Origin of the sequence: Marinoscillum pacificum (assembly GCF_024714495.1) — a bacterium.
Lineage (GTDB): Bacteria > Bacteroidota > Bacteroidia > Cytophagales > Cyclobacteriaceae > Marinoscillum > Marinoscillum pacificum.
The window spans coordinates 1441787-1499457 of the sequence record NZ_JAMZMJ010000001.1 but is presented as its reverse complement, the minus strand read 5'-3'; the positions used below and the strand labels follow the sequence as shown (position 1 = coordinate 1499457).

Here is a 57671-nt window from a genome sequence, read left to right as displayed (position 1 = left end):
CTGGTATAGACAAGTATATTATGGCCTGTATTTTGAGCTTAGTTCGGTGGTTTCTAAAAATGAGTCCATCACCTTCAGGTTTTATTGTGATTGGAAATAGTATTTCTTCCCATAGGATCAATATCATGATCAAAACGGCCAGGCTTACTAAAAAGTAAGCTACATACATACTAAGAAAGCCGCTTAGGTTGGGTTGGTGTTTCTCAAATAGTTGGCCGGCGAGAAAGAAAACACAAGTAAAGATGATGATTAAGACTCCAATGCTAAAGTCTTTAGGATAGGTCTTACGAATCGTTTTTGTCATGATGGATTGTTAAAATCAATCAATAACTAAACGGAAATAAATACTTTCAAAACGGAGCTTCAAAGCTAATCCTTTCAAGCATCTAGACAACAAGCTTGAACCATTATTTGATAATGATTTTTTGTTGCTCCATGCCATCACTCGTCTTCAGTTGATAAATGTATGTTCCTGATTTCTGCTTGCTAAGGTTGTAGTTAATTGCATGTGATCCCTTGGTGTATTCTCCAGTCGTGATGATGTCTACCTCTTTACCAGCCAAATCCAAAAGACTAAGAGTAACATAGGTCGGCTCTCTAAGAATGAAGTGGAATGTTGTGGATTCTTCTGCTGGATTAGGATACGTTGGTTTTAGAATTTGAGAAGCATCGAGATGTGTGCTTAGAGGTGTGCTTGCCGGGTCGAGTAACTCAAGCATTTTTTCTGCATACCGTTTACCCATTTCTCGGTAACCTTCTGCGTTGAAGTGGATGTTGTCTTCCTGGTCAGTGCATCCACTTGATGAAATAACATATGAATTGTCCAGCACTTGAGGTAACTGGTTGATGATGTCGTTCATTCCTGCGAGTTGCCCATTCTGATCTTCATGAACCAATTCTCCTGCCAGTAGTGGTGTTTGGTCAGGGTTGAGTTCAAGATCTGCCACCAGATCATTATAAATCTTTTTGACTTTGTTTGGCCATTGTGCATCGCCATTGTTTGATTCTCCCTGATGTAGCAATATTCCTTTGACCACACCGTCTTTCTGGGCTTCTTTGGTCAGATTAACAAGGTATTGATACGGGTTTCCTTCGTATTCAGCTATGGTGTTTTGAAACCAATCTTCCTGATAGGTGTTGGTATAGCTTTCATAGATGTCTTTGTCAAACAGTTCCAGTCTGCAGCCACCAACAGAAACGTTGATGATGCCTATTCTAATGTGATCGGGTAGATTGTTGACCAGTGTTCTACCAAAATAATCAGCAGGGGACAGTCTGGTCCAGCACCGAGTTAATGGCGGAACAGCTGGATACCATTTGCCTTTTTCTCTGCTTAAATTAGAACAGTCGAGGCTCTGGAATACCTGAAAACGATCGTCAACCGTTCTATCCTGGCTTTCAATGGTTCCTTGTCCTTCCATGTTGGACTGTCCGAAACAAAGAAAAATGTAGAAACTAGGGTCTTGAGCGTGGACTAAGTGTGAACTTATTAAAAGAATAAAGCAAACAATAGTTTTCATAATATCAGGTATAATGCTTTGCTAAACCTACTATTTAATAATGGAGGGGATGGTACTGTTTTGTCATGTTGAAGCTCAAATCAACATTTGATAACCTATGCAGAAACATTTGGTCTGAACTGGTTTTTAATAGGTTTCACACCTCAAGAAACAGGTTTGAATTCACTTTTGCTTGTCAGAGGCTTGGTCATTTTTCTTTTTTGCCTCAAAAAAACACATGAAACCACTTTTTGTTTTGCTCATCACTTTTGGTCTGGTAGCTATTATTATGAAAGTGAGAACTAGACAATTTAACCTTCCTGTTGCTGGTAGAGTAGCCATGATGAGCATGTTGTGTTTCACAGCTTTGGGGCACTTTATGTTTGCCGAGGGAATGGCTCAGATGCTTCCTGATTTCGTGCCGCAGCGAGAATTAATAGTCTGGATAACAGGATTTCTTGAAATCTTGCTTGGTATCGGGTTATTGATTCCTCAACTATCAAAGAAAGTAGGAGTGGGGTTGATTCTATTCTTAATAGCTGTACTTCCTGCTAATGTTTATGCAGCATTAAACGAGGTGAACTATCAGACGGGAGAGTTGGATGGGCCAGGATTAAACTACCTATGGTTTCGAGTGCCTTTGCAGTTGTTTTTTATTGGTTGGGTCTATTTTTCATCAGTGAAAGCATACCAAAAAAGATAGCCCCGAAGATTTTCATCTTATGGAGCTACTTGTTTAGACGGGTCGTCTAATCTTAACCCAAGACTGCAGACAGATTAGTCTTGTTTGAAGAAGCGCTTAGTGATCGTTCCGTCTTGACCTGATAACCGAATCATGTAGTGCCCTGATTTTAGGTTTGTTATATTCAGGTCTACCACGTTAGATTCAATGGCTTTATCGCTTATTTTTCTTCCAGTCATATCAATTACTTCCATTTTTTGGAAGCTTGACTCTTCAAGATTCAAATGGATATCGTGTTGTGCTGGATTTGGATAGAGGAGGATTGGTTCATTTTTGGCACCCATGGCTACAATGCTCAAATCTTCTCTTGATCCGGAAGAGTTAATCATTTCCCATTGGGCGTTGGGATGTGTAGTATTGCTCCATTGTCCACAATTAGATCCATTGGAGGTCCTTCCCATGCCATCCAGGTATAAACCAGTTGTTCTGTTTCTAAGGCGATAGTAATTGCCGCTGTACTGAAGCAGTTCCCAATGTGAATTGTAAAGAGTCGTGTTGCTCCATTGACCACAGTCCGATCCATTGGTTGTTCTTCCCATGCCATCGAGATAAAGACCAGTGCCTCTATTTCTCAATTGGTAGTAATTGCCTCCTTGAGAAACGAGTTCCCACTGTGAATTGACATGAGATGTATTGCCGTATTGACCAACTGCTGCTCCATTGGTTGTACGTCCCATTCCATCGAGGTATAAACCGGTATTTCTATTCCTAAACTGAACGTAAGATGAAGAACCACCTCCAGAACCCGTATTAACAGAGAAATCATTGATTTCAAATCGTTGTGTTCCTGAAGTATTCGTGATTTCAAACCCGAACTGAATACTGTGTAAGTTGGCATTACCGAACCAACCATTGTTTCTCAACCACTGGGAGATCGCTGTGATGTCAACAGTTCCAGAATTGGTGTTGCTGGTTCGGAGAAACGAAAAGACTTCATTGCCGCCATTGTTACCTCGATAGATATTCCAGGTATGCCCACCTACATTGACATTGGTCGCTTCAGGACAAGCCGTGCTCGGATACCCATTACATCCGTAATTGTAAGATATAGGGCCGACACTTCCTGTGTAATTCATCCAAAGCATGATTTCATAGGCATAGTTGTCATACCAGATATCATACGCTGAGCTATAGGAGCCTCCTGATGGTCTACTGACGTTAAATGAGGAGCTTATCTGTCCCATGTTGTCTACATTGACACTAAGCTGTTTCTCAGAATTTGGGTAGGACTTGATACCACCACCGGTGTGATTAGCGTCTACATACCAGTCATCTTCTGCATAAGCCGTCATGCATTGCGAGCCTCCGTTTGCTCCCCAGATATTGTTGTAGATGTTATATCCGTTAACGGAGGTGTTGGCCCATTGATCGCATGATTGCAGAATTTGAGCATTTGAATTGAATTGATGCAGGAATATTCCAAGCATCATGAAAAGTGTGAGTACTTTTTTCATAGGGTTTCATTTTTGGTTGAACAAAAAGTTATGAAACCATTATGAAGAATAATATTTGATAAGACATCCTTATACCTACATACTTACATTATTTACCATATTTACAATATTACACCTATGATAAAGCTAGTTATTGCTGAAATTTCAAATGAAGGCAGGAATGTTGAAAAAAAATATAGCCCCGAAGATTTTCATCTTACGGGGCTACTTGTTTAGACGGGTCGTCTAATCTTAACCCAAGACTGCAGACAGATTAGTCTTGTTTGAAGAAGCGCTTAGTGATCGTCCCGTCCTGACCTGATAATCGAATCATGTAGTGACCTGATTGTAGTTTTGTGATATTCAGGTCTACTACGTTCGATTCAATGACTTTATCGCTTATTTTTCTTCCAGTCATATCTATTACTTCCAGTTTTTGGAAGCTTGATTCTCCAAGATTCAAATAGATATCATTTTGTGCTGGATTCGGGTAAATCGTAACATCAATAGATGAAGAAGAAATTGTTTCGTTACTCATTCTTGCACCACTTCCGCAGTTACCTACTGTAAAGCTATGAGGACTTCCTGCTGAGTTGCGTTCACCACCTTCTGGTACACTGTAAGTGAAGTAGTAATTGACCGTTTGTCCATTAGAAGCATTCAGTTGGAATGGAGTATTTGGCGTTACTACATATCCAGGATATGGTCCAGTTGCACTCGTTCCGTAATACAGGATAACAATGTTATCACCAATTCCTGTATAGCCTGGTATGAAAGTGATTGTTGGATTGTTACTATCACTTGAAATGCTGGTAGAATAGTCTCCGTTAGGTCCTTCATCACCACACCCAGCAGATGCTACTTCAGAGAAATCCATGTAATTAAGGTTGATTCCTGCACTGATGAATACCACACGAAGTTCATGAGCGCCTTGAGGGATATTTACCGATTGAACAGTTACGTCCTGATAGCTTTGCCATCCGCCGGTATTTGGTACAGATACTGTTCCAGAAACATCAGACCCATCGATCTCGATTCTCAATGAACCACTTCCATTTGCAGAAGCTACTCTAAAGTTTACGTCGTAAGTTCCTGCTGTTGAGCTGATGTCATAAGCTAACCATTCACCAGCTTCAGTCCAGCCAACATTGTATAGACCTTCTGCATCACCTGCATTTTCAATATCTACATCATCGCTTCTGAAAGCACCACCAGTATTTCCTGCAGATGTGTCAAAATATCCTACGTTTTGACCACCGGCATTGTAGTTTTCTGCTTCAACACGTCCTGGTAAAGTCCAGCCTGCGGATACTGCATTAACGGTGATGGAGGCACTTCCTGAAATGCTGCCACTTGAAGCTGTAATAGTAAAGCTACCTGCAGAAGAGCTTGTAAATAAACCACTTCCGCTAATGGATCCACCATTGGTTGACCAGTTAATACTGGCTGTCATTGGTTGGCCATTTTGATCATAACTTTGAGCAGAGAATTGCTGAGTTTGTCCCTCATCGATAGTTGGGTTGTTCGGACTCACAACGATAGAAGTAAGCACAGGCTGCTGCACTTGAGATTCTATAGCTTCTACATAGTTGATATTGAAGCCTGCTGCATCAATAACAATTCTCATGGTGTGATTACCTGAAGCGATGGATACGTTTTCAGCAGTTATTGTAGCGTAAGACTGCCAGCTGCCTGTATTCTGAGCATTGATTGGGCCAGTAACGTCCACACCATCTATTTCAATATGAATTTGACCAGTTCCAGAAGGGGAAGCCATTCTTGCATTGATGTCGTAAACTCCTGAAGAAGCAGTAGCATTGATATCATATTCCAGCCATTCGCCTGCATCTGTCCATCCGATGTTATATCCTCCATTAGCATCTCCTGTTGCTTCAATATCTACATCGTCATTTCTGTATGCGCCACCACTGTTTCCAGCTGAAGTGTCAAAATAGTTGGTGTAATCTTCTACTTGAACAGTTCCAGGTAAAGTAATTCCTGAGGCAACCTGATTCACAGTAATATTCGCCGTTCCTTGAACTCCAGAACTGCTTGCTGTAACAGTAAAGTTTCCAGTTGAAGATCCAGAGAATAAACCATTGGAGTTAATAGATCCTCCAGTTGAAGACCAGGAGAAGGAAGTACTCATTGGATCACCATTTTGATCAAATGCCTGAGCGGTAAACTGCTGGTTAGAACCCTCTTCGATGGTTGCGTTGGACGGGGAAACATTGATAGTTGTCAATACAGGTTGGTTGGTGCCTGTATATTCGAAATATACATCTGCAATTGCCAGATTCGCGATGTTTCCTGTACCATTGATGCTGAAAAGTGTTTCTACACCTGATAAATTCAGGCCATTGAAATCCGCTAATGGAATGGTCAGCTCATGCCACTGTCCATCTCGAGCAAACCCATAAGGATCATTTCCAGATTCAAAGATGATTGTTCCCGCAGCTAATCCAAGATTAACACTCAGATTAAGCGTTTCTGTAGCAGATGACTTCATTGCTAAATGCAAATTACCTCCTTCAAACGCTGATAAGTCATGAATTTGATCAGCTGTAAATCCAAACCCAAACCAGCCTAAGTTATTCGTAGCGTAACTAAGTGCAGGTTGTCCATTATACGTTTCAGAAGGTCCGTCAATCAAAGTTTGTTCCCAAACATAGATATCGCCATCTGTTCCTAAAGTAAATTCATCAGCCACTTGCGAAGAAGTGAATAATCCATAGTTACCTTGAGCAGGAACGTATTTGTTGGACTCACTTGCTGGTTGGGATGAGATATAAATCTCATCGATCAACATCTGAGAGGTAGCAGCTGGATTATTGTTTTCTACATTGCTGATTACAAATGGAGAGAAGACCTGCTGGAAGTTAGTCACCAATAGCTCTATAGGTATCTCCACGTCATGCCATTGTCCATCTCTTACCAGCCCGTATTTTTCTTCGCCTGCAAGGAAGTTAACTCCGGCAGATCCTCCTGAGCTTTCCATAGCTATTCTGAAAGGTTCTTGTGAGGAAGTGTTGATTTTAAAACGAAGAGATCCGCCGGAATAATTTGCCAGATTCAATACATCTGAGCTGTTGAGTGTCATTCCTGCCCATTGGTTCGCAGGGAAGGTGATATCATATCCTTCGCTACCGTAAGGACTGGTTACTGTATTTAAAATGATTTCAGGTGCTGCTGCATCTTCCCAAAGGAATAGCTCAGCGTCTACTCCGAAATTCAACTCATTGTCTGTTGTAGTTCCGTCAGAGAAAATTCCAAAGCCATTAGCACTAAGCAATTCTTCTTCCACGTTACCAAGCGTTACTTCGCCATTACCATCAAGGTTGTAAACTCTTACATATTCAACCATCATTTCTGCCTCACTTCCTGCATTAGGAAGTGCAGTTACGTTGGCTGATGTGTTTTCAGCAGAAGAGAAAGGAAGCCATCCACCTACTGCCATATTCAATAAAATATAGAAGTTGTCATCAGAGAAAAATTCACTTTCGAAGGTTGGTGTATTCGGGATTGTAAATACTTCGTGTGCGGTCGATTCAATTGGATTGTTGTTGGCGTCTGTTTCTAAAACATAAGCTGTCATGCCAGTAGGTGTCCAATCTACGCGATAGACAAAATAGTCCTCATGAAGTCCTTTACCCGCTTCTACAAAAGCATCGTATTTAAATTCATCCTCATTGCCATACTGAAGGTTGCCAGTTACACCTGCGTCTTCCGCTCTCCAGAAGACGTTGGCTTTTGCCACTGCATTGACATCTGTAGACATGGCGTTGAAACCTGCTTCCATGATGTCTATTTCTCCAGTGTAAGGCCATCTGTTGCCATCACCAAGCATCCAGAACGCAGGCCAAAGACCATTGTTCATATTTGGAAGCTTAATACTCGCTTCTACACGGCCATATTTCACGCTGACTTTGTCTTTGGTAAGAAGTCTGGCAGATGTGAATTCCTTACCAGCAACATTTTCTCTACGAGCAGTGATAACTAGTTTTCCATTTACAATAGACGTATTGCTATTAGTATATGTCTGAAGCTCCTGGTTACCCCAGCCGCAGATACCTTCAGCACAGCCATCACCAATAGCATAAGTCCAAATGGATTCATCGAGTTGTGATCCATTGAATTCGTCTGACCATAATAAGGTTTGAGAGTAGGTTGTGTAAGTGAAAGTGAGCAGGCATAGTAACATAACTGTTCTGAGTTTTTCATTTAGTAGATGTTTCATCATTCTAGAGTTTTATAAGTGTTTACAATTGTTGGTTGCTTGTAATCACTAGGGCGGAGTGTAGATTATTTCAGTAATTGAGTTGATAATTGAAATAATCGTATTTAAAGCTCTCTAAAAGGATTGGTTATTGAAAATATATCAATACATCAATAATACATCAAGGGGTGAAAAATGCTCAATTTTAGATTAAAAATGAAAGGTGAAAAGTTTCATTAAGCGTTGTTTAAAAGGTTTTTTACCTCAACAATACTACATCAGAGAGTTTCATAACATTCAATGTTCATTGATTAGGGAATTAGTTTTAATTTGAAGGTTGATAATGAAAAACTAATGATATGAGATTGCCTTTTTTCTTCCTTTTTTGGATAGGTATTACTTCTGGATTTGCTCAAAAGTCCAAACTAATCGTTGAGTCAAATCAGATAAAGGATTTTTCGAAATATCCATTTTATAAATCCGTAAGCAGTATACCTGTCACAGATGATATTCCCGAGTGGTTCAGTTATATCGACAGTGTTGAGGTATTTGAGATTACCTACTTAAGTGATGGGCTTCAGGTTAAGGGGATTTTGGTTCAACCCAAAAAAGAGGGTAAATATCCTTGTGTTATTTACAATAGGGGTGGAAATAAAGAAGATGGGACGGTTTCCGTACCACGCGCATTGATACAGCTAGGAAAACTTGCGTCCTCTGGCTATGTGGTCATAGCTAGTCATTACAGAGGAAATCTGGGTGGTGAAGGTGTTGAGGAGTTCGGTGGGGCGGATGTTAACGATGTTACCATATTGCCTAAAATATTAGCTGAAATACCCAGAGCTGATACCTCGCGAATTGGAATGTATGGTTGGAGTAGAGGCGGAATGATGACGTATCTAGCCTTGAAAGAAATGACTTACCTTAAAGCGGTGGTAGTAGGGGGTGCTCTATCTGATGCTTTCCAGAATGTATCAGATCGACCTGAAATGGAAGCCTATGTTTTTTCAAAGCTTGTACCAGACTATTGGAATAATACAGAGGCAGAGTTAACGAAGCGATCGGCTATCAAATGGGCGGATCAGTTTCCAAAAGATGTCCCTATTTTAATGATGCATGGAACTTCTGATTGGCGTATAAAGCCTGAGCAGAGTTTACGAATGGCGCTGGAATTTGATAAATACCGAATACCATATCGATTAATCATGTTTGAAGGAGGAGATCATGGTATTTGGGAGCACAAGGAACGTGTAAACGAGGAAGTGTTGAGTTGGTTTGATCGCTTTTTGAAAAATGGGGAGGCGCTACCTGATATGGAGTTTCATGGGAGATAAACTAAAAACGGGACCTAAGTCCCGTCTTCAAAAATCACTGCTATTAAAATGAGCTACTGCTTATGCAGTAGCAGCTTCTTCTACTTGCTCTACTACTTGTACGTTAAGTAAAAGCTTCACGTCATCACCTACAACAACGCCACCAGCTTCAGTTACCATACTCCATGTAAGACCGAATTCTTTTCTGTTGATTTTACCTGTGATTTCGAATCCAGCTTTGTGCTGTCCGTAACCATCTACCATTTTACCACCGAACTCAACAGCTAATTCGACTGGTTTTGTAATGTCTTTGATAGTCAAGTCACCAACTAACTTATAGTCGTCACCTGCTTTTGCTACTTTGCCTTTAAATGTTAAAAGTGGGAAGTTCTCTGAATCGAAGAATTCAGGGCTTCTTAAGTGGCCGTCTCTATCTGCTACGTTGGTGTCAACGCTCGCTGTTTCTAAAGAGAATGTTGCCTTTGCACCGTCAAAATCGTCACCTTCAGATATTACTGATCCAGAAAATGATTTGAATGAACCTGTTACAGTTGAAATAACTAAGTGCTTTACTTTAAACTGTACTTCACTGTGAGTAGGGTCGATGTTCCAAGTTTTTGCCATGATACGTTATATTTTGTTTTTGTTAATTAAATGTACCTACATATAAATATGTGTAATTACAATAACTGTATATACATATAAAAGTTTCAAATTGGTTAAATTATTTTTGAGATTATTTGTAAGTAATTGAATGTCAGTGAAATGATGTAAATAAAAAAGGGTAGTTCTGAAAAGAGCTACCCTCATTATATGACGATAAAAATCCTCTATACCTCCTTGTCCAACAAATCCGTCACCACATGGTATCTAGGATCATCTATGCTTGTTTCAATAACCTTGCCAAAGTCAGGATCGAGTTTGGTTAATAACTCTTTGCACTCTGGGCTTAGGTGCGTCAGTTTAATGTTTTTGCCTAAATCAGTATACTTTTTAACGATACTACTGAGGGCTTCTACTCCGGAATGATCGCTTACTCTAGATTCAATAAAGTCGATTTCTACATTCTTTGGGTCTGTTTTTGGATCGAATTTAGTGCTAAACGCCTGGGTAGAACCAAAGAAGAGTGGCCCCCAGATTTCGTAAATTTTGGTTCCATCTTCTTTCAGGTGTTTTCTTGCTCTAATCATGGTAGCGTTTTTCCATGCGAATACCAAAGCGGAGATGATCACACCTGCGATTACCGCAATAGCTAGATCTTGCCATACAGTGATAGCAGATACAGCAATAAGCACGATGGCATCCGATTTGGGGATTTTATTGATCACTCTGAAGCTACTCCATGCAAATGTCCCGATTACAACCATGAACATTACCCCAACAAGTGCGGCAATTGGAATTTGCTCAATCAAAGGTGCCCCGAATAGGATAAAACACAATAAAGCTACAGCGGCAACGATTCCAGACAATCTTCCACGACCACCAGAGTTCACGTTAATGATAGACTGACCAATCATGGCACATCCACCCATACCACCAAATAAACCATTCAGGATATTGGCGCCACCTTGAGCTACACATTCTCTATTTCCACTTCCTCGGGTTTCTGTGATATCATCCACCAGGTTTAGCGTCATTAAGGATTCGATCAAGCCCACGGCTGCTAATAAGAATGCTGTAGAAATGATTAATCCCCAGTGCCCCTCTAGTGTATCCAGTAGAGTAAATATTTGAAATTGGAAAGATGGTAGTGAACCTTTCAAGCCAGAACCACCTCCATCGCGAATGAATGATCCAACAGTACTTACCTCTATTCCTCCAAAGATTGTCAAACAGGCTACCGCAATGATAGCCATCAAGGCTGCAGGAAGTTTTTTAGTAAATTTCGGAAGTAAGAACATGATGGCCATGGTAAGAGCCACCAATGCAATCATGATAAACAATTGGGACCCTTGAAGCCATTCTGTAACGCCATTATTAGTTCTCTTAAACATGCCCAGTTGAGCAAGAAAAATGACAATGGCTAGACCATTCACAAATCCCATCATTACCGGGTGTGGAATGAGTCTTACGAATTTTCCTAAGCGCAATACTCCAGCTAGAATTTGTATTGCTCCAACAAAAAGTAAGGTGATGAACAGCCATTGCAAGCCAAGGTTTTCAATAGGAGTATCAAGTCCTAACCCTACTTCGTTTCCTTGCTGAATCATGTGTACCATGACAACCGCCATCGCTCCTGTTGCTCCAGAGATCATACCCGGTCGACCACCAAACAAGGAGGTAATCAATCCCATCATGAATGCACCATACAATCCTACAAGAGGGTCTATACCTGCCACAAAGGCAAATGCTACCGCTTCTGGCACTAGGGCCAATGCTACGGTAAGTCCTGAGAGAATGTCGTTTTTAGGGTTGAAAGTGAAATTGTTAAATACCTTACTCATCTAGCCGTCTTTGCTTCAAAAAAGGCGCAAAGATAGTTGACCCACTGTTGAAAAGTAAGTTGATCAGTAAAACTATGCGTGAAAGGGAAAAAATAAACCCGATATGCGTCTCATATCGGGTTGAATTTGAATAGCCCTTAGAGGGCTTGGTGTTATTTAAACAAACAGGTGAATCGGATACGCTTATTTAACCCAAAGAAAGCATTGCCTTGTCAGGGTCAAAAGCATAAGTCAAAAGTATATATGGATTTTGGAGGAAATCTGGAGAAATGAAAAACCCAGCCGAAAGGAGCTGGGTTTTAAAATTATTTTTAATTCATTTTGACTAGAATCCTACCTCAATCATTGGTACTTCTATCAATAGCACTTGACTATCTTGATTGGCAGTAATTGATAATGATTCCACATTGGATATTCCTAAAGCATCTCGCTTTTTCAATGATTCAGTACCAATCGTAACTCCACCATCGATAATGAATGCGTAGACTCCATTTTCAGCATTGTGAAGTTTGTAGTCGATAGTTGCATCTTTATCCAAATCAGTTAAAGTGAACCAGGCATCCTGATTAATCCAAAGTGCCTTGTCATCATCTGGAGCAACAACTGTCTGAAGTTTGTTTTTACGATCTGCAGGATCAAATGTGATCTGCTGATACCTAGGCTCTATGTCTCGTTTTTTAGGAAGAACCCAGATCTGTAAGAAATTTACCAAATCAGATTTGCTATGGTTGTACTCCGAGTGAGTCAGGCCATAACCTGCGCTCATGATTTGTACATCACCAGACTTGATAACCTCGGTGTTTCCAGTGCTATCCTTATGTTCTAAATCACCTGTAAGTGGAATAGAAACAATCTCCATATTGTCATGAGGATGTGTTCCAAATCCCATTCCTCCCTGTACGATATCATCGTTGAGTACCCTTAGAGCTCCAAAATGAACTCTTTCAGGGTTGTAATATCGGCCGAAGCTAAAAGTATGTTTACTGAATAGCCAACCAAAATTTGCTACACCACGAGTATCTGCATCGTGACGTATGATATTTGCTTTATTTAAAGTTTCCATAATAAACAATCTCCTCTAATTGTTTTCGTGAACGTGGTGCTAGTTCCCTTGCTTTTAAATCTTCTGTTAATTGCTCCGGATCGCCATGGTATCCAATAGCAATTACCGTTACGGGTTCATAGTCTGATGGTATTTCAAACGAATCCATGATTTTGGATTTATGAAACCCTCCCATTTGGTGCATGGCAAGATCATCGTGAGTTGCTTGCGCACTCATGTTACCAATTGCCAAGCCAAGGTCATGATGTGCTGCGTGGTTTGGAGTACCGCTATTCGTATAGGTTTTCTTTACCAAACTAGCTACGAGTACTGGAGCATTCTTTGCCCAGGGTTGATTTCCTGGCATGAGACTGTCCAATAACTTCTGATGTGCTTCTTCTCCTTTCTTTGCTACTAGAAACCTCCATGGTTGCTCATTCATAGCAGAAGGAGCCCATCTTGAGGCTTCAAATAATTTATTCAATTGTTCTTGTGATACACTCTGATCTGAAAAGCTTCTTGGGCTCCAACGATCTTTGATCACATCTAATATATCGTGTTGTACTGGTGTTTCTTTCTTCGCTTGTAATAAAGTACTCATGTCGTATTAACTAATTGTGTCTTCACAAATATAATACGCAAGTACATTAAATGTAGTTACATATAAATTGAATATTATATTATTCCTGTTCTGATAGATCGAGCAACAAGCTGCGTTCCATTGGAGCAACCTGTTTTCTTTAACATGTTTCTTTGATGTGTTTTCACAGTATGAGGAGATATGCACAGGCTATCTCCAATCATTTCAGCTGTTAACCCTTCCGACATCAGGTTGAGAATGTCAATTTCTCGTTCTGTGAAATCAATCACAGGAATCGTTTTTATTGCAGAGATTACCTGGAGGTTATTGGTCTCTGGATTATCGGAGACCAACCTCAAGTGGTAGTTTGGTAAAGTGTTGCTTGCATTCATATGGTTGGGAGATTTAGTTTTTGAAAAACTTATGTTTAATCTGCTTGTCTTCTGTATCAATGAGTAATAAGAAAGTCCCTTTTTGAATTTTTAACTCTATTATTCCAGAATCTGGAATAGAACCAGATTGGGCTTCTTTACCTGACAAGTCTATTATCTGATATTTCAAAGATTGAAGTGACTTATCGGTTATTTGTAGGTAATCCTGTGCTGGATTAGGGTATAAATTGATAGAGCGTTTGCTTGAGAGTATCGTTGCATTAATTGTTACACACTCACTGACCGCAGTGCACTCATATGAAGAGATTTCAACGAAATAGTCACCTGAGTTGAACGGGCTAAATGATTGTGTGTTTGCGCCATCAATAGGTTCATTCGAATCGCAATCATACCATTGGTAAGATGCACCATCTTGATGGGATATTATCGTATTATTCTCAACAGAGACACCATTATCCAAATTATTTATAACTAAGTCTAAGGTAACCAGGCTATCACATCCACTAGTGCTTTGATAGGTAGCAATGTATGTTCCTTCTTCAGTCAAGTCACTACCGTCAAATGAAAAGAAGTCTCCACTACAGATTGTTTCTGAGATCTCTTCGTTGAAAGATGGATTTACAATGAGATTAAGATTGACGGTACTGTCGCAGCCTGTGGTAGAAGTAAATGTTTCAGAATATTGTCCAGCTAAGGATAGTTGTTGTGATCCGAAAGAGTAGGTTTCTCCTTCACAAATTGTAGTAGCTGTTGTCTCATTGTATACCTCGTTGATACTAAGTGTAAGTACTACTGTACTATCACATCCGGTAATGGATTCGAATACTTCCGTGTATTCACCAGCCTCTGATAGTGTTTGACCACCAAAAATGAAAGTGTCTCCTGCGCAAATACTTGTAGAAGTCGTTTCATTGTAAATTGGATCTACCTGTAAGCTGAGTACTACCGTACTGTCGCATCCTGTGGTTGAGGCAAACACCTCTGTGTATTCTCCTGCTGCTGTTAAAGTTTGGCTACCAAATAAATAGCTATCACCTGAGCAAATGTTTGCGGAAGCAGTTTCATTATATGTTGGGTTTACTTGTAGTGTAAGCACTACTGTGCTGTCACATCCTGTGCTAGCTGTAAGAACCTCCGTATACTGACCTGCACTTGTTAGTGATTGGTTGCCAAATATATAAGTATCTCCTTCGCAAATGCTGACCGTTGCAGTTTCATTGTACACTTCATTTACCGTCAAAGTAAGGACCACCGTGCTATCACATCCACTCACAGATTCAAAGAGCTCTGTGTACTCTCCTGAAGAGCTAAGGGATTGTGATCCGAATGTATAGGTGTCACCGTCGCATATGTCTGCTGCGGCAGTCTCGTTGTAAACAGGGTTAACCGTTAGCGTCAGCACAACAGTACTGTCACATCCGTTGCTGGCTGTGAATACCTCAGTGAACTCACCAGATGTGGTCAGTGATTGTGATCCAAGATCGTAAGTATCGCCCTCACAGATTTCTGCTGATGCCGTTTGATTATAAACTGGGTGAATGGTTAAATCAATAGTAATTACACTGTCACATCCGGCACTATTGGTAATGATGTCTTCATAAGTTCCAGAGGTGGTGAAGACAGCTCCACTAGGTGCGGTGTAGTCTCCACAAGAGCTTCTTGAAATAGAACTCGAAGTGGAAAAGCAAGTCTTAAACCAGACTAGAACATAACCGCCAGAGAAGCCTGAGAAACTGGAGACGATATCCAATTGTCCATCTTCATCTATATCTTCCACTAGAAGCGGCATATATCCGTGACCCGTGCCCTGAAAGTCAAGGTTGGTACCTAATTGAGTTTTAGTGAAAGTATTGCTGCCTTCATTGATGAAAACATCAATATAAGTTGGATCCTGACCGTCTTCGGTAATAGAAATCAGGTCATCTCTCGAGTCATTATTTAGATCTGCACTTGTTAGCTTGCCAGTGCTGCCAATTCCACCCTGGTAGGTAAGGTCTTCTGCGAATACTCCATTCCCGGTATTTTCCATCCATCGACCTCTGAAGATGACGTCCTTATCTCCATCCACATCAACATCTGCCATTGTGAAATAGATTGGTGATACGTTTTCGGTGTTTTCTTCAGATTGATAGTCCCATTGCTTGGTTGTTGAATTGAAGAAAGCAATTCTTACATATCGTTCAAAGGTGCCAACCGTTTTGGTATAAACTAGATCAGGATAATTGTCGCTATTTAAATCTATCAATTGATAAGAATCCAAATCAATGGTCGTAGAGTAAATGTTGTAACCTGTACCGGTATTTTCTAACCAGACGATTGTATTTTGATTAGATATGTTGTCAACAATGAATAGATCTAAATCATTGTCATTGTCTACGTCAATTAGCTCCAGAGCATTTGATGTATTGTTGTTTAGTCCTATTCCAGCATTGACTCCAGCTTCATCAGAGGTATAAATTAACGTGGTATCTCTGATTGATTCATTAAGGAAGTCGTTGACGAGATAAACATGTTTGGTATTTGCATAGAAGAGATCTAGATCTGAGTTGTTATTCCAATTTCCAATAAGTACGTCCATTGCTGTCCGAGAAACGTTATCAAAAACAACTGCTTCTTTTCCCTTAAAATTTTGATTGCCATCGTTGTAGTTGATAAGCACCTTTCCATTGGCGGTTTGATCGGTAGATATGAAATCTTTGAAACCATCACCATCCACATCTAGGTACTGAATTCGAGTCAGAGCCTCCATATGGTAGTTCAAGTAGTTTGCTTCGAAACTGCCATCAGCTTGCTGTGCATGCAGAATCATATCTTTATCTGCTCCAGATAGGATAAGAAGATCATCAAGGCCGTCATCATTGTAATCTCCACTTTCGACCTGAGTAGTGTATATGCCCGTTCCTGCTTGATTATATCTCATAAGATTACCTATCATTCTGTTCGGGTTTTCGGTGAAGGATCCTGCGCCATCATTGATGAATAGTCTTGTTATTCCTGCTGATTGATAACTAGTTTCACCAACAACGAGATCAAAGTCATTGTCTCCATCAAAGTCAACTGCTTCTAATGAATTACAATTGAGCGGAACCGTACCATCAACTAATGGATAGGACTTAATTATTGTACTAGAAAATGAATTGGTTTGATCATTGAGTTGTACATGGATTTCACCTCTGGGAGAACCACCTCCATATACTGTGGAAAATGCAATGTCAATGTGGTCATCAGCATTCAAATCACCGAAAAAATAGTCGCTCGAGAATGAGCTGGGAGAAATGGTTGTGGTGACTGTGTCAGTGGTGTTGTTGATGGTCATGTATAAAAGGTCCGTAGAACCAGTACCATCTGTGATTACAAAAGCATCCAGATCATTGTCATTATCAATGTCGAGAATTTCAAAATAGTTGATGCGCTTTGCATTGTACTCAGTTTGAGGAATCAATACTTCATTAGCAGCAAAGGAAAAATCACCCTCATTTCTTGCCCATACAATGTTACTAGGATTATAAACTGCTGTGACTATATCATTGAGTCCATCTCCATCCACATCCACAATATCTGCCAGTCTAAGAATACCTCCTGAAATTGTCGTCGTTACAGGATCTGTGAAGGATCCAGATTGGTTTTCAAAGATCTCATAGGCCATGTTATAGCTGTAAACAAGCATGTCTTCATCTCCATCATTGTCAAGGTCACCTGTTTCGATTTCAATACTCTGAGTGTATGTTTTGATGACCTGCGCTTCAAATGTTCCTGAACCATCATTGATGAGTACTTTTAGCTCAGTGCTATTGGTTCCTCCAGTTTGAAGAATGTCAAGATCACCGTCATTGTCATAATCAATTGATCTTATGTAATCTCCCTGATTAGTTGCAAAGTCGAGATTTGAAATTTCATTGATGGTAAAGTCCTGGGAATTTACAGTGTGAATAGAAAGAGTGAATAGAGTTAGTAATAAAATGGAATTGAATTTCATTTTTTGATTCAATGGGTTTTTGGTTGGTTTAAGATTTAGTTGAAAATAGGTACAGGACTTTCATCCAGTCGGCTTGATTTTTTATACCAAGTTTCATTCGAATGTTTTTGCGGTATCCATCATAGGTCAGCTTGCTGATCTGCAAATTGGTGGCTATTTCATCACGCTTGTAGCCTCTCGAAATCAGTCCCAGGACTTCTTTTTCTCGAGGAGATAGTACTTCATTCATGTGATTTATGGATTGGTCCATACCCCCTAATTAAGGGGCTTTAAATGAAGTGGAGCAACTTTTTGTCGTGAATGACAGGTTTGCTGTCACGAATGACAGTATTATAAAAGATGATAATACTTGAAATCCTGAATTGCTTCTGGTCTGGGTGATTACAAAGTGAAAGACAAATAGCCTTCTCGTTCCATCGGTTCATTAAATAAACCATATACCGTAGATCCAGAACCAGTCATAGACGCGTAGGTTGCGCCCAGGTCATACAACTCATTTTTCAAAGTCTCTAGTTCTGGATGGTTTGGAAAGACTGAAACTTCAAAATCGTTTTTGAGGTGCTCAACCCATTTAGATGGGCTGTCACTGAGAGTGTCTTCTATGGCCCTATCTACTTCCTTTGGAATTACATTGGCGTAGGCTTCTTTGGTGCCAATATGAATACCTGGATTTTTAATCAACAATACTTTTCCTGTCAGATCAATAGGACATGGTGAAAATATTTCACCAATACCTCTAACAATTTTCGGTTGATTCTCAATGAAAAACGGACAGTCTGCACCTAATTTGGAAGCATAAACTTCAAGCTGCTGGTTAGAGATTCCTAATTCAAATAGGTCATTTAAAAGCTTCAGTGTAAATGCTCCATCTGCTGAGCCGCCACCAAGACCAGCTCCCATTGGGATTACTTTGTGCAAATGAATATGAACAGCAGGGATATCAAAGTCATTTTTCAGTAGATGATATGCTTTGATGCATAGATTGGAATCTTCCGAACCGGGAATTGATAAACCAGAAGTGGTGAATTTTAGCTCACTCGCAGGTATTATTTCAAGTGCGTCTCTCCATGGGATAGGATAGAAGCAACTTTCAATATTGTGGTAGCCATCGGGTCTTTTGGAGGTAATATGAAGACCGATATTGATTTTGGCATTGGGGAAAGCGAGCATATTTAGTTAATAGTTAAACAGTCGATAGACCATAGCATTATTCTAAGCCACTATGGACTATCGACTATATACTATTTTTTATTTACCCATTTGTTCAATGATCTCTTCTGAGATACCAGTGTTAGAATATCCACCATCATGGAATAAATTCTGCATGGTGATCATTTTGCTCAAGTCAGAGAACAAGAATATACAGTAGTTCGCACAGTCACCTGCTAGGGCATTGCCAAGTGGAGACATTTTATCAGCAAAGTCAAAGAATGAATCAAATCCTCCGATACCAGCACCTGCAGTAGTTTTAGTAGGAGACTGACTGATGGTATTGACTCTGATTTTCTTAGCTTTTCCGAATCTATAACCGTAACCTCTTGCAATAGACTCTAATACTGCTTTAGCATCAGCCATGTCTGTGTAGAATGGATACGTTCTTTGTGCAGCGATGTAAGACAATCCCACAACTGAACCCCACTCATTCATAGCATCTTGCTTTTCAGCTACAGCCATCATTTTATGGAATGAAAGAGCAGAAACATCAATTGACTTTTGATACCAATCATAGTTTAGCTCTCCGTATGATTTTCCTTTACGGATGTTTGGTGACATACCGATAGAATGAAGAACGAAATCAATCTTTCCTCCTAATACTTCTTGTGACTTAGAAAAAAGATTTTCCAACTCTTCTACAGAAGTAGCATCTGCTGGTATGATCTCACTTCCGGTTTTTTCAGCAAGCTCATTGATTTTACCCATTCTCATAGCGATAGGGGCATTTGTCAATGTAAAAGTAGCTCCTTCTTCATGGGCTCTTTCAGCCACATGCCAGGCAATTGAATTCTCATCCAACGCACCAGAAATGATACCTCTTTTTCCTTTTAATAGATTATTAGCCATTTGTATCTAATTTTTTGTTCAAAAATAGAGATTCTCAATTGAATAGAAATCAGTTTTTGTGATTAGCTCACTTCATGTAGTAGGAAATCTCTACAAGAAATGGTTCTGATTTTACTAAAATGAAAATCTCCAATGTTTTCAGTTACAATAAAATCACAGCCTGTATTCTCTGCACTATAGTACTGCATCCCATCTTCAATGTCATTGATTTGGATATTCTGAATGCTTTTAAGTGTACACGACTCATCAATGGTCGTCAATCGAAGATGCTCTAGTAAGATGGTGATTTTCTTTTTTGATTGTGACTCGCCACACTTTTTGCTGGAAAAGTAAAAAGCGATTGCAATGCAAGTAGGGGAGGTATAAAGTTCAAAGCCAAATCGATCACTTAAACTCAATAACTTAGCTGCGTATGGAAATAAGGGATACTCTTTGTTAAGCACGGTCACCAATATATTGGCATCAAGAAATACCTTCATTTCTTACGTGACTCGTAATACTCGTTCTTTAATGAAGGCTTTTTAGGTTTATACTCAGCAGCTCCTTCTGCTACCATATTGACCCAATCAGCAACTGGAAGATCTTCAATGCTGGAGTATTGATTTTCGGCTATGCGTCGATATAAAATCTCGGTAAGTCTGGACAAACTGATCCCTTGAGAGCTGGCATAAGCCTTTGCTTTCTTGATAACCTCTTTGTCAAAGCTCAGTGTTACTTTCGCATCCATACTTCAAATATACGTATTCTTTATTTTTTTAATACGTATAAATGTAGCTTATTGTTTTAGAAGTTCTCTTGCGCTTTGCATAGCACTTTCTCCTGGTTTCTCGCCACCAATCATTTGGGCGATAGCTAATACGCGCTCATCTGCTTGTAATTTCTTGATCTTGCTCACAGATTTATCAGCAGAGTGGTCTTTATAAACGAAATAGTGTGAATCACCACCTGCAGCGAATTGAGGTAAATGACTGATTGAAATGACCTGGTGGTTTTTAGCCATGGTTTTCATCATGTTGACCATTTGCAATGCTACCTCACCCGAGACCCCAGTGTCAATCTCATCAAAGATGATAGTAGGCATGGCCTTCTTGTCTGCAAGAAGGTATTTGATGGCAAAGATGAGTCTGGAAAATTCTCCACCAGAAGCTACACTCTTCAATTCTCTTGGTTCCACACCTTTGTTGGCAGAAAATAACATTTCTACTAGGTCTAGACCGTTTTCTGAAGGTTCTTCAGGATTAACTTTTATTTCAATGTTGCCATTTTCGATACCTAGTTGCTTGATTAAGTCAACAATTGCTTTTGCTAAAGGAGTCGTGTGTTTGGTTCTGCTTTTTGTTAATGAAGCACCAGCTTTTAGCATTGACTGTTCACATTTATCAAGCCCCTTTTTTGCTTTAGCAATCTCTTCGTCAATATTTAAAACTGATTGCAGTTCAGATTCCAATGTTTCTTTAATCGCAATTAGTTCATCAGGATCACTGACATGATGTTTTTGCTGAAGCTTGATGATCTGATCAACTCGGTCTTTAACAATTTGAAGTCTTTCTGGGTCTAGCTCCACTCGGTCTTGTTCATTGGCAATGTCTCGAGAGATATCCTGAAGCTCAATACTTGCACTATTTACTCGTTCGTAAAGCTCTTCCAGTTTCTTTGAAAATCCTTTGATGGATGAAAGAAGAGGTAAGGACTCTTTCATTTGATTGATCAATGAAAACTCAGACTCATCCATTAGTTGAGTTAACTGGCCAAGATTGAGCTTGATCTCTTCTGCATTTTCTAGTACTTCCAACTCCTCTTCCAGTTCAGGAAGTTCACCTTTGGCTAGATTTAGTGCTTCTAGTTCATTGAATAGAAACTGTTTGTAGTCCAGGTCCTTGGTATTGTCTTGGGCTTGTTTGGACAGTTTGTTGTAATGTGATTGCGCCTTTAAAAAGTCCTGATATGTTTCTTGATAGGCTTTTACTAAGTCCAGGTGACCGCCATAATGATCCAGAATTTCTAGCTGGTACAGGTTGTCACCAAGGTTAAGTGTTTCATGCTGAGAATGGATATCCATTAAATGAACGCCCAATGCTTTCAGGATATCAAGCGTAACAGGAGTGTCATTAATGAACGCTCTTGATTTACCAGTAGGGCTGATTTCTCTTCGAATGATACATTCTTGCTCAAAATCCAGCTCAGCATTTTCAAATAAAGCTTTTAGTTGAAAGCTTTTGATGTCAAAAACACCTTCTACAACGCACTTTTCACTTTCAGAAAATAGCGATTTGGTATCAGCTCTATTGCCAAGAAGTAGTCCAACTGCTCCGAGCATAATTGACTTACCTGCTCCAGTTTCACCTGTGATAATATTCAGGTTGGGAGAGGGGGTCATCTCAAGACTTTGGATGAGTGCGTAGTTTTTGATCGAAAGCGATTTGATCATGAATTAGTTGCCTTTTCTTCTCCCCAGATCTCTTGAATCTGAGTTATCGGCAAATCTAATGTATGACCTTTAGTATTCTTAACTTTTACGATATCTGATTTGATCAACTTTGGAGTGGCGAGAAAAACCGCTTGATTGAGCATCACAAAATTAACTTGCTTTTCAAGTTTGATTAGTTGCTCCAGATCAGAAGATTTAAACAATATCTGTTTTTTAGCCATTACTCCATGATCTTTTTGAAGGTATCGGTTCGGCTCGGATCTACTTTAGATAATATCTCGAAAGACTGTTTTTTTTCGGTAGGTTCTCCTTGTTTAAATACTTGCGTGAGCTCTTCAGCTTTTGCATCTAGAAAGCTGATTGTTAAAATAGACCTTGGTCGAGATTGATTAGCTGTCTGAATACCTCTAAGTCCTGCTAAAATATTGGCACGTGCTTCTTCAGGTTTCTCTGTGAATATGTCCAACCCGTTCAAGTGATAGTTATACATCGCTTTTCTTAGCGGTTCAAAATTACTGCTCAACAGATTTTCACTTAACCAATAGCGATTTCTGACACTGTTAAATTGAGACCAGCCCTGATAGTTTGAATTCTGAGCATTTGCTACAATTTGATTGGCAATTTGAAAATACTTTGTTCCTCCCAACTCTGAGAAGGTGTCATAATCCATTCCGATTATGGTGTAGGCATAATAGGCAAGGAGTGAAGTAATATTGTTAGTATAAGTGTTTGAATTGAATAGGAGAGGCTGTGATTGTAGGTATTCAAATTGAAAATCTCTATCAGCAAAATTGAATATAACCGTCTCGTAATCAGTGTTGTATACAGGTCTTGAGGAGATGATTTGAACTGATGCACCCCATCTTCCTGAACTTGGGACTGATTCGTTTGGGTCTAGAGTGATAATGATGTTGCAGTTGATGCGCTCATCTCTGGTAAACTCATCTTCAGTCCATTTTCTGTTATTCATAAACTCAGAGAAAGTAGTTTCCATATCCTGGAAGACGTTTCTTTCTGTGGTTTGAATACGGTCTGCATTGACCACTACTCTACAGTTTAATTCCTGAGCCTGAGTGGCAGCAAACGTTAAAATGGATAATATGAAGAGTATGGTCTTATTCATTGAGAGCCCTTTCAAGCAAGTCTACTAAATCTTTAGCTACTTCAGCTTTACTCTTCAACTCAAAATGAGAAACATTATTATGTTTATCGTAGATAGAAACTTTATTGGTGTCATGAGCAAAACCTGCTCCTTCATTTCGAAGAGAGTTTAAAACGATCATGTCCAGGTTTTTCTTTTCAAGCTTTTTCAGTGCATTGTCCTCTTCCTGATCAGTTTCTAACGCAAAACCAATAGTGAATTGGTTCATTTTAACTGCACCAAGTTCTTTGGCGATATCGGGATTGGGAGCTAGTATAATGTCTAAATCGTTTTCTTGCTTCTTAATCTTAGAGTTGGCTACGGTCTTTGGCTTGTAGTCTGCTACTGCTGCTGTGAAGATGGCAATATCCATATCAGCGAAGTATGCTTTGGATGCTTCGAACATCTCGTCAGCAGAAGTGACTTTAGTGACTTGTACAGAAGGGTGTTTGGGATAATGACCTGTGGGGCCAGAGACAAACTGAATCTCAGCACCGCGAGACACTAGTTCCATAGCGATAGATGTTCCCATTTTACCAGTACTGTGATTTCCAATAAAACGCACAGGATCAATAGCCTCATGTGTCGGCCCAGAAGTCATCAAGACCTTTTTACCTTTCAGTGATTGACTTCTGCTAAAGAATTCTTCTACGAACTCAATAATATGTTCTGGCTCAGCCATTCGGCCTTCACCACTGAGTCCACTTGCTAGTTCTCCACTTTCAGCATCAATGATGATGTTTCCGTAATCTTTGAGTTTTTGAAGGTTAGTACGAGTCGCTGGATGTTGATACATGTCCAGGTCCATGGCTGGGCAAACCATAACAGGACATCTCGCTGATAGGTACACAGCAGTGACAAGGTTGTCGCAAGCGCCATGAGCCATTTTGGATAGGGTATTGGCACTTGCAGGTGCTACTATCATCAGGTCAGCCCATAGTCCAAGGTCTACGTGATTGTTCCACTCTCCTGAATCATCTTTCTCAAAAGTTGATAATACAGGATTCTTAGATAAAGTGGAAAGAGTGAGGGGAGTAATAAAGGATTTGGCACTGTGTGTCATGATGACTTTCACTTCCGCACCAGCCTTGTTTAGTAAACGCACAAAAAAAGCGGTTTTGTAGGCTGCTATCGAGCCACAAACCGCTACAAGTACTTTTTTTCCAGCCAACATGGCAGGTATATTAAGCTTCTTCGTCTGGAGTTCTGAATGATACTTTTCCATCCATAAACTCGTCAATAGCTACAGTGGATGGCTTAGGCATTCTTTCGTAGAACTTAGAAATTTCAATTTGCTCTCTGTTTTCGAAAATCTCCTCAAGATTATCAACAGAAGATGCAAATTCAGCCAATTTTGAATTCAATTCTTCTTTTTGCTGAGCAGCAATTTGTCTTGCTCTTTTTCCAATCACTACGATTGACTCGTAGATGTTGCCGCTTGGTTCAGCAATTTTTTCGTTATCTCTTGTAATAATAGACGCGTTTACTGCCATGTCCTTATTGATTCTTGTTATTTTGATCGGCAAAGATAGCTAATTGTTCCATGCTTTCCATATAAAATTTTTCAGCTTCTGAGATATATGGACTATTCGGAAATCTATCTACCATTTTTTCATATCGTTCTACAGTGTCTCTGTAGCGTTCCTCTTGCTTGTCTTTTACACTAACTTCCGCTAAATCAAATGCTGTTTCGACTGCCAGGTACGCCATTTCTGGATTGTACTTGGAGTCCGGGTAGTCATTCGAGAAGTTATCAAAAGCTATTAACGCAGCTTTATAACGACTCAGTTTGTGATAAAGTTTCGCATTATTGTAGGCTTTAGTTTCGAGTTTTACCTGTAATTCAGTGATCAATTTCTCAGCTTCATCTGAATATTGAGATGAAGGATACTTATTAAGAAATATTTGCAATGCCGTGATCGCCTCATAAGTACTTGTTTGATCAAGACTTGGTTGTGGAGATTGCTTATACGTGGAGTATGCATTCATGTATGATGCCTCTACTACGTACTCACTTCTACCATACACTTCTGTAAATGTCTTGAAGTAATGAGCGCTTAGAATGTACTGGTTTTGATAAAAGTAAGTGTAAGCGTAAATGAAGTTTGCTTTTTCAGCTTCTTCGGTTCCTCTGATTATCGGTAGGATTTCTTCTAATAGTACACTTGATCGGTAATAATCCTTGTTTTCATAATACTCCAAAGCAGCCGTGTATTTCACTTTCCAGTCACTGCTTTTTTGAAGCTTTTTAAATTTTGTACAAGACGTACCTAATATTATTAAAAGGAATAATCCTGTATATCTTACTAGTCTACTCATATCTCTCGTTCTCGTCACAAACTTAATGGAACATTCATATTCCATCATCTTTTTTTATTGATCTAGGTCGGTCTGCTTCAGACCTTTGCAAAGTCTGCCGTGCGTTATTATTGTTACCCTTAATACGGTCTTCAATAGATGGGGGTAAGTTTCTTGGTGCTGGCGCTTGCTTTTTCTCCTTTTTAGGTGCTGTGCCCTTAATCCTGATGCTGTCGGATTTGGCATCATAATTAGGGTCAAGGTAATAAGCTACATCAAAGAGTTCAGGTCGTTCTTCTTCACGCCAACTATAGCCGGCTAAATATTTTACATCATCGGTAAGTTCATGAGGCGGAATAAATTTGGCTTCTGGTTTTGTGTAGACCGAAAAGCTGGATAATTTTTGTTCTTTGAAACGAATTTGCATTCGAGCACAGAAGATCTTATTCATGCCCATCAATAGTGAATCACCTTCTTCTAAAGCATAATATAGAATTTCACCATTGCCATTGACATCTATGTGGTTGATCTCGCTATCTACAAAATAGGTGATCATTTCCCGCCCTTTTATCTGATTGCAATTCTTGATGGTATCCTCAGAGACTAAGAAAGCGTCATTCATGAGGTTCATTTTATCCAATACCTCATTTTTAATCTCCACACTTATGGTGTCAGCAGTGATCTGATTTTGCTCATTCCACATGATTGGATCTGTGTAGAAAAATAACAGCGAGTCACTGATGAAATAGGCCATGGAGTCTGCCTTACCCTGAAGGTTTTCTTTGAAAATCTTAATGTTAGGATAGGCTAAGATTCTCTTCGCTGAATCATATTCACTTTCAATAGCCACCAGCGTATCTGCGGTCAGGTAAAAAGTATCAGCTTCCATAATTCGCTTCATTACTGGGCGGCCAAATATTTTACTAATGCCATTTTTACGATCGTAGAAACCTTCATCACCGATGATAATGACATCATCGTTTTTGGCTGTCATTTTCACATTGCTAATGGCTTTGTAGTAGCGATCCTGATCGTCAAAATACAGCTCGTCGCCTTCCAGATAGTAGTCTTCTGTTTCGATATTACCCTCTATGAAGTCTGACTCGTCATACTCTGTTCTGAACTCTCCACCTTTTGCATGAAGCGTAGTTCCTTCGTTATCGATGATCTCAGTTGGTCCGTAGGTGTAGGCAACTTTAGTAGTGGTGTTGTATTTGAGTGTATCCGTTTTCAGAGTGAAATCTGGGGCAATCAATACCACATTGGTGTAAAACTGGGCGTAGTTGTCTTTCGAGAAGCTGTAGCCAATCTTACTAGTTAAGGTGTTGGTAGAGTCAATGAGTTTACCACCGTTGAAGTAATGTGCAATTTCTCCATCAAGATCATAATCTAAGAAGTCCGTATAAAGTCTTCGTTCTCCTTCTCGGTACACTACGTTTTTTCGTAAACGTGCCATACGAGCATCGCCTTCATAGAGCAATTCAACTGAGGTGATGACTGCAGGATCATCTACAATTTTTACATGCCCAAAGGCTTCCATGACATTTCTCTTGCTGAAGAACAAAGAGCTATCACAGTAGACTGTTGTATTTTCCTGTGTGAACACTACTTTGTCTACAAGTTTCCTGTAAGATTCTCCATCGCGACGACCAGACTCCAACGAGCCTTCAGCCTTGTATCTGATTTTCTTTCCTTTTTGGGCGTGAACCAAAGGAGAAGCCATCAGTAGGATGATCAGGAATGTATAATATTGTAGTGTTTTCGACATTGAGGCTGCAAAGCTAATATTTATCAACGATTGCAACTCCTATTAGTATATGTTCAATCAATTTTTAACATTTATTAAATCACATGAGATGCTGCAAGAAGGCGATAGAGTCCTACTTGCTGTGAGTGGAGGCGTGGATTCTATGGTGTTGGCTTCATTGTTTCTAGAGTCAAAAATTGATTTTGGAATAGCTCATGTAAATTATCACTTGAGAGATAAGGACTCTGATCAAGATCAATTGCTGGTTGAAAACTGGTGTAAGAAACATGACATTACCTTTCATTTAAGAGATGTTCGGCCAGAAGAGTATGAAATAGGTGAATCGATACAAATGGTAGCCCGAACGATCCGCTATGACTTTTTCGCAAGTTTGAAAACAGATCTTGGGTATTCGAAAATCGCTACTGCTCACAATGCAAATGATAATCTGGAGACCGTTTTACTTAATATGACAAAAGGAACTGGGATTTTTGGGTTAACAGGAATTGCTCCGATTTTAGATAGTCATATCATTCGACCAATGCTTTTTGCTTCAAAAGAAGATGTTTATGAGTATGCAAAAAGTAAAGAGATCTCATGGAGAGAGGATGTTAGCAATGCTAAGAATGACTACCAACGTAACAGGATTAGGAATATAGTGATTCCTGAGTTGAAGAAAATAAATCCAAATCTTGAAGATACTTTTCAGGATACTCTCGATCGAATCAAAGGAGTTGCAGCGATCACGGAATCAGAAGTGAGTGAGCACGCAATTGATGATTATGAGACTTATCAAGAATTAAAAATCGATTGGGTTGCCAATGATTTGAGATCGCTCACTTTGTTATCTGAATTGCTTAAACCATTTGGGATGTCATACAAATCGTCTAAAGACTTGCAGGAAGCCATTCTGAATCAGAAAGTTGGTGCGATGTTCGAAAGTTCGTCGCATCAAATAAATTTAGATCGAAATAGTTTGATCATTTCTCCCATTGTGAGGGAGCCAAACGAACACTTTTATTTAACAGAAGAAACGGGAGAACGCTCAGTTACTTATGGAAAGTTGTATTGGAAAAAGCTTGCTGGAAAAAACTTGCCAAAGCAGATCGCTAAAAATGAAGCTTACTTCGATTTTGATAGGATTCAATGGCCTTTAATGGTGAGGCATTGGGAGCAAGGAGATGTGTTTCAACCCTTTGGGATGAGTGGCAAAAAAAAGGTCAGTGATTTTATGATTGATTCCAAAATTCCCGTAACATTGAAACAGCAGGTATTGATTCTGGAATCAGGAAATGACATCATGTGGCTTATTGGTCACAGAACAGGTGATCGGTTTAAAGTGACTTCAGAGACAAAGGCCATGTTGAAAATAGAATTGCTACCGGATGCTTAGATTTTTCAAAAAGAAATATACTGAAGACGATTTACTGCTCTTCAATTTCCTGCGTAAGAATCGCTTTTTTGAAAAGTTGACTAATGAAGAGTTGTCTTATTTTGCTCCCTATTTATACAATCGCAAGTATCGCGCTAATGAAGTGGTGTTCTTCACCAAAGACCCCAGTCAAGCGGTATACATTGTAAAAAGCGGAATCATCACCCTGAACATTGATATGAAGGATGGTTTTGAAAAGCTGATGACTTTACGAAGTGGAAAGCTTTTTGGAGACAATGCTTTTATTTCTGAGACTAAACGACTGTATACTGCTATTGTCAAAACCGAAGAGGCAGAGATTATGGTCATTCCTAAGGTGAATATTATGGAAGTGATGAACAACCATTCGGAAGTGAGGGCTAAGATCATGACAGCCTTTGCTGAGCAGTACAATGAGTACACTAGTAACCTCTTTCAGACCTACAAAAGTTCTCTCGGATTCTTTGATTTAAATACCGTCTATAATGAGTTAAAGCTTTAGTCGTCAAAGCTTTGCTTTTGTGGCTTTGGATAGTAGCTTTGGCGGGACAAATTTTTCTCATCCAAATCCTTAAAATAGATGAAAGTAACGGTTGTTGGCGCAGGTGCAGTAGGTGCAAGTTGCGCTGAATACATTGCGATCAAAGATTTCGCTTCAGAAGTAGTTCTAATTGATATCAAAGAAGGATTCGCAGAGGGTAAGGCAATGGACCTTATGCAAACTGCTTCCTTGAACAGTTTTGATACCAAAATCACCGGTACTACTAATGATTACTCCAAAACGGCCGATAGTGATGTGGCGGTAATTACTTCAGGTATTCCTAGAAAGCCTGGTATGACCCGTGAAGAGCTTATCTCGACCAATGCTGGTATTGTAAAATCAGTAGCTGAAAACTTAATTAAGCATTCTCCGAATGTGATCATCATTGTGGTTTCTAACCCAATGGATACGATGACTTATCTTGCTCACAAAGCAACAGGTCTTCCAAAAAATAGAATCATTGGTATGGGTGGAGCACTAGACTCTGCACGTTTCAAGTACAGGCTTGCTGAAGCTTTGGGTTGTCCTCAATCTGATGTTGACGGTATGGTGATCGGTGGACACAGTGATACTGGTATGATTCCATTGACAAGATTGGCTACTAGAAATAGTGTGCCTGTAACTGAGTTCTTGTCTGATGATCAATTGACTTATGTAAGAGAAGAAACTAAAGTTGGTGGAGCTACATTGACTAAACTTCTTGGAACTTCTGCATGGTATGCTCCTGGAGCTGCAGTATCAGCAATGGTTCAGGCTATTGCTTGTGATACAAAGAAAATGTTCCCTTGCTCTTGCTTGCTAGAGGGTGAGTATGGTCTATCTGATATTTCTATCGGAGTACCAGCTATCATCGGAGCAAATGGTATCGAAAAGATCGTTGAGATCGAATTAGACGATGCTGAAAAAGCAAAACTTACAGAAAGTGCTGACGCAGTAAAGAAAACTAACGGTTTGTTATAAACTTTTAGATTGCCCTGACAAAGGCTATAGGTCGTTCGTCTGGGGTGAAACAAATTGGTAAAAACCCTGGCGTGATCGCCAGGGTTTTTTATTTATAATGTATTTCTAACGAATTAATAATTTGCTATTTCCCAACAACCTGCTGTATTTTGAGGTTTCAAATGGCAAAAGCGTAAGTATAGATTCTCCATGATAGAAAAATACGATCATTTAATAGAACAGAGTGATTTAATCAGTAGAGACCTGAGTTGGTTGAGCTTCAATTACCGGGTGTTGGATCAATCCATGAAGACCGGTAGGAGTCTTTTTGATCGACTCAAATTTGTGGCTATTACTGCATCTAATGCTGATGAGTTCTTCATGATTCGAGTCGGTAGTTTGTACAATTATCTGGATTATGGAAAGGATCGTATTGACAACTCTGGACTGAGAGCTGTTCCATTTAAGCGTAAGCTTCTCAATGATTACAAAGCTTTCACGAGCACTCAGCATGATATATTCATCAATAGCCTGAAGCCAGAGTTTTCTGAGAACAATTTTGAAATCGCCACTTACGATAAGCTTCAGAAGCGTGAAAAGGAGCGTGTAAGCAATTATTTTGAGAAGATTGTCTTCCCAATGCTTACTCCGATGGTGTATGATTCATACCATACTTTCCCGGTTTTGATGAATAACATTCTGGTTTTTGGAGTAGTGACAAAAACCCAGGATAAGAAAGAAAAGAAAAAGATGTCTTTCATCCAGATTCCTCAGAACTTGCCTAGGTTCTACGAGATGGAGCGTAAGGAAAAAGTAATCTTTGTGCCTATCGAAGAAGTGGTTCGTCAACACATCAATGAGGTATTTAAGAATGTAGAGATCGTTTCTAAAACACTCTTTAGAGTAACCAGAAATGGTGACTTCACCCTGGAGGAGTCTGAAGACATGGAAGCAAACTTCATCGAAGAGATGAAGAAAAAGCTGAAAACTCGTAAAACGGGTCGAGTGGTGAGACTAGAGGTGGAGGCTACTTATGATAAATGGCTGCTTAGACAACTGAAGAACCGCTACGAAATAGACGATGATAATATCATTCAGGTTCCTGAAGGCGGTTTGATGGATTATACCGGTCTTTGGTCCATTGTCAAGCATGATGAATTCAAGGATAAGACAGTAGAAACACCTAAGCCTGTTCCTCCTATAAGTATGTCAGAATATGAGGATCAGAACATGTTCAAGATCTTGAAGGACCGTGATATCTTACTTCATCATCCTTACAATAGCATTGATCCATTGCTGGACCTATTAGATCAAGCGGCGGAGGATCCAAACGTACTTTCTATTAAGTTGACGATTTATCGTTTGGCCAAGAATTCCAGAGTAGTATCTGCTTTGCTCAATGCTGCGGAGAATGGTAAGCACGTTTCGGTATTGTTCGAGGTGAAAGCACGATTTGATGAGGAAAACAACATGAAGGAGGCACAGCGTCTACAACGCGCTGGTTGTTTCGTAATTTATGGTGTTGGTATGTTAAAAACGCACACCAAATTGCTATTGATCGTTCGTAGAGAAGGAGAGAAAGTACGTCGATTCGTACACATGTCTTCGGGAAACTACAATGAAGATACCGCTCGACTTTATACAGATATTGGTTTGATGAGCTCTAATGAAGCATATGCCAATGATGTACAGGAATTTTTTAATGTAATAACTGGCCATTCTGTTCCTGATCAATACGAGAACTTAATCACCGCTCCAAGAGAGATGAGAAATAAACTCATCGAATTGATTCGGAAGGAGGAAGAGAATGCCAAAAATGGTTTGGAATCTGGAATAGTTATTAAGCTTAATTCGCTTCAGGATACGGACACAATCATGGCACTTTATGCGGCTTCAAGAGCTGGAGTAAAGATCAAATTGATCGTGAGAGGAATTTGCTGTATTCGTCCGGGAAGGGAAGGATTGAGTGAAAACATTACGGTTAGATCTATTGTAGGTGATTATCTGGAGCATAGTAGAATTTACTATTTCCACAATAATGGAAACCCGTTGGTTTACTCAGGAAGCGCGGATATGATGGTCCGTTCATTTGATAGTCGATTGGAGTCATTGTTCTTAATCAATGATGTATTGCTGAAGCAACAGGCTATAAACATTCTTTGCTTCAACTTGAAAGACAATGTGAATGCTTACGAAATGAACGAAGATGGTTCATTTACGATGGTTAATGCAGGCGAAGAAAAACCATTCAATATTCACAAAGAATTCTACCGAGTAAAGAGAGAAGGGGTATTGGCGGCTAAGATTGTATAACATGCGAGATAAGAAGTACTGGCAAGAAAAGTTACAATTAGAAGCGCATCCTGAAGGAGGATATTACAAAGAAGTTTATCGCAATCCGAATACCATTCAGATCATGAACGGTGGTGGAACTCGCAATCTGGCGACCTCCATCTATTTCATGCTTGGAACAGGTGATAAATCTCATTTCCATCAGTTGACTTCCGATGAATTATGGTATTATCATGAAGGTGCTACTGTCGATGTGCACATTTTTGAGCATGGTCAATATCGCCTGGAAAAATTGGGGTGTAACCCTGAGGAGGGCGAAAGTCTCCAAATTCTACTTCCCAGACAATCCATTTTTGCTGCTGAAATAAGTTCTGGACAAGAGTTGGATTTCGGCCTTATGGGCTGTGTGGTCAATCCAGGATTTGATTTCAAAGATTTTAGAATGATTGGTAAGGAAAAGCTCATGAAAGAGTATGCTCCTTATGAAGATCTCATCGATCAATTCACATTGAAGAATTTGTAGAAAGCATCAATCCTTATAATGGATTTAATTTGTCTAGAAACTAAACCCAAGTTTAACACCTGCGGATAAACCATAGATAGTAAATGGTCTGCTGCCACGCCTTTCAGGAAGCTGAAAATTGGATGGAATTTCATTTCCATTGACGGTAATTGAGTTATTTACGTTTTCTGTTATAGAGCTGTATGACGCTCTAAATGGTATGTGAGTGTAGTCTATCGTTCCAATTAAACAGAAATACTGCGTAAGTTTTATCCAATAGCTTAAACTCGAATTAGCAACGATTGTCCGTTGATAATGGCCATCATATTCATAGGTGTTTTCAATGGAGCCATCTGAATATACTGCACTATAGTATTCTTTTGGTTTTCTTACAAAAGCTTGTCCAATACCAAGACTGAAATTTAAAAGTTGATAATACGACTGAATAAGTGATCTGCTTCCCTGAATGGTGAAATCTCCATACCTCCATGACTTCACATCAGCATTAGCACTTTCTGCACCACTCGAAATTATGTATTCTTCAATTCTTTTGTTGTCGACACTGTTAATTGCAATTGAGCTTTTCAGGCCAACTCCGAATCCATTTTTAAATTGATATTCAATAAATAGTAAGTCTGATTTGAATCCAGGATTGGCCATACCTCCCGGTTTACTGAAATCTTTGGAATCAACTTCTCCGAACGGTAAGTTGAAACCAACTCCTGAATAGAAAAGCATTCTGCCAAAATCTTGAGAAATAGCAGTGCATAGTGATAATAAAGTCACTAAGCTGAAGGTGTAGCGTTTAATCATTTGTACTGGCGCAAATAGTACAACAACGCAAATTTTGGGCTATCCGTATGAGTGTGTCTGATTTATTTGCAGATCACCCTTTTATATGAAAAACTGCCATTCAATGATGGCAGTTTGTAAGCATGAAATTTTTAAAAGCTAAACCCGAGTTTTAGAACAGTAGATAATCCATGAATGGAATAATGTTTAGGTGAAGTTTCTGATGCAAATTCAAAGCCAGCGACTTCCTCTCCGTCTGTTGTTATAGCTCGTTTGGCGTTTTCTGTTGTTGAAGAATAAGGCATACTAAACGGTATAAAAGAATAATCTACACTTGCAGAAAGGCAAAAATTATCCACGATTTTAATCCAGTAATTTAAACCCAAATTGCTGCTGATTGTTAGAGACTTATGTTTGTCATAAGTCCAGCTATAATCCTTTGAACCATCAAAATAGGTGCCTTCATAATATTCTTTAGGCTTAACTACTAATGCTGGTCCTGCACCAATCGACACATTTATCAATTGTTTTTCAGTCTGGAATAAGCTTTTGGAACCTAGAAAAAGGAATTCACTGTATTTCCATGATTTGACATCTGCATGGGATTGTTCTGCACCTTCAGAAAGTATGAAATCTTCTATGAGTGTGTTGTTAACGTGGTAAAATGATGTGGTGGTTTTAATTCCTAATCCAAATCCATTTTCGAACTGGTAACCCAATGAAATGAGATCAAATTTATATCCTTGATCTGCTACTCCTCCTGGTTTGCTGAAATCCTTTGATCTCATTTCTCCTAGAGGAACATTTAAACCTACTCCTGTCGCAACAAATACTTTCCCAAAGTCTTGAGTCGAAGCGGAGTAAACAGGTGCTAGTAGCACCAGATAGAGCATGAAGTTTTTAAACATCTCGATTGATGATAAGTAATCCAATAGCTGGATTAGATGCTTCTATCGTATTTTAAATCAGAATGTTGCGTTGAGATATGTATTTATTTTAAGTAACGCTTTAGAACAAAAAAAGGCGACCAAATTGATCGCCTTTATAGTGTCTTAAAATGATTGCCTTAGTGCGCAGGTTTTTGCTTTTTCTGCCAGAAGAATACCACGATGAATGCTCCAATTAGAATGATTGGAATCATTGCGATATTCGCTAGAGTAGCCTGTCCAGCAGCAAGTTCCAATGCCTCTCCTGTTAAACCATCAGCGGTCAAATCAGCTCTGTGTCCTTCAATCCATCCACCAATGATTGGTTGGAAGATTGAAAGTCCAAGCATTCCTACACCACCGATTAAACTCATTCCTAGTGCACCTGTTTGAGGTAAATACTCAGCAACAAATGAGATCATCGTTGGCCAGAAGTAACATACTCCCACTGCAAATAAGATGGCTGCTACATAGACCATTGGTCCTGTTGCCATACTCATTAAGAAGATGGAAATAGCTGCAATCACAGAAGATGCAAGCAAAACTCCAGTGATGTTCAATTTGTGGATTAGTGGACCAGCAAATAATCTACCTACTGCCATCAAGCCAGTAACAAGAGCTAATACCAACATTGGCTGTGCACCAGAATTGTGCAAAATTCTTTCTACCCATGATTGAGTTCCGAGCTCTGTAGTAGCCGTTAAAGCCATGCATACCAACATCAACCAGTAAATAGGAGATGAGAAGATTGCTTTTAAGTTTCCTGAAGTAGAAACAGTTGTTTCTTTAGGTGCTTCTGGGAATTTCTGACCAAGGAACATCACAAAATAGATCAATGCCGGAACGTACATGATAGCAAGTTTGATCTGCCATGTTCCTCCCATGTTAGCCACAAGAAGTGCTAGCACTGATCCGATTGCAATACCACCAGGGAACCAAACGTGGAATCTGTTGAGCATCACAGCACGCTTTTCAGTGTACATGGCAGCAATCATCGGGTTGTATGCCGCTTCTACCATTCCGTTACCGAAACTGATAAAGAACGTAGAGCAGAATAGCATAGTGAAACTAGATGACATAATAGAGAGCGTAATCCCTAATATGTGGCTTACAAAAGCAATGTTTCCAATTTTTTTTGGACCCAAAGTATTATACATTGGCCCTCCAATTAATGTGGCAATTGGGAATCCAAATATTCCCATGAAGTTAATCCAGCCCAGTTGTGAGTCATCCAGGCTCATGTCTGCTACCAAATCGTTCATGATTCCTGCGCGGATACCAAAAGCGAAGGCTGTGGTGAGCAGGGCAAAGCAACTGGCGATGAAAAGGCGTTTTGTATTTACGGTTGAATCCATTAGCTATATTTTTTTAGGGGATCAATATAAATAAAAGCCGTCTTCATTTTCAATGCAAATTGACGATTTTGTAAAATCATCACGAATACAAACGTTTTCATATAATAAACGAGTGAATTTGGATTTACTTCTTGATAGTTTTTCAAATTCGTTGACCATTTTGATATAAATTACTAGGATAAAATCCGGAAATCAGAACATATGCAAAAAGGAAGAATTAGACTCGGTCTTATAGGTGGTGGACCTAACTCATTTATTGGTCCAGTTCACAGAATCGCAGCTTACATGGGTGAGCGTTATCAATTAGTAGGAGGAGTATTTGATGTTGACTTTGAAGCAAGCAAACAGTTTGCTGAAAAATTAGAATTGGATGTCAATAGAACCTACGCGAATCTTGATGAATTCATTGAAAAAGAGTCCGCACTTCCTGCAGAGGAGAGAATTGAAGTCGTTTCAATTTTGACACCTAACTTCTTGCACTATCCAATGGCTGCTCAGTTGATTAAGGCTGGCTTTAATGTTATTTGTGAAAAACCAATTACGATGAAGGCTTCTGAAGCTGTCGAATTGGAGTCATTGGTGAAAGAGCATAATGTAGTCTTTTGTTTGACCCATACTTATACTGGTTATCCAATGGTACGCCAAATGAAAGCCATGATTGCTGATGGTGCTATTGGAAAAATCCAGAAGGTTGATGCACAGTATTATCAAGGTTGGATTAATCCATTCATTCATGAGAAAGAGAAAAGAGCGTCAGTTTGGCGATTGGATCCAGCGAAATCAGGTCAGAGTTGTTGCTATGGAGATATCGGAGTTCATGCATTCAACTTAATTGAATATACGACTGGACTTGAAGTGGAGAAGGTATTGGCTGATTTGAATACTTTGTATGAAGATAATCCTCTCGATATAGACGGTACTACATTAATCAGAACCAAAGAGGGAGTTCGCGGTGTGATTTGTGCAAGTCAGATCGCAACCGGTGAAGAAAATAACATCAAGATATGTGTGTATGGAGATAAAGGTGGATTGGTTTGGGAACAAGAAAATCCAACTTACCTGAAGTTCATGCAAGAAGGACAACCGGCCCAAATCATTAAGCCAGGTAATCCTTACAATACAGAATTCGCATTAGAAAGTACTAAGATCGCTCCAGGTCATCCAGAAGGATTGTTCGATGCAATGGGTAACATCTACGCAGGAACTGCTCAGGCCATTAGAGGTGAGAAATTCCGTGAAGGAGCATTCCCTAACGTTCAAGATGGAGTTCGTGGAATGAAGTTCATTGAGGCGGTATTGGCTTCAAGCGGAAATGGTCAAACCTGGGAAACTATTTAAAATATGAGTCACAGAAAGCTTCGCATGGGAATGGTCGGTGGAGGACAAGGTGCCTTCATCGGTGGCGTGCATCGAATTGCCGCCAATTTGGATGGTCAGATCGAGCTCGTTTGTGGGGCTTTCAGTTCTGATCCACAGAGATCAAAAGACTCTGGCCGAGAACTTTACCTTCCAGAAAACAGATGTTACGGAAGTTTTCAGGAAATGATCACCAAAGAAAAAGAGCTTCCTGAGGGTGAGCGAATGGATTTTGTTTCCATTGTCACCCCAAATGTGATGCACTTTGAACCAGCAATGTTGGCTTTAGAGAATGGCTTTCCTGTGATCATCGATAAGCCACTTGCATTCACTTTTGAGCAAGCCAAGCAGCTTAGAGATAAGGTGAATGAGACCAAACTTCCCTTGGCGGTGACCTACACCTATACAGGTTACCCAATGGTAAAGCAAGCCATGTCGATGGTCAAAAATGGTCAAATAGGCAAGGTTCACAAAATCATGGTGGAGTATCCTCAGGGATGGTTAACGACCAAAGTAGAAGACACAGAGCAGAAGCAAGCTGCATGGCGAGCAGATCCTGCAAGGGCAGGTATCAGCAACTGCTTTGGAGACATTGGAACACATGCCGTGAATATGGTAGAGTATGTGACAGGTCTCAAAGTCACTGAGGTATTATCCGAAATTAGAGCTACTGTTCAAGGAAGAACTTTGGATGACGATGCCAATGTCTTGCTGCACTTCGAAAACGGAGCTAATGGTGTTCTCTCAGCATCTCAGGTAGCCAATGGAGATGAAAATGACTTAAAATTCAGAGTTTACGGAGATAAAGGCGGACTAGAGTGGTCCCAAAAAGATTTGAATACCTTGATTGTAAAAGATCACGGGAATCCAGATCGCATTTTCCGAACTGGTGGAGACCGAGGAGGCTATCTGTCAGAAGAAGCGATGCTGCACATCAGAACTCCATCAGGTCATCCAGAAGGGTATCTGGAAGCTTTCGCTAATATCTACAGAAACTTCGCTCACGCACTTAGAGGGCATCTGTTTGGAGAAACAGTCAATCCTAAATTGGATTACCCGGGAGTAGAAGAAGGAGTCATTGGCATGGCCATGATTGAAGCCGTGGTAGAGTCTACCAAAAATGGGAATGTTTGGACTAAAGTGGATTTGTAGTTTAGAGTTTGAGGTTTTAAGTTGATTTGAAAAGATGGCGACAATTACAGAGATCACAGATTTAAAAACATGGCAACTAGCAAGGGAGCTAAACCAAGATGTATTTAAAGTCATTTTGTCGAACGAATCAATAAAAGACTTTGCACTTAAAGATCAAATCAACCGATCCTGTGGGTCAGTTATGGATAACATCGCTGAGGGTTTTGGTCGTGGAGGAAACAAAGAGTTTGTTAATTTTTTGGGGTTTTCACTTGGTTCGTTAAGCGAAGTTGAAAGCCAATTATTTAGAGCGATTGATCGCGAATACATTAGGAATAAGGATTATGAACTGATTAGTGATAAAGTGAAAAAATTGAGACCTATGATTATTTCCTTTTCTAACTATTTGCGAAACTCAGGATTTAAAGGTCCGAAATGGAAAGTAGAAGAACCCGAGGGAATTTACTCTAATCAAAGAAACAGAACTCAAAACCTAGAACGTAACTGAAAACCATCACCCAAAACATTAAACTTAAAACATAGAACTTAAAAACTTAGCAATATGAAAACGATCAAAGGACCAGCCATCTTTTTGGCACAGTTTGCCGACGACAAGGCTCCATTTGATAATTTGAAAAATATATGTGAGTGGGCTAAAGGCCTTGGGTACAAAGGAGTACAAATTCCTGCCTGGGATGGTCGACTTATTGACATTAAAAAAGCTGCAGAAAGCCAGACTTATGCAGATGAAATTAAAGGCATTGTCAACGATGCTGGTCTTGAAATCACAGAATTGGCGACACACCTTCAAGGGCAATTAGTTGCAGTTCATCCGGCATACGATAGCATGTTTGATGCATTTGCGCCAGATTCTGTTAAGGGTAATCCTAAGGCTAGAGCGGAATGGGCGGTTGATCAGGTGAAGTCAGCAGCTACGGCAAGTAAAAATCTTGGATTAAATGTGATGGCGAGTTTCTCCGGAGCTTTGCTTTGGCATACGGTATATCCATGGCCACAGCGTCCTGCAGGTTTAGTGGAGTTAGGCTTTAAAGAATTAGCGAATAAGTGGATGCCGATTTTGGATCACGCCAAGGATAACGGCGTTGAAATCTGTTATGAATTGCATCCAGGTGAAGATCTTCATGATGGTATCACTTATGAAAGATTCTGGGAAGCAACTGGAAAGCACAGCTCTGCTAAGATCCTTTATGATCCATCACACTTCCTGTTACAGCAAATGGATTACCTCCAATTCATTGATATCTATCATGAAAATATTGGAATGTTCCATGTAAAAGATGCTGAATTCAATCCAACAGGAAAAGCTGGTGTATATGGAGGCTATGAAGGATGGGTAGATCGTCCAGGTAGATTCAGATCATTAGGAGATGGTCAGGTTGATTTTGGAGGTATCTTCTCTAAGTTGAGCCAGTATGACTATGATGGCTGGGCTGTATTAGAGTGGGAGTGTTGTATTAAGTCTCCACAGCAAGGAGCAGCTGAAGGAGCACCATTCATCCAAAACCATATTATTGAAGTAACCGAAAAAGCATTTGATGATTTTGCCGGAGCAAAACCTGATGATGAAGCGAATAGAAAAATTTTAGGACTGTAAACCGAATAAGTAGTAAGTACAAGAAGTAAAGAATGAGGAAGTTTTTATTTATAGGATTAGCTGCTCTGGGACTTGGTGCCTGTAAAGAAGAGCAAAAGGTAGAACGACCAATTGAGGCCTGGGTATTCAGGTCCGTGCTCGATGAGCGACCAAGAATGGTGACAGCTGCCTTGAATGACGAAGTTTGGGTGTCATATGATGCACGTACTTCTTCATTGTACAAAGCCTGGAAAGGTGGTGTAAATTTTGATGGTGCGGTGTACACAACAGTACATGGTCCTCAGCCAACTAGTAAAGGCTATGCTTACTACACCGATGATGCAGATGATAATGAGTGGTTCCTGGTAAAGGATGGAAAAGAAGTTAAAGCTGAGCAGCAGTACAAAGGTCACAGAATAGTTGATGGCCAGGTTCAGTTTATGTACGAATTGACTGCTGGAGATCAGAAAATTAAGGTTTTCGAAACACCAGAAGCAATCAAGCGTGGTAAGCAAAACGGTCTTTTTAGAAAGTTTGATATCGAAAATGCCGGTGATTATACGGTTGGGTTAAATACTACAGTTTCTTCATTAGCTAATGAAAGAGATATCATTACCAATGCTCAATTTGACGTTTCCAATACAGAAGATGTAGAGTATACAGGTGGTTCAGTGAAGAAAGTGACTGGTAAGTTGCTTTTGAAAAATGGTGGCTCTACTGAATTGAAAGCCTATTTCCATGAAGGGTTTGATCAGCCAACTGCAAGTGCTTCAACGGAAGGTGAAGGGGAAGTTGCTGTTCCTGCTGGTGCTCAGTTGATTGAGCGCAGCGACTGTAAGTCTTGTCACAATGAAGAAGTGAAAACAGTAGGTCCAGCTTATATCGCTGTAGCTAGAAAGTATAGCGACAGTGATGAGTCGGTAGCTCTTTTGTCTGGTAAGATCATCAAAGGAGGAAATGGCGTTTGGGGTGAGGCAATGATGTCTCCACATGCTGGTTTGTCTGAAGAAGACGCTGCAAGCATGGTACGTTACATTTTGTCTTTGGATGACAATGAAGAGTCTGAGGAAAATGCATGGCACTTAGGTGTAAAAACAGTGACTCCAGGTTTCAATGATGATGTACAGAAGATCACACAGGAAACGGAAGGTCTAGCTGCTTACCTGTATTTATACTCTGGTGACTCACCTAACTTTAAAGTATTGCAGGATGAGGCACCATTCAAAGGAGCGATCATTCCACAATTACATATTCGTAACAGAAGCGCCTTTGGAGAGCGTACAGAGCACTTTGGTATGATCGTGAAAGGATCTATCAACATCCCTAAAACGGCTAGCTACAGTTTCAGAGTTTGGTCTGATGATGGTAGCAAAGTGTATGTAGATGGCGATGAGATCATCGATAATGGCGGTCTTCATGGTACAAGAGCTCGTGATGGTGAGGTGTATCTGAAAGAAGGAAAGCATGATTTAGAAATTCATTACTGGCAAGCAAGCGCTGATGGAGTGATCTCCTTCCAGTGGTTCAATAAAGATTTAGGAAACTTTGAGGTAGTTCCCACGGAATATCTGTCAGTTTCTCCAGAAGATTACAAAGAAGTAAAACCTTACATCGCTTCAGAGAAATTGGTGAAATCTATTCCTGGTGATCGTAAGTGGTTGGATGGAGTACATCCATCGTTTGATTTGTTCCAGGCAAGACCAGATGACTTCAAGCCTAGGGTTGGAGGAATTGATTTCTTGAGTGAAGATCAAATGTTAGTTTGTACCTGGGACTCACTAGGTCCGGTATATTTGGTTGAGAATTTCCGTTCGGAAGACCCATCTCAGATTACAGTGAAGCGTATTGCTTCAGGTTTGGCTGAGCCTTTAGGTATCAAAGTAGTTGATGGCGATATCTATGTGTTACAAAAGCAAGAGCTTACCAAGTTGGTTGATAATGATGGTGATGGTATTATTGATGAATATCAGACAATCGCTGATGACTGGACTGTGTCATCAAACTTCCATGAGTTTGCCTTCGGGTTGGTATATAAGGATGGGTATTTCTATGGTGCTTTAGCAACAGATATCCTTCCTGGTGGTGCTTCGGCTAACCCTCAACCTAAAGACAGAGGTAAGATCCTAAAAGTATCTAAAGAGACTGGTGAAGTTCAGTTGATTGCATCTGGTCTTAGAACACCGAATGGTATCGGTATTGGAGTTGATGGTGAGATCTTTGTTGCTGATAACCAGGGTGATTGGTTGCCTGCTTCTAAAATCAATCACGTAAGAGAAGGAGCATGGTATGGTTCCAGATCAGTTGATTTTGAGGGTACGGAAGGTATGGTTCAGGATGAGCCAGTTGTTTGGTTGCCACAAGACGAAATTGGTAACTCGCCAAGTACTCCATTGTACATGGACAAAGGTCCATACGCAGGACAAATGATTCACTGTGAAGTAACTCATGGTGGTGTGAAAAGAGTTTATGTAGAGAAAGTAGATGGCAACTATCAAGGAGCTGTGTTCAGATTCTCTCAAGGTATTGAAGCTGGTGTTAACCGTTTGGCTTGGGCTCCTGATGGATCTCTTTTAGTAGGAGGTATCGGAGTTTCAGGAAACTGGGGTCAGACTGGTAAACTGCATTACGGACTTCAGAGAATGGTTTACAATGGTAAGTCCACTTTTGAAATGCTGAAAGTGAAAGCTAAATCTGATGGATTCGAAATTGAGTTCACTGAGCCAATCAAAGAAGGCCAGGTTATTTCACCGGATAACTTCCAAATTGAGCAGTTCTATTTCAAGCCAACTGCTGAATACGGTGGACCAAAACTTGGATTAGAGACCATGACTCCTAAAGAGTTTTCTCTGTCAGCTGACAGAAAAACAGTAGCATTCAAACTAGATGGTTTGAAAGAGAAACATATGGTTTACTTCCGTGTAAAGCGTCCATTCGTAAGTGCTGAAGATCATGAGCTTTGGACAACTGAAGCCTGGTATACTTTGTCTAGTATTCCTGAAAATGATCCTGTAAACATTCAAACTTATGAAGTGCCGAATAACACACTGACGGAAGCGGAGAAAGCTGCAGGTTATAAGTTATTGTTCGACGGTAAGTCTAGCGAAGGCATCAGAAACTTCAATAAAGAAACATTGAGTAGCAAGTGGAAAGCGAAGAATGGTGAGCTGGTATTTGATCCGAAAGCTGCTGGTGATGGTGGTGATGCGGTAATCACTGATAAGCCATACAAGGACTATGAGTTGCTAATTGATTGGAAAATGTCAAAAGGAGGTAACAGTGGTTTGATTTACCAGGTGAAAGAAGGTGAGGACTTTGCTTATCCTTGGTTGACAGGTCCTGAATATCAGTTCCTGGACAATCCAAGACATCCTGATGGTCAAATCGAGAAGCACAGATCAGGAGATTTGTATGATATGATTGCTACCAAATTTGTGACAGTTAATCCAGCGGAAGAGTGGAACAGTACCATTTTAAGAGTGAAAGATGGTCATGTTCAGCACTGGTTAAACGGTTATCTGGTAGTGGAATACGACCTGTGGACTGACGACTGGAAAAACATGGTCGCTGGAAGTAAATTTAAGGATATGAAAGACTTTGGTACAGCTAAAGAAGGACAGATTGTTCTTCAAGATCATGGCGACAAAGTATCATTCAGAAATATAAAAATACGCGAACTATAAGTGAGGAAATTAGCACTGGGAGTACTGGTTGGGTTGATAGGGTTCGGCTGCAGTACGGAACATCATGAAGAGGAGCAGACTCCTCCAGAAGAGACACGATTTATCAAAGAGGTATTTGCTTCCAATCTGTATGAGCCTACAGAGTTGGTGGTTTTGCCTAAGAATAAAATTCTCTTTACACAGCGAAGAGGAGGGATCAAGCAATATGATCTCTCTTCAGAGCAATTGTCCAATTATGATTCTATCCCAGTGTTCTTTGAAAGGGAAGATGGTTTGATGGGAATGGCATTGGATCCTGAGTTTGCACAAAATGACTGGATCTATTTTTACTATTCTCCGGTAGGTGCAGATCCTATCAACAGACTGTCTCGCTTTACTTATACGCCTAATGGCTTAAAAAATGAAGTGGTAATCCTGGAAGTGCCTGTTCAGCGTGAAGAGTGTTGTCACACAGGAGGTTCAATCCAGTTTGGTGGTGATGGATTGTTGTACTTGTCTACAGGAGATAACACCAATCCTTTTGCATCTAATGGTTACTCTCCATCGGACGAAACGCCAGGTAGAGAGGCGTGGGATGCACAGCGTTCCAGTTCGAATACCAATGACTTGAGAGGTAAAATCTTAAGAATTAAACCAGAGCCCGATGGGACCTATACCATTCCAGAAGGAAACCTGTTTGTTGATGATGATCCAAAAACACGACCGGAGATTTATGTAATGGGTTGTCGTAATCCATATAGGATTTCAATTGACTCTAAGCGTGGTTGGTTGTTTTGGGGTGATGTTGGTCCAGATGCGAGTAACAATCAGGAAGGAAGAGGCCCAAGAGGTCATGATGAGTTCAACGTAGCTATCAAGCCAGGTTATTTTGGCTGGCCATTGTTTGTAGGTGATAATTATGCTTACAATGAGTGGGATTTTGCGAACAATACTGGAGGTGCCGCTTATGACCCTGAAAAACCGATCAACAACTCTCCCAACAATACTGGATTGCAAGAATTGCCTCCGGCAAATCCTGCTAAGATTTACTATCCATATGCAAGTTATGAGAAGTTTCCTCAGCTAAAGACTGGTGGCAGAAATGCGATGGCTGGTCCTGTTTATTATTCCGACGAATATGATGCTCGCAATGAGTTTCCATCTTATTTTGATGGTCGTGTAATCTACTATGACTGGATGCGTGGGTACATTTTCTTCCTGGAATTGGATGAGGAGGGTAATCCGATTGATTGGTACCAGTTCATGCCTAATACCGAATTCAATAACATTATTGATATGGAATTTGGTCCTGATGGTCAACTATACATGATCGAGTATGGTACTGGTTGGTTTACCCAAAATGAAAATGCAAGACTATCTAGAATCAACTTCATAAAAGGAAACAGACCTCCTGTATTAAAAGCGACCCTTTCAGCTACTAGAGGTGCAGCTCCGTTTGAAGTAAGCTTTGATGCATCACAATCTTTGGATTATGATGGAGATAACCTGACCTATAAATGGTTGGTAGCAGGAGAAGTGTATACAGATTCTGCATTTACGATGACTTTTGATAAAGAAGGCGTTTATTACCCTGAGTTGTTACTTTCTGATGGTCGCAATACAGTGAAAAAGCAATTTGTGGTTGAAGTTGGTAATGAACCTCCAAGTGTTCAGGTAGTCATTGCTGGAAATAGTTCCTTCTTCTGGGATGGAAGAAACGTAGCATATGAGGTGAAAGTGGCTGATTTGGAAGATGATCAATTGGCTGCTGGTATCGATAGGAGCAAAATCGAATTTGATATTGCGCATTATCAGAGCAGTGATATGGCGGAAGCGTTAGGTCACCAAACTGCCGTGAGCAATGGACAGGCGTTGATTGATGGTTTGGATTGTAAGTCGTGTCACAAAATGGAGGGTCCTTCCATAGGGCCATCATATACGGAGGTTGCTAACCGTTACAGAAATGATCAAAATGCCGTGAATTACCTGTCACGTAAGATCATCAGTGGAGGTGGAGGAGTATGGGGCGAACAAGCTATGTCGGCACACCCAGACTTGACGATTGAAGATGCGGAGCGAATTGTGGATTACATTCTATCTCTAGGTCAAAACAGTAAATTCCCATTAGCTGGAACATACCAGACAACTAAGGACGGTGGAAAATACTTGTTCTCAGCTGCCTATGAAGATCAGGGTAAAGGATCATTGAAACCTATCAAACAATCTGGTGAAGCATGGTTAAGATACAATGTCATTTCTGGTGATCAGTTTGATGATTCTTATGAAATACAAGCAAGAAATGGAGTGATCAATAGCATTTACCACAACTCCTGGGTGCGCTTTAATGATATAGATTTGACAGATATTGCTGCAATCAATTTGACCTATCGCAAGGATCTAAGAGGAGCAGATGTTTCCATTAGATTAGGCGATGAAAAAGGTAAAGAAATTGGACGTGCTAAGATTTACCCATCGGCTACTTCTGGGACTTCTTATAGAGTAGACCTTACCCAAACTGAAGGAGTTTCTGATGTGTGTTTTGTCTTCTTGAACCCGGAAGAGAAGAACCAACTGATCATGATTCAAAACATAGAATTTATACCTAAAACTGATGCTTTATGAAAAATAATAACCGAAGAAACTTTTTAAGAACCACTGCTGTGGCTTCTGCGGCTGTAATGATCATGCCTTCTTGCATGACAAAAGGAGGAAAAGAAACTGCACAGGCTGCGGCTGCTGTGGCAGAACCAGAAATTGGTGTTGGTTTATTCACTCTAAGAGATGCTATGGCTAAGGATCCAAAAGGTACCTTGGAGCGTGTTGCTAAGATTGGGTATAAAAAAATAGAGCCATTTGGTTTTGATGGTAATACGGTCTTTGGATTGGATGCGGCTGAAATGTCTAAAGTTTGTAAAGACTTAGGTTTAAAGATGGTAAGTGGACATATCAATCCACCTACATTTAGTGACAACTGGGATGCTGCATTGGAATATATGAATGCTGTAGACCAAAAGTTCGCGGTATGGCCATGGTTACCGGAAGATATGCGTAATGCAGAGACCTATAAACAAGTGGCAGAAACTTTAAATAAGGCAGGTGAAGCTGCTAAAAAAGCAGGAATACAAGTTTGTTACCATAACCATGATTTTGAATTCTTCGATTTGGGAGATGGCGTTACAGGTATGGATATCTTGTCTTCAGAGACGGATGCAGATCTTGTAAAATTTGAATTGGATTTATACTGGGTGACCAAGTCTGGTAATGATCCGATTGAGCAATTCAAAAGATTTGAAGGTCGTGTGCCGCTATGGCATGTGAAAGATATGGCCAACACTCCAGAGCAAGGCTTTGCAGAAGTAGGAGAGGGTACTATTGATTACAAATCAATTTTTGCGGCTAAAGATGTGTCTGGAATGAAGCATTATTTCGTTGAGCAAGACATGTCTGATGATCCATTTAAAAGCATCGAAACTTCTTATAAAAACTTGAAAGAGAAGATTTTGGCATAAATTTGTTTGTCCTTAATAAAGCTCTAATTGATCTATTAAAAATAGGATTGATTAGAGCTTTTTTATTTATCAGGTGTCTTTAGAAATAGTCCAAATCGAGTATTAGGTATATGAAATATTGGATAGTTATCCTCGCATTGATTAGTACAGTTGCGTTAAAAGCTCAAACGTTAACAGGGAGAGTTTTTGATCAGCTCAGTAATGAACCTTTAGTAGGTGCCACGGTTGGTATAGCTCGTACGAACACGGGTGTGATTACGAATGCCAATGGTCGCTATACATTGAATGAGTTGGAACCTGGGCGAGTTGATCTGATTGTCTCCTATGTGGGCTATCAGCCCGTAGAAATCAATGATGTCTGGATAAAAACGGGTAAGGTTACCAATCAAGACATTTACTTAGAAAGAAGCTACGACCTGGAAGAAGTGGTTGTTAGTGCTGCTAAGCCATACATTCAACCGGGTAAGATTACGATAACTGAGGAGCAAATCAATCGCTTTGCAGCTACCTATTATGATCCAGCGAGATTGATTACCAGTTCTCCGGATGTAGCAGTTGCTAATGATCAAAACAATGAAATCTCTGTTCGTGGATTAGCACCAAGCTACAATGTTTGGAAGCTGGAAGGAGTAGAGATTGTAAACCCGAACCATTTGTCCAACGCAGGCACATTTCTAGATCAACCAACTGCAACTGGTGGCGGGGTAAACATGTTGAGTGCGCAGATGCTAGATCAATCAGAGTTCTTGTACAGTACTTTCGATAACAGAAATGGCAATAGTGTTGGAGGGATTTTTAACATGAACCTGAAGAAGGGTACTGATCAGGATCGCCAATATACCGCTCAGGCTTCGTTGATAGGTTTGGATTTTGCAACTGAGGGACCATTTCGTCAAGGGGGTAAAACCACATATGCAGCAAATTATCGCTATTCATTTACAGGGCTTTTGGCCGGTATGGGAGTTGATTTTGGAGGTGAAAGCATCGGTTTTCAGGATTTATCATTTAATGTGTCTACACCTCTTGGTGAGCGATCTGAATTGAAAGTGTTTGGTGTAGGAGGGTTGAGCTACAATGACTTTACACATAAATCATTTGAAGAGTCCGAAAATGCAAAGGATAGAAAAGACATATACTACAACAATCAAACCGGTATTGCAGGAGCAGCTTTAAAAGTAGGACGCAGTAGCGGTCAATTAGATCTAAGTATCGCCTATAGTGTAGCAGATAATGAACGATCACAAGCTAATTATGACAATAGTGATGATAAGTTTTATACAAATAATGTGCTGAATAATCGTCAGGTCGTCAGTTTCAATGCTTCCAATGTTCAGCGTATCAGTAATGGTCAGATTGAAGTAGGTGTAATGCAGAATTTTTATACGTATGAGTATCAGATGACGACTACAAATATCCTATTCAACCCATCGGCAAATTATCAACAATGGCTAGCTCGACCTTATGCAAGACTCGAAGGCCAGTTGAGTTCGAAGGTATCTGGATATCTTGGTACATCAGCTTCATTTACTAATGGAGATCAGGTTGTTGATCCTCGAGCTGGTGTTACGGTTGGAATAGGGAAAACACAAAGTATAACATTGTCTGGAGGTATGTATTCGCAATTATTGAATCCTTATAACTATAATTTCGGAGCTGCTTATGGGGAATTGTATTTGTCTGATGATCCTGAGGATTATTCATTTATGAGTAGTTACCGAGGTACTGTATCACATGATGTAAGTAGTAGGGATTTTACAGTACATACTGAAGTTTTTTACTACTACTTTCCTGATGTAAATTATTCAGGGTCAGATGAAAAGGAGACAGCAACTACAGGTGGAATGTCAGTGGTTATGACTAAGGATTTTTCCAATACGGCTTATATGAATGTTGGCGCAAGCATTTATGACTCGGAAATTGATGTGTATGAGAGTTATTTCAATACAGGATATAGCGCAACTGTGAGTGCAGGTAAGGAATGGGATCTCACTAGCGGGTCAAAGAATAGAAGGCTATCGGTTGATTTGAGAGGAATGTATCAGGGAGGGTATCGTCCCTATAATGGGCCAATAGGAGATCCTGGAGGTCGCTTCTTATTAGTTCAAAGACCTGAGGATTATTATCAACAGCGGGATTACTTAAGATTTGATTTACGAGTGGTGTGGAAGCGCTATCATGAAAATAGAACCACTTCAATTGCTCTGGATCTACAGAATGTGGCCAACATTGAAAACTTCGCTTACCAGTACTATGATAGTTTCACTAGACAGTGGGAAGTACAGAATCAACTCGGTCTGATTCCAATTCTGGCTTACAGAGTTGAGTGGTAAACAAAAAGAGCCGATTTCCATTTAGGGAATCGGCTCTTTTTGTTAGGTTTTTCAGCTTCATTAATGTGCTTCAGTCTCTTTAATTTGTTTTTCGAGCTGATTGATTTTAGCCTCGGCCAATGTTTCAATGGAATGAATTTTCATCTCTGCTGACTTCTCGATTGATCCAATCTGCAGTTCGAGTGATTTCTCTTTCCCTTTGATTTGTGTTTCATAGGCATTTTCATTGCCTTTTGTTAATTGATGCAATTCGTATACTACCTTTTTAATGATTTGATCTTTTTGGTAAACCGAATAATCTGACTTATCCAGTTCTTTTCTTTTAGCCGCAATTTCTGACTGAGCAAGTTCATTAAGCTTTTTGTTTTTTTCTAAAACCTCATCGAAAAGAAGCTGAATATCATCAGTGGTGCTTTTTCTATGAGCATTTATTTCATCAGTTGCTTTTGCTTTTACTTCTGCAATCTCTATTGCAGCATCACTTTTAATAGATTCAATTTCCTTTTTTAAGTCCGAGGAAGAAGGTGAAAATGTGAAAAGTAGTCCTCCAAAGAAAGCGATTAAGATGTAATTCATATGGCTTTGATTTTAGATGATGAAGTTAATCAATAATTCCTTATAACGTGTTTAAATCCTTTTGAGTTTTTTCGATGTTGGAAATCAATGGATTAAGTTGGTTTTTGACAGCTTTTTTATTGAGATAATAAATATACCCATTAAGAGCTACGACCAAGGTCATCACACCAATCTTTCCAATGATCGTGTCAGGAATCATTCCAGAAAATAAGGAATCCCAGGCGTCTGGATCGCCTGCTCCAAAGAATAACAAGGCATTGATTAGAACAGGTGGAAGGATGTACCACCAAAGCACCGATTTAATCATGTTCGTTTGACCAATGAGGTAGTCTTTGCGATGGTCCAGTTGATCATTGAGACTAGTTGCAGGATCGGGACTCTCATTTTTTCGCTGATATTTCAGTCTGAATATGACAAATAGGAACCAGCCAATCATCAGCCCGCAAGCTATTTTGCTCCAGAAAAAGGGAATGTCATATCCGATGTAAGCAAATGCAGCCATTCCGACCAAAGATGCTCCAATTTCACGATTGTCACGAGCTTTGATTTGTTGGTCCATGTGATCAAGTTTACTTTTCATTTCTTCATGTAGTTTTTGGTAATCAATAGTGATGTTCTCTTTCTCTGAGCCACCTTTCCAGATTTGTTTTAGGATATCTTCAGTCATGGTTAGCTGGTTTTTGGGTCATACACTGAGTAAGTTTGGCTTTGATGCGTTTCATTTTTACAGCCACATGGTTTTCGGATAAACCAGTTATCGAAGCGATCTCGCGATACGGGAGATCTTCCAGGTAAAGCACGATGATTGACTGATCACTTTCATTGAGTTGATCGATGCACGTTTTTAACATGGCAAATCTCTCCGCTTGCAGTGTGTCTTTTTCCTCGTGCATTACCAGTTGGATAGCATCCAGTTTAGAGGTTAATTGATTCACCTTGTCATACTTGTTTTTCACTTGCATGCACACATTCAGTGCTACTCGATAGATCCAGGTACTTACATTGCTGTCACCTCTAAATCGTTCATAAGATTTCCATGCCTGGAAAGTAACTTCCTGAAACAAGTCCATGGGTTCATACGGTTCTGACGCATAAATTTTGCAGATCCTGTAAATCGAATCTTTGTTTTTCGTTATCACGTCTTCAAATTTTTCCTTCATGTGACGGTTAGGTCTTTGATGGTTTAGTGGGGATTATGAACAGAATATGACAACTATTGAAAAATATTTTTCAAAATAGCCCTTATTTTCATGTAACCATTATTACTGCAATTACGAATAATATAAAAGTTATATATTTACTGCAATTACGAATGATATCATTGCAATGAAGAAAACGAAACTAGGAGAGTTTGAAGAGTTGGTATTGCTGACTGTATTGGCTTTGCGTGAAGAAGCCTATGGAGTTGCCATCAAGCGTGAATTGGAAGAGCGACTCAAGGAAGTACTAAGTGTTGGCTCCGTGCAATCTGCTTTGAAGCGTATGGAGGAAAAAGGTTTCCTGACATCCGAGTGGGGAGAAGCAGAGAAAGTGCGTGGAGGCAAGCGTAAGCGGATCTATCAGGCAACCAATTATGCACAGCAAGTACTGCAGGAAATGAAGGACGTTCGTGCAGGACTGTGGACGACCATCATCCAAACTCAAAATATCTAGGATGAGTCGAATCAACTCTTTGTTAGATCCACCCAAATGGCCAATGAAAGTTCTTTCATGGTTCGTAAAGCGCGAATACCTGGAAGAGCTGGAGGGTGATATGATTGAAGAGTTTTATTACCATCAAGAGAAGTTTTCCATTCGTAGGGCGAAGTATTTATATGTACGAGAAGTATTCAAAATGCTTCGACCTAATCTGATCAAAAGTCTAATCAAAACTCAAAATCTCAATTTAATGGGGACTTTCTCTAATTACACCAAAGTAGCTTTTCGAAACATTCTAAAGCATCGAACTTATTCAGCAATCAAAATTGGTGGCTTCTCTATTGGAGTAGCTATAAGCTTACTCATTTGTCTGTTTGTGATAGATGAGCTGCAAATGGACCAAAAACTTTCAGATAAACCCGTGTATCGAATACTCCGAGAGAGTACTTATCCTCAGTTTATTGGTAAATCGCCATCTATGCAGCCTGCACTCGCTTCCGCATTAAAACAAGATTATCCTGAAATAGCAGAATCAGGAAGAGTATTGATTTTTGATGGTTTCGGAGATGCAGGTGGGAATTTATTTCGCCCAGCAGACAAGGAAATCTCCGTTTTTGAAGAGCGATTTAGCTACGCCGATCCCTCCATTCTGGAAATGCTAGAGTTCGAAATGGTCTATGGAGACGTACATTCCGCTTTAGACGAACCGCGATCACTTATTCTTTCTCAGTCCAAAGCAGATAAACACTTTCCAGGTATTGACCCTAGTGGAAAAGTGATTTACATCAATGAAAACAAAGAGCAGCCATATGTAATAGGTGGGGTTTTTAAGGATTTGAAAGACTCACATTTAGGCCATGTAGACTTCTTTTTTACGCTTTCAGGTAAGGAGTTTTGGGATGGTGAGCAGACTGATTGGTGCTGTTCAAATTATGTGACTTATGTTCAAATAAAGGATGGAGTTAATCCTACTGTATTTGAGTCAAAACTGAAAGATATCTATGAGCGATACTTTATCTCTTATTTCATTGCACAAGGAGGTCATAACATAGAAGATGAGCGTAAATACATGACATTGGCGATGCAGCATGTCTCAGATATTTATTTACACTCTGCAGATATCTATGACTTTCAAACCTATGGAGATATCAAAATGGTTGGTGCTTTTGCAGCAATAGCAGTCTTTATATTGCTTCTAGCCTGTATGAATTTTGTTAATCTCACTACGGCAAACAGTGCTCAGCGTTCCAAAGAAATAGGCTTAAGAAAAGCGGTTGGTTCAGGAAGAAGGGGTGTCATGTTTCAGTTCTTGATAGAAGCTGTGGTTTTAACAGCAGTTTCAATTCTGACGGGTACTATTTTGGCTGTTGTAGGGATGCCATTCTTCAATGCTGTAACTGATAAACAGATCATTTTCCCGTATGCGGAACCTCTCTTTTATGTGTCTTTAGTGCTGTTTACGGTCGTTATCGGTTTTTTGTCTGGAGCCTATCCAGCTCTTTATCTGTCTAGAATTAACACCATCGCAGTTCTAGGAGGTCATATGAAATTGACTGGAAAAGGCAAAAATGCTTTCCTAAGAAGTGGACTGGTGGTCTTCCAATTCATGATATCCATGCTTTTAATTGCTGGGGCTTTTATCGTCTATCAGCAAATGAGCTTTATTCTCAACAAAGATTTAGGCTATGATAAAGAACAAGCGATAATGATTCAGGGTGTTGGTCCGATGGGAGATGGGGTGAAGGCTTTTAAAGAAGCACTGCTGAGTTTGCCAGATGTTTCTTATGCAACCATCAGCAATTCACTACCAGTGGACGGGACTCATCGAAATGGCAATACCTTTCACATTTCAGGACAAGAAAATGTTGATCGAGGAGTTCCTGGGCAGTTTTGGCGTGCAGATGAGGATTATTTGGAGACAGTAGGTCTTAAGCTACTACAAGGGAGGATGTTTAGTAATCACATAGCTTCAGATAGTAACGCTATTGTTGTAAATGAGGCTATGGTGAAGGAATTGGGATTAGAAAATCCAATTGATAAAAAAATAAGGAATTGGAGAGATTGGAGAATTGTGGGCGTTGTTGAGAATTTCAATTATGACAACTTGAAACAGGAAATCAGACCACTACTTTTGGCTAGAACGACCACTGCAGATATGATTACGGTGAGGTTGGATACAAAGGATATCGCTGAGAGTATAAATAAAATTGAAGCCGTTTGGAATGAGTTTAATCCATCTCAGACCATCAGACTAGACTTCTTGGATCAGCGATTTGAAGTAATGTACGAAGATGTTCAGCGTACACGTACCATTTTCATGGTGTTTGCCATATTTGGGTTGATCGTTGCTTGTCTGGGCTTATTTGGCTTGTCAGTTTACACGGTTGCCTTGCGCAATAAAGAAATGACCATTCGAAAAGTATTGGGAGCATCTGTTCAGTCTATACTTAAACATCTCACTATGGATTATCTGAAATTGGTGGTTATTGCTTTGATCATCGCTATACCAATCGCCTGGTACTTTGCTGATGAGTGGCTGGCAGGATTTAGCTATCGAATCACTTACTTCTGGGATACCTTCCTTTATGGAGGTGTACTACTGATTGTTATCGCTTTAGGCGTAGTAAGTTTCCAATCTTTAAAAGCTGCGTTCAGCAATCCTTCTACAGGATTAAGAAATGAATAAATACATGTTTGTTTTGGTACAAAAAGGCCTTGGAGGTTCTAAGGCCTTTTTTGCGTTTTAGAGATTTTATTTCTGGAAAAGGTTACCTGGATTATTCATCATTCAAGGAATCAATTCCGTGTTTTTCTAAAGAATCCAATGCTGCTTTCATCTGATTGACTTGCTCCTCAGGATGGCCTAACCATCCGGTAACTTCCGCCAAGACTTTAAAAGGTTCTATGGATCTGTATGAAATGGTTGGATTCCCTGGGAATTTCCTATCTGTAAGATCAGGGTCGTTTTCAATTGGTCCTGTGGGTTCCACCAAATAGATTCTTTCCTTGCCTTCTCCTTTTGCGAGTTCAGCTCCCCAAATGGCTGCATCTAGTGTGGCGGTTAAGAAGATGTATTTAGCGACCTTTTGTTTGCCGAAATTGGAATTATATCCAGGGCTAATCAGCTCTCCAATCCTTAAATCTGCTTTGGTGCCATGGAAATAAGTTTGGTTAAATGGTAATGCTTTTGAGTTCGAATGATTAGAAGGTTCTTTTTGGTTTTCAGTAGACATGCGACGTTCTGGCTAAATGTTCATTCTGTTGATATGGACTTTGATCAATTGAGTTTAATTACTTGCCCCGAATTGGCGCTGCGTATTGCGGCATCTAAAATTTCCATGACGATCATGTTGTTTTCAAGAGAAGAAAGGTCGTTAGGCTGCGGTTGTATATTTCCTCTGATTACAGCAGTGAAATAGGCAAAGGGATCGTCAAAAGGAGCATTACGCTCTTCCAATTGATACTTTTCCTCAGCAAAGCCGTCATATCCTTCCGCTGATCTAACTCTCAGTTCATGACGATTGTCTGAATAAACCGCTCCGGTCAAACCGTAAATTTCCATGTCTTTTCTTCCAATTGGCCAATTCCATGAACCCTGAATGATGGCTACAGCATTTTTATATTCCAGCAGAATAATGGATTCATCATCCACTTTGGGGTTATTTTCTGCTTGTAGTTGTGTAGTGATGGCAGTCACTTTGGACGGTCTCTCACCATCCATTAACCAGGTAAGTAAATTGGCACCGTAACATCCAAAGTCTACTACAGCACCACCTCCATTCTCAGTTGGATCGGTTAGCCAATCCAGAAACTCACTGTTGATACCTATTTTTTTAGGTCCTCTGTGTCCATCGCGAACTACTATTTTACGGATTTCTCCAATTACGCCATTTTCATTCACCAGTTCGTATGCCTTGTGGTTGGTTGGATACCAGGTAGTTTCATAATTAGTGAGTAGATGTATCTGATGTTTTTTGGCTAATGCCTCCATTTTTTTGGCGTGCTCCAGACTCACTGCTAGTGGTTTTTCCACCATCACATGGATGCCTTTTGGAGCACATGTTTCAACAACTTCCAAATGTTCATAGATAGTGCCAAATGCAGTAACAGCCTCGGGCTTTTTCTTTTTGATAAACTCATCCATATCATCAAAAACCATATCCATAGAGAAGCCATGTTGTTCGGAATAGCGCTGGGCCAGGTCTTTGTTGGTTTCCACAATCCCCACAATTTCAATTTCTCCACGTTTTTCACTTCCAAATATCCAATGAACATGTGTGTGCGTAAGACCGATTACTCCAACTTTTAATGGTTTTGATTGTGCAAATGAGAAGGTTAATGACCAAAGAAAAAGGCTGATCGTAAGTATTGATTTCACAAGGTTCATCATTTTGGGTTTGTGTTAAAAATTATAAGGAGTTGTGGGTACACCAAAGGTAATTCATAATGCTTTGTTAATTTAGATAGTGTGTATCCTTTGCTTCTCTTCCGAAGTAGGTTATGCCAAATAAGATTTACGCCTATGAAATTGCATAAACCAACATCAAAAATCTTTGTTGTTTGCTTGATGAGCACTGTTATCAGTTTAGCAGCTGGGATCATTAGTCCCTCTCATGCTGCTATCAATGAGCAGGAGAAACCACCGAATAAGGGGGAACTTAGAATATATGTTGATGGATTTCAATTGCAGAGTAGCATCAGTTTAAATTACCTGAAATCTAAGTGGTCCGAAGGAAAACTCACCTTTACCATAAAGGAGGGAAGTGGCCAACCTAAGACCAGTGCGTCTCTCATTGTTGTAAGGAAAGGTCTGGTAGTAAAGTCTTTGAATAAGAAAGACATCACTCCAGGAGAGGCAATTATGGCTGCTGAAATTTTTAATTTCCTCAGGCCTGGTGATCATTTGGTTGTGAATATTGATTGGGAAACTTCAAGATTGATTGAGTCCTTATTAATCTCTAAGTAACAAGAATATGCAAATTCATCCATCCCGAGCGCATTCCGGAATCTCAGAATAGATGAACTTCATAGGTGTTTTTCTACTCGAGCGTAACTCGCTCATGCTTAGGATATTTCACTTCATAGCCAAATTTAAGCTCCTTTTGTTCTTTTGGTTTCATTTCTAGCTTCCATGTTACTTCACCCGTTTGATCTTCTAGTTTTCCTTTGGATAAATCTGTAGCTGATACTGTGATGTCACTAATCGCTGCAACAGGAATTTGATCAAACAGTGTCAGATTGATGTTTTGGGATTTGTTGTTGCGAACGACGATCTCAAATCCACGACTTTCTATTTTATTTCCTCCAATTACCTTGTGCTTGCTGTAGGTATCTACTTTGTTTCTGGCAATGACAATGCTGCGATCTCTTCCCAGTGATAAGTCTAAGGTGTCTGATAAAGAACGTGCATCTAGAATAGTTCTTCCCACATAAGAGTTCTCCAGGTATAGATTCGCTTCCCCTTCCAGCAGGTTGTACTGATCCCAATTAAGTAATCTGGCTATGAGGAAGGCGTCTTTGTCAATTTTGGGTACAGCATAGTATTCGTAAAGCGCTTCCACGTCAATCGTATTGATGTGAACGGATTGTTTTTCTCCGGTAGCTGGCACGGTATACGGTTCATCTATTTCAAATTCTACACTCGTTTGGTTCTGAATGGTAGTTGTAGTAATGGTTTCTGCTTTCACTCTACTTGATTTGTCCAGGCTACTTGTTCCTCGAGCACGAACGTTTGAACTTGAACCCGACATGCCATAGGCAACCACAACCACTTCTGATAACTCTTGAACGTCTTGTTGCAAGTTGATATCC

At 39.9% G+C, this 57671-nt stretch carries 49 protein-coding genes (2 of these 49 running past the window's edge); 18 read left to right on the top strand and 31 right to left on the bottom strand.

The window, feature by feature from the left end:
• Together NXS00_RS06445 and NXS00_RS06435 are read right to left on the bottom strand one after the other, a co-directional pair.
• Positions 1-304, bottom strand: the beginning of a protein-coding gene (locus NXS00_RS06445) for a heavy metal transporter (RefSeq protein WP_258098304.1). It extends 368 nt beyond the left edge of the window; 304 of the gene's 672 nt are visible here — the first part of the coding sequence; the start codon lies at positions 302-304; the stop codon falls past the left edge of the window.
• Between the two features lie 103 nt (positions 305-407).
• Positions 408-1520 carry a sialate O-acetylesterase gene (locus NXS00_RS06435; protein ID WP_308708668.1) on the bottom strand — a complete coding sequence of 371 codons (1113 nt, stop codon included), beginning with the start codon at positions 1518-1520 and terminating at the stop codon, positions 408-410.
• Between the two features lie 217 nt (positions 1521-1737).
• On the opposite strand from NXS00_RS06435, the gene NXS00_RS06430 reads away from it, so the two are divergent.
• Complete coding sequence (locus NXS00_RS06430; RefSeq protein ID WP_258098303.1) at positions 1738-2202, top strand: DoxX family protein; 465 nt, start codon at positions 1738-1740, stop codon at positions 2200-2202.
• 74 nt (positions 2203-2276) lie between these two features.
• Here the strand turns inward: NXS00_RS06430 and NXS00_RS06425 are convergent, their stop codons facing one another.
• Complete coding sequence (locus NXS00_RS06425) at positions 2277-3695, bottom strand: RICIN domain-containing protein (RefSeq protein WP_258098302.1); 1419 nt, start codon at positions 3693-3695, stop codon at positions 2277-2279.
• Between the two features lie 253 nt (positions 3696-3948).
• Positions 3949-7914 (bottom strand): carbohydrate-binding protein, encoded by a 3966-nt coding sequence (locus NXS00_RS06420; RefSeq protein WP_258098301.1) that lies wholly within the window; start codon positions 7912-7914, stop codon positions 3949-3951.
• A 335-nt stretch (positions 7915-8249) separates the two neighbouring features.
• Here NXS00_RS06420 and NXS00_RS06415 point away from each other — a divergent pair, with 335 nt between their 5' ends.
• Positions 8250-9221 carry an alpha/beta hydrolase family protein gene (locus NXS00_RS06415; protein WP_258098300.1) on the top strand — a complete coding sequence of 324 codons (972 nt, stop codon included), beginning with the start codon at positions 8250-8252 and terminating at the stop codon, positions 9219-9221.
• A gap of 60 nt (positions 9222-9281) precedes the next feature.
• Here NXS00_RS06415 and NXS00_RS06410 read toward each other — a convergent pair whose 3' ends face one another.
• From NXS00_RS06410 to NXS00_RS06325, 18 genes are all read right to left on the bottom strand, one after another.
• Positions 9282-9824 carry a YceI family protein gene (locus NXS00_RS06410; protein WP_258098299.1) on the bottom strand — a complete coding sequence of 181 codons (543 nt, stop codon included), beginning with the start codon at positions 9822-9824 and terminating at the stop codon, positions 9282-9284.
• A 206-nt stretch (positions 9825-10030) separates the two neighbouring features.
• On the bottom strand, positions 10031-11644 hold the full coding sequence (locus NXS00_RS06405; protein ID WP_258098298.1) for a SulP family inorganic anion transporter: 1614 nt from the start codon (positions 11642-11644) through the stop codon (positions 10031-10033).
• Between the two features lie 325 nt (positions 11645-11969).
• Positions 11970-12707 carry a pirin family protein gene (locus tag NXS00_RS06400; protein WP_258098297.1) on the bottom strand — a complete coding sequence of 246 codons (738 nt, stop codon included), beginning with the start codon at positions 12705-12707 and terminating at the stop codon, positions 11970-11972.
• The gene (locus NXS00_RS06395; protein ID WP_258098296.1) at positions 12691-13287 is read right to left on the bottom strand and encodes a nitroreductase family protein; all 597 of its coding nucleotides are present in this window, start codon (positions 13285-13287) and stop codon (positions 12691-12693) included. The genes NXS00_RS06400 and NXS00_RS06395 overlap by 17 nt, the downstream gene beginning before the upstream one ends.
• 74 nt (positions 13288-13361) lie before the next feature.
• A complete protein-coding gene (locus NXS00_RS06390) occupies positions 13362-13658 on the bottom strand; it encodes a response regulator transcription factor (RefSeq protein ID WP_258098295.1) in 297 nt (98 codons plus the stop codon).
• A gap of 13 nt (positions 13659-13671) precedes the next feature.
• On the bottom strand, positions 13672-17634 hold the full coding sequence (locus tag NXS00_RS06385; protein WP_258098294.1) for a T9SS type A sorting domain-containing protein: 3963 nt from the start codon (positions 17632-17634) through the stop codon (positions 13672-13674).
• A gap of 28 nt (positions 17635-17662) precedes the next feature.
• On the bottom strand, positions 17663-17863 hold the full coding sequence (locus NXS00_RS06380; protein WP_258098293.1) for a response regulator transcription factor: 201 nt from the start codon (positions 17861-17863) through the stop codon (positions 17663-17665).
• 152 nt (positions 17864-18015) lie between these two features.
• Positions 18016-18804 carry a 4-(cytidine 5'-diphospho)-2-C-methyl-D-erythritol kinase gene (gene ispE / locus NXS00_RS06375; protein WP_258098292.1) on the bottom strand — a complete coding sequence of 263 codons (789 nt, stop codon included), beginning with the start codon at positions 18802-18804 and terminating at the stop codon, positions 18016-18018.
• 78 nt (positions 18805-18882) lie between these two features.
• On the bottom strand, positions 18883-19695 hold the full coding sequence (locus tag NXS00_RS06370; protein WP_258098291.1) for an enoyl-ACP reductase FabI: 813 nt from the start codon (positions 19693-19695) through the stop codon (positions 18883-18885).
• A gap of 62 nt (positions 19696-19757) precedes the next feature.
• The gene (locus tag NXS00_RS06365) at positions 19758-20174 is read right to left on the bottom strand and encodes a type II toxin-antitoxin system VapC family toxin (protein WP_258098290.1); all 417 of its coding nucleotides are present in this window, start codon (positions 20172-20174) and stop codon (positions 19758-19760) included.
• The gene (locus tag NXS00_RS06360; protein ID WP_258098289.1) at positions 20171-20422 is read right to left on the bottom strand and encodes a DUF6364 family protein; all 252 of its coding nucleotides are present in this window, start codon (positions 20420-20422) and stop codon (positions 20171-20173) included. Before NXS00_RS06360 ends, NXS00_RS06365 begins: the two co-directional genes overlap by 4 nt.
• Before the next feature lie 48 nt (positions 20423-20470).
• Positions 20471-22123, bottom strand: a complete 1653-nt coding sequence (recN, locus tag NXS00_RS06355; protein WP_258098288.1) for a DNA repair protein RecN — start codon at positions 22121-22123, stop codon at positions 20471-20473.
• Positions 22120-22344: a hypothetical protein gene (locus NXS00_RS06350; protein WP_258098287.1), complete on the bottom strand. Its 225-nt coding sequence runs from the start codon at positions 22342-22344 to the stop codon at positions 22120-22122. The genes recN and NXS00_RS06350 overlap by 4 nt, the downstream gene beginning before the upstream one ends.
• Positions 22344-23246 carry a type IX secretion system protein PorD gene (gene porD / locus NXS00_RS06345; protein WP_258098286.1) on the bottom strand — a complete coding sequence of 301 codons (903 nt, stop codon included), beginning with the start codon at positions 23244-23246 and terminating at the stop codon, positions 22344-22346. The genes NXS00_RS06350 and porD overlap by 1 nt, the downstream gene beginning before the upstream one ends.
• Positions 23239-24489: a bifunctional phosphopantothenoylcysteine decarboxylase/phosphopantothenate--cysteine ligase CoaBC gene (coaBC, locus tag NXS00_RS06340; protein WP_258098285.1), complete on the bottom strand. Its 1251-nt coding sequence runs from the start codon at positions 24487-24489 to the stop codon at positions 23239-23241. The genes porD and coaBC overlap by 8 nt, the downstream gene beginning before the upstream one ends.
• Positions 24449-24757 carry a DNA-directed RNA polymerase subunit omega gene (locus NXS00_RS06335; RefSeq protein ID WP_258098283.1) on the bottom strand — a complete coding sequence of 103 codons (309 nt, stop codon included), beginning with the start codon at positions 24755-24757 and terminating at the stop codon, positions 24449-24451. Before NXS00_RS06335 ends, coaBC begins: the two co-directional genes overlap by 41 nt.
• A 4-nt stretch (positions 24758-24761) precedes the next feature.
• Positions 24762-25583, bottom strand: coding sequence for an outer membrane protein assembly factor BamD (locus tag NXS00_RS06330; RefSeq protein WP_258098282.1), 822 nt, complete (start codon positions 25581-25583; stop codon positions 24762-24764).
• 34 nt (positions 25584-25617) lie between these two features.
• Positions 25618-27330: an OstA-like protein gene (locus NXS00_RS06325; protein WP_258098281.1), complete on the bottom strand. Its 1713-nt coding sequence runs from the start codon at positions 27328-27330 to the stop codon at positions 25618-25620.
• Positions 27331-27379: 49 nt separating this feature from the next.
• Here NXS00_RS06325 and tilS point away from each other — a divergent pair, with 49 nt between their 5' ends.
• The 5 genes from tilS (at position 27380) to NXS00_RS06300 (ending at position 33015) form a co-directional block, all read left to right on the top strand.
• Complete coding sequence (gene tilS / locus NXS00_RS06320; RefSeq protein WP_506530932.1) at positions 27380-28702, top strand: tRNA lysidine(34) synthetase TilS; 1323 nt, start codon at positions 27380-27382, stop codon at positions 28700-28702.
• Positions 28695-29222 (top strand): Crp/Fnr family transcriptional regulator, encoded by a 528-nt coding sequence (locus NXS00_RS06315; RefSeq protein WP_258098279.1) that lies wholly within the window; start codon positions 28695-28697, stop codon positions 29220-29222. Before tilS ends, NXS00_RS06315 begins: the two co-directional genes overlap by 8 nt.
• A gap of 78 nt (positions 29223-29300) precedes the next feature.
• Positions 29301-30221: a malate dehydrogenase gene (gene mdh / locus NXS00_RS06310; RefSeq protein ID WP_258098278.1), complete on the top strand. Its 921-nt coding sequence runs from the start codon at positions 29301-29303 to the stop codon at positions 30219-30221.
• A gap of 189 nt (positions 30222-30410) precedes the next feature.
• Positions 30411-32513 (top strand): polyphosphate kinase 1, encoded by a 2103-nt coding sequence (gene ppk1, locus NXS00_RS06305; RefSeq protein ID WP_258098277.1) that lies wholly within the window; start codon positions 30411-30413, stop codon positions 32511-32513.
• A gap of 1 nt (position 32514) precedes the next feature.
• Entirely contained in the window at positions 32515-33015 is a 501-nt protein-coding gene (locus NXS00_RS06300; protein ID WP_258098276.1) for a cupin domain-containing protein, read from the top strand.
• Positions 33016-33048: 33 nt separating this feature from the next.
• On the opposite strand, the gene NXS00_RS06295 is transcribed toward NXS00_RS06300, so the two are convergent.
• The 3 genes from NXS00_RS06295 to NXS00_RS06285 all read right to left on the bottom strand — a co-directional run bounded on the left by NXS00_RS06295 (position 33049) and on the right by NXS00_RS06285 (position 36067).
• A complete protein-coding gene (locus tag NXS00_RS06295; protein WP_258098275.1) occupies positions 33049-33807 on the bottom strand; it encodes a hypothetical protein in 759 nt (252 codons plus the stop codon).
• Between the two features lie 131 nt (positions 33808-33938).
• On the bottom strand, positions 33939-34694 hold the full coding sequence (locus NXS00_RS06290) for a hypothetical protein (RefSeq protein WP_258098274.1): 756 nt from the start codon (positions 34692-34694) through the stop codon (positions 33939-33941).
• A 158-nt stretch (positions 34695-34852) separates the two neighbouring features.
• Complete coding sequence (locus NXS00_RS06285; protein ID WP_258098273.1) at positions 34853-36067, bottom strand: MFS transporter; 1215 nt, start codon at positions 36065-36067, stop codon at positions 34853-34855.
• A gap of 201 nt (positions 36068-36268) precedes the next feature.
• Between NXS00_RS06285 and NXS00_RS06280 the strand changes: the two genes are divergently transcribed.
• The 8 genes from NXS00_RS06280 (at position 36269) to NXS00_RS06245 (ending at position 49646) form a co-directional block, all read left to right on the top strand.
• Positions 36269-37405 (top strand): Gfo/Idh/MocA family protein, encoded by a 1137-nt coding sequence (locus NXS00_RS06280; protein ID WP_258098272.1) that lies wholly within the window; start codon positions 36269-36271, stop codon positions 37403-37405.
• Positions 37406-37408: 3 nt separating this feature from the next.
• Positions 37409-38575, top strand: a complete 1167-nt coding sequence (locus NXS00_RS06275; RefSeq protein WP_258098271.1) for a Gfo/Idh/MocA family protein — start codon at positions 37409-37411, stop codon at positions 38573-38575.
• A gap of 34 nt (positions 38576-38609) precedes the next feature.
• Positions 38610-39062 (top strand): four helix bundle protein, encoded by a 453-nt coding sequence (locus NXS00_RS06270; RefSeq protein WP_258098270.1) that lies wholly within the window; start codon positions 38610-38612, stop codon positions 39060-39062.
• Positions 39063-39116: 54 nt separating this feature from the next.
• Positions 39117-40169 (top strand): sugar phosphate isomerase/epimerase family protein, encoded by a 1053-nt coding sequence (locus NXS00_RS06265; protein WP_258098269.1) that lies wholly within the window; start codon positions 39117-39119, stop codon positions 40167-40169.
• A 32-nt stretch (positions 40170-40201) separates the two neighbouring features.
• A complete protein-coding gene (locus tag NXS00_RS06260) occupies positions 40202-43828 on the top strand; it encodes a 3-keto-alpha-glucoside-1,2-lyase-like domain-containing protein (protein ID WP_258098268.1) in 3627 nt (1208 codons plus the stop codon).
• On the top strand, positions 43829-46429 hold the full coding sequence (locus NXS00_RS06255) for a PQQ-dependent sugar dehydrogenase (protein ID WP_258098267.1): 2601 nt from the start codon (positions 43829-43831) through the stop codon (positions 46427-46429).
• Positions 46426-47316, top strand: coding sequence for a sugar phosphate isomerase/epimerase family protein (locus NXS00_RS06250; protein ID WP_258098266.1), 891 nt, complete (start codon positions 46426-46428; stop codon positions 47314-47316). The genes NXS00_RS06255 and NXS00_RS06250 overlap by 4 nt, the downstream gene beginning before the upstream one ends.
• A 110-nt stretch (positions 47317-47426) precedes the next feature.
• Entirely contained in the window at positions 47427-49646 is a 2220-nt protein-coding gene (locus NXS00_RS06245; protein ID WP_258098265.1) for a TonB-dependent receptor, read from the top strand.
• Between the two features lie 60 nt (positions 49647-49706).
• On the opposite strand, the gene NXS00_RS06240 is transcribed toward NXS00_RS06245, so the two are convergent.
• The 3 genes from NXS00_RS06240 to NXS00_RS06230 are packed head-to-tail and all read right to left on the bottom strand — an operon-like array spanning position 49707 to position 51382.
• A complete protein-coding gene (locus NXS00_RS06240) occupies positions 49707-50222 on the bottom strand; it encodes a hypothetical protein (protein WP_258098264.1) in 516 nt (171 codons plus the stop codon).
• 40 nt (positions 50223-50262) lie between these two features.
• Complete coding sequence (locus NXS00_RS06235) at positions 50263-50889, bottom strand: HPP family protein (protein WP_258098263.1); 627 nt, start codon at positions 50887-50889, stop codon at positions 50263-50265.
• A complete protein-coding gene (locus tag NXS00_RS06230) occupies positions 50882-51382 on the bottom strand; it encodes a sigma-70 family RNA polymerase sigma factor (protein ID WP_258098262.1) in 501 nt (166 codons plus the stop codon). Before NXS00_RS06230 ends, NXS00_RS06235 begins: the two co-directional genes overlap by 8 nt.
• A gap of 166 nt (positions 51383-51548) precedes the next feature.
• Here NXS00_RS06230 and NXS00_RS06225 point away from each other — a divergent pair, with 166 nt between their 5' ends.
• Together NXS00_RS06225 and NXS00_RS06220 are read left to right on the top strand one after the other, a co-directional pair.
• On the top strand, positions 51549-51875 hold the full coding sequence (locus tag NXS00_RS06225) for a PadR family transcriptional regulator (protein ID WP_258098261.1): 327 nt from the start codon (positions 51549-51551) through the stop codon (positions 51873-51875).
• Position 51876: 1 nt separating this feature from the next.
• On the top strand, positions 51877-54546 hold the full coding sequence (locus tag NXS00_RS06220) for an ABC transporter permease (protein WP_258098260.1): 2670 nt from the start codon (positions 51877-51879) through the stop codon (positions 54544-54546).
• Between the two features lie 91 nt (positions 54547-54637).
• On the opposite strand, the gene arr is transcribed toward NXS00_RS06220, so the two are convergent.
• Both arr and NXS00_RS06210 read right to left on the bottom strand, forming a co-directional pair.
• Positions 54638-55093 carry an NAD(+)--rifampin ADP-ribosyltransferase gene (arr, locus tag NXS00_RS06215; protein ID WP_258098259.1) on the bottom strand — a complete coding sequence of 152 codons (456 nt, stop codon included), beginning with the start codon at positions 55091-55093 and terminating at the stop codon, positions 54638-54640.
• Positions 55094-55137: 44 nt separating this feature from the next.
• On the bottom strand, positions 55138-56247 hold the full coding sequence (locus NXS00_RS06210; RefSeq protein WP_258098452.1) for a Gfo/Idh/MocA family protein: 1110 nt from the start codon (positions 56245-56247) through the stop codon (positions 55138-55140).
• A 135-nt stretch (positions 56248-56382) separates the two neighbouring features.
• On the opposite strand from NXS00_RS06210, the gene NXS00_RS06205 reads away from it, so the two are divergent.
• Positions 56383-56826 (top strand): hypothetical protein, encoded by a 444-nt coding sequence (locus NXS00_RS06205; protein ID WP_258098258.1) that lies wholly within the window; start codon positions 56383-56385, stop codon positions 56824-56826.
• A gap of 73 nt (positions 56827-56899) precedes the next feature.
• Here the strand turns inward: NXS00_RS06205 and NXS00_RS06200 are convergent, their stop codons facing one another.
• Positions 56900-57671, bottom strand: the 3' end of a protein-coding gene (locus tag NXS00_RS06200; protein ID WP_258098257.1) for a mucoidy inhibitor MuiA family protein. Its footprint extends 1109 nt past the window's final position; only the last 772 of its 1881 coding nucleotides appear in the window; the start codon falls outside the window, past its right edge; it ends in the stop codon at positions 56900-56902.

What these genes read in the sequence shown, in the direction of transcription:
- NXS00_RS06435 (WP_308708668.1), bottom strand. Translation starts at nt 1,520, where the DNA reads ATGAAAACTATTGTTTGCTTTATTCTTTTAATAAGTTCACACTTAGTC.
- NXS00_RS06430 (WP_258098303.1), top strand. Translation starts at nt 1,738, where the DNA reads ATGAAACCACTTTTTGTTTTGCTCATCACTTTTGGTCTGGTAGCTATT.
- NXS00_RS06425 (WP_258098302.1), bottom strand. Translation starts at nt 3,695, where the DNA reads ATGAAAAAAGTACTCACACTTTTCATGATGCTTGGAATATTCCTGCAT.
- NXS00_RS06420 (WP_258098301.1), bottom strand. Translation starts at nt 7,914, where the DNA reads ATGATGAAACATCTACTAAATGAAAAACTCAGAACAGTTATGTTACTA.
- NXS00_RS06415 (WP_258098300.1), top strand. Translation starts at nt 8,250, where the DNA reads ATGAGATTGCCTTTTTTCTTCCTTTTTTGGATAGGTATTACTTCTGGA.
- NXS00_RS06410 (WP_258098299.1), bottom strand. Translation starts at nt 9,824, where the DNA reads ATGGCAAAAACTTGGAACATCGACCCTACTCACAGTGAAGTACAGTTT.
- NXS00_RS06405 (WP_258098298.1), bottom strand. Translation starts at nt 11,644, where the DNA reads ATGAGTAAGGTATTTAACAATTTCACTTTCAACCCTAAAAACGACATT.
- NXS00_RS06400 (WP_258098297.1), bottom strand. Translation starts at nt 12,707, where the DNA reads ATGGAAACTTTAAATAAAGCAAATATCATACGTCACGATGCAGATACT.
- NXS00_RS06395 (WP_258098296.1), bottom strand. Translation starts at nt 13,287, where the DNA reads ATGAGTACTTTATTACAAGCGAAGAAAGAAACACCAGTACAACACGAT.
- NXS00_RS06390 (WP_258098295.1), bottom strand. Translation starts at nt 13,658, where the DNA reads ATGAATGCAAGCAACACTTTACCAAACTACCACTTGAGGTTGGTCTCC.
- NXS00_RS06385 (WP_258098294.1), bottom strand. Translation starts at nt 17,634, where the DNA reads ATGAAATTCAATTCCATTTTATTACTAACTCTATTCACTCTTTCTATT.
- NXS00_RS06380 (WP_258098293.1), bottom strand. Translation starts at nt 17,863, where the DNA reads ATGAATGAAGTACTATCTCCTCGAGAAAAAGAAGTCCTGGGACTGATT.
- ispE (WP_258098292.1), bottom strand. Translation starts at nt 18,804, where the DNA reads ATGCTCGCTTTCCCCAATGCCAAAATCAATATCGGTCTTCATATTACC.
- NXS00_RS06370 (WP_258098291.1), bottom strand. Translation starts at nt 19,695, where the DNA reads ATGGCTAATAATCTATTAAAAGGAAAAAGAGGTATCATTTCTGGTGCG.
- NXS00_RS06365 (WP_258098290.1), bottom strand. Translation starts at nt 20,174, where the DNA reads ATGAAGGTATTTCTTGATGCCAATATATTGGTGACCGTGCTTAACAAA.
- NXS00_RS06360 (WP_258098289.1), bottom strand. Translation starts at nt 20,422, where the DNA reads ATGGATGCGAAAGTAACACTGAGCTTTGACAAAGAGGTTATCAAGAAA.
- recN (WP_258098288.1), bottom strand. Translation starts at nt 22,123, where the DNA reads ATGATCAAATCGCTTTCGATCAAAAACTACGCACTCATCCAAAGTCTT.
- NXS00_RS06350 (WP_258098287.1), bottom strand. Translation starts at nt 22,344, where the DNA reads ATGGCTAAAAAACAGATATTGTTTAAATCTTCTGATCTGGAGCAACTA.
- porD (WP_258098286.1), bottom strand. Translation starts at nt 23,246, where the DNA reads ATGAATAAGACCATACTCTTCATATTATCCATTTTAACGTTTGCTGCC.
- coaBC (WP_258098285.1), bottom strand. Translation starts at nt 24,489, where the DNA reads ATGGAAAAGTATCATTCAGAACTCCAGACGAAGAAGCTTAATATACCT.
- NXS00_RS06335 (WP_258098283.1), bottom strand. Translation starts at nt 24,757, where the DNA reads ATGGCAGTAAACGCGTCTATTATTACAAGAGATAACGAAAAAATTGCT.
- NXS00_RS06330 (WP_258098282.1), bottom strand. Translation starts at nt 25,583, where the DNA reads ATGAGTAGACTAGTAAGATATACAGGATTATTCCTTTTAATAATATTA.
- NXS00_RS06325 (WP_258098281.1), bottom strand. Translation starts at nt 27,330, where the DNA reads ATGTCGAAAACACTACAATATTATACATTCCTGATCATCCTACTGATG.
- tilS (WP_506530932.1), top strand. Translation starts at nt 27,380, where the DNA reads ATGTTCAATCAATTTTTAACATTTATTAAATCACATGAGATGCTGCAA.
- NXS00_RS06315 (WP_258098279.1), top strand. Translation starts at nt 28,695, where the DNA reads ATGCTTAGATTTTTCAAAAAGAAATATACTGAAGACGATTTACTGCTC.
- mdh (WP_258098278.1), top strand. Translation starts at nt 29,301, where the DNA reads ATGAAAGTAACGGTTGTTGGCGCAGGTGCAGTAGGTGCAAGTTGCGCT.
- ppk1 (WP_258098277.1), top strand. Translation starts at nt 30,411, where the DNA reads ATGATAGAAAAATACGATCATTTAATAGAACAGAGTGATTTAATCAGT.
- NXS00_RS06300 (WP_258098276.1), top strand. Translation starts at nt 32,515, where the DNA reads ATGCGAGATAAGAAGTACTGGCAAGAAAAGTTACAATTAGAAGCGCAT.
- NXS00_RS06295 (WP_258098275.1), bottom strand. Translation starts at nt 33,807, where the DNA reads ATGATTAAACGCTACACCTTCAGCTTAGTGACTTTATTATCACTATGC.
- NXS00_RS06290 (WP_258098274.1), bottom strand. Translation starts at nt 34,694, where the DNA reads ATGTTTAAAAACTTCATGCTCTATCTGGTGCTACTAGCACCTGTTTAC.
- NXS00_RS06285 (WP_258098273.1), bottom strand. Translation starts at nt 36,067, where the DNA reads ATGGATTCAACCGTAAATACAAAACGCCTTTTCATCGCCAGTTGCTTT.
- NXS00_RS06280 (WP_258098272.1), top strand. Translation starts at nt 36,269, where the DNA reads ATGCAAAAAGGAAGAATTAGACTCGGTCTTATAGGTGGTGGACCTAAC.
- NXS00_RS06275 (WP_258098271.1), top strand. Translation starts at nt 37,409, where the DNA reads ATGAGTCACAGAAAGCTTCGCATGGGAATGGTCGGTGGAGGACAAGGT.
- NXS00_RS06270 (WP_258098270.1), top strand. Translation starts at nt 38,610, where the DNA reads ATGGCGACAATTACAGAGATCACAGATTTAAAAACATGGCAACTAGCA.
- NXS00_RS06265 (WP_258098269.1), top strand. Translation starts at nt 39,117, where the DNA reads ATGAAAACGATCAAAGGACCAGCCATCTTTTTGGCACAGTTTGCCGAC.
- NXS00_RS06260 (WP_258098268.1), top strand. Translation starts at nt 40,202, where the DNA reads ATGAGGAAGTTTTTATTTATAGGATTAGCTGCTCTGGGACTTGGTGCC.
- NXS00_RS06250 (WP_258098266.1), top strand. Translation starts at nt 46,426, where the DNA reads ATGAAAAATAATAACCGAAGAAACTTTTTAAGAACCACTGCTGTGGCT.
- NXS00_RS06245 (WP_258098265.1), top strand. Translation starts at nt 47,427, where the DNA reads ATGAAATATTGGATAGTTATCCTCGCATTGATTAGTACAGTTGCGTTA.
- NXS00_RS06240 (WP_258098264.1), bottom strand. Translation starts at nt 50,222, where the DNA reads ATGAATTACATCTTAATCGCTTTCTTTGGAGGACTACTTTTCACATTT.
- NXS00_RS06235 (WP_258098263.1), bottom strand. Translation starts at nt 50,889, where the DNA reads ATGACTGAAGATATCCTAAAACAAATCTGGAAAGGTGGCTCAGAGAAA.
- NXS00_RS06230 (WP_258098262.1), bottom strand. Translation starts at nt 51,382, where the DNA reads ATGAAGGAAAAATTTGAAGACGTGATAACGAAAAACAAAGATTCGATT.
- NXS00_RS06225 (WP_258098261.1), top strand. Translation starts at nt 51,549, where the DNA reads ATGAAGAAAACGAAACTAGGAGAGTTTGAAGAGTTGGTATTGCTGACT.
- NXS00_RS06220 (WP_258098260.1), top strand. Translation starts at nt 51,877, where the DNA reads ATGAGTCGAATCAACTCTTTGTTAGATCCACCCAAATGGCCAATGAAA.
- arr (WP_258098259.1), bottom strand. Translation starts at nt 55,093, where the DNA reads ATGTCTACTGAAAACCAAAAAGAACCTTCTAATCATTCGAACTCAAAA.
- NXS00_RS06210 (WP_258098452.1), bottom strand. Translation starts at nt 56,247, where the DNA reads ATGAACCTTGTGAAATCAATACTTACGATCAGCCTTTTTCTTTGGTCA.
- NXS00_RS06205 (WP_258098258.1), top strand. Translation starts at nt 56,383, where the DNA reads ATGAAATTGCATAAACCAACATCAAAAATCTTTGTTGTTTGCTTGATG.